General features: G+C 72.7%; 52 protein-coding genes (2 of these 52 cut by a window edge). 21 read left to right on the top strand and 31 right to left on the bottom strand.

From position 1 onward, the window contains the following. Window positions 1–416, top strand: the final stretch of a protein-coding gene (locus AC1Q7O_RS11510; RefSeq protein WP_492660019.1) for a hypothetical protein. The gene continues 478 nt to the left of window position 1, outside the view; the window shows 416 of its 894 coding nt (coding positions 479–894); its start codon lies beyond the left edge, outside the window; the stop codon is at window positions 414–416. A 6-nt stretch (window positions 417–422) separates the two neighbouring features. On the opposite strand, the gene AC1Q7O_RS11505 is transcribed toward AC1Q7O_RS11510, so the two are convergent. The 5 genes from AC1Q7O_RS11505 to AC1Q7O_RS11485 all read right to left on the bottom strand — a co-directional run bounded on the left by AC1Q7O_RS11505 (window position 423) and on the right by AC1Q7O_RS11485 (window position 4,210). Next, window positions 423–890, bottom strand: a complete 468-nt coding sequence (locus AC1Q7O_RS11505; RefSeq protein WP_492660020.1) for a DUF2867 domain-containing protein — start codon at window positions 888–890, stop codon at window positions 423–425. Next, a complete protein-coding gene (locus tag AC1Q7O_RS11500) occupies window positions 868–1,473 on the bottom strand; it encodes a hypothetical protein (RefSeq protein WP_492660021.1) in 606 nt (201 codons plus the stop codon). Before AC1Q7O_RS11500 ends, AC1Q7O_RS11505 begins: the two co-directional genes overlap by 23 nt. A gap of 4 nt (window positions 1,474–1,477) precedes the next feature. Then, window positions 1,478–2,227 carry a DUF899 domain-containing protein gene (locus AC1Q7O_RS11495; RefSeq protein ID WP_492660022.1) on the bottom strand — a complete coding sequence of 250 codons (750 nt, stop codon included), beginning with the start codon at window positions 2,225–2,227 and terminating at the stop codon, window positions 1,478–1,480. 75 nt (window positions 2,228–2,302) lie between these two features. Next, window positions 2,303–2,947 carry a Vgb family protein gene (locus AC1Q7O_RS11490; protein WP_492660023.1) on the bottom strand — a complete coding sequence of 215 codons (645 nt, stop codon included), beginning with the start codon at window positions 2,945–2,947 and terminating at the stop codon, window positions 2,303–2,305. A gap of 39 nt (window positions 2,948–2,986) precedes the next feature. Continuing rightward, window positions 2,987–4,210 carry a helix-turn-helix domain-containing protein gene (locus tag AC1Q7O_RS11485; protein WP_492660024.1) on the bottom strand — a complete coding sequence of 408 codons (1,224 nt, stop codon included), beginning with the start codon at window positions 4,208–4,210 and terminating at the stop codon, window positions 2,987–2,989. Window positions 4,211–4,291: 81 nt separating this feature from the next. Here AC1Q7O_RS11485 and AC1Q7O_RS11480 point away from each other — a divergent pair, with 81 nt between their 5' ends. Beyond that, a complete protein-coding gene (locus AC1Q7O_RS11480) occupies window positions 4,292–4,612 on the top strand; it encodes a hypothetical protein (protein WP_492660025.1) in 321 nt (106 codons plus the stop codon). Here AC1Q7O_RS11480 and AC1Q7O_RS11475 read toward each other — a convergent pair. Then, window positions 4,596–5,003 carry a hypothetical protein gene (locus AC1Q7O_RS11475; RefSeq protein WP_492660026.1) on the bottom strand — a complete coding sequence of 136 codons (408 nt, stop codon included), beginning with the start codon at window positions 5,001–5,003 and terminating at the stop codon, window positions 4,596–4,598. The genes AC1Q7O_RS11480 and AC1Q7O_RS11475 overlap by 17 nt on opposite strands. A gap of 35 nt (window positions 5,004–5,038) precedes the next feature. Between AC1Q7O_RS11475 and AC1Q7O_RS11470 the strand changes: the two genes are divergently transcribed. Continuing rightward, window positions 5,039–5,212 carry an oxidoreductase-like domain-containing protein gene (locus AC1Q7O_RS11470; RefSeq protein ID WP_492660027.1) on the top strand — a complete coding sequence of 58 codons (174 nt, stop codon included), beginning with the start codon at window positions 5,039–5,041 and terminating at the stop codon, window positions 5,210–5,212. Here the strand turns inward: AC1Q7O_RS11470 and AC1Q7O_RS11465 are convergent. Next, window positions 5,209–6,108: a hypothetical protein gene (locus tag AC1Q7O_RS11465; protein ID WP_492660028.1), complete on the bottom strand. Its 900-nt coding sequence runs from the start codon at window positions 6,106–6,108 to the stop codon at window positions 5,209–5,211. The genes AC1Q7O_RS11470 and AC1Q7O_RS11465 overlap by 4 nt on opposite strands. Window positions 6,109–6,176: 68 nt before the next feature. Here AC1Q7O_RS11465 and AC1Q7O_RS11460 point away from each other — a divergent pair, with 68 nt between their 5' ends. From AC1Q7O_RS11460 to AC1Q7O_RS11445, 4 genes are read left to right on the top strand one after another with little or no spacing between them, the layout of a single operon-like run. Continuing rightward, window positions 6,177–6,446 carry a DUF2277 domain-containing protein gene (locus tag AC1Q7O_RS11460; RefSeq protein WP_492660029.1) on the top strand — a complete coding sequence of 90 codons (270 nt, stop codon included), beginning with the start codon at window positions 6,177–6,179 and terminating at the stop codon, window positions 6,444–6,446. A gap of 37 nt (window positions 6,447–6,483) precedes the next feature. Then, window positions 6,484–6,918 (top strand): DUF8785 domain-containing protein, encoded by a 435-nt coding sequence (locus AC1Q7O_RS11455; protein ID WP_492660030.1) that lies wholly within the window; start codon window positions 6,484–6,486, stop codon window positions 6,916–6,918. Further along, window positions 6,915–7,394, top strand: a complete 480-nt coding sequence (locus AC1Q7O_RS11450; RefSeq protein WP_492660031.1) for a hypothetical protein — start codon at window positions 6,915–6,917, stop codon at window positions 7,392–7,394. The genes AC1Q7O_RS11455 and AC1Q7O_RS11450 overlap by 4 nt, the downstream gene beginning before the upstream one ends. 31 nt (window positions 7,395–7,425) lie before the next feature. Further along, window positions 7,426–9,282 carry an ABC transporter ATP-binding protein gene (locus AC1Q7O_RS11445; protein ID WP_492660032.1) on the top strand — a complete coding sequence of 619 codons (1,857 nt, stop codon included), beginning with the start codon at window positions 7,426–7,428 and terminating at the stop codon, window positions 9,280–9,282. 4 nt (window positions 9,283–9,286) lie between these two features. Here AC1Q7O_RS11445 and AC1Q7O_RS11440 read toward each other — a convergent pair whose 3' ends face one another. From AC1Q7O_RS11440 to AC1Q7O_RS11410, 7 genes are all read right to left on the bottom strand, one after another. Further along, a complete protein-coding gene (locus AC1Q7O_RS11440; RefSeq protein ID WP_492662702.1) occupies window positions 9,287–10,267 on the bottom strand; it encodes an alpha/beta hydrolase in 981 nt (326 codons plus the stop codon). A 25-nt stretch (window positions 10,268–10,292) separates the two neighbouring features. After that, window positions 10,293–13,787: a beta strand repeat-containing protein gene (locus AC1Q7O_RS11435; protein WP_492659536.1), complete on the bottom strand. Its 3,495-nt coding sequence runs from the start codon at window positions 13,785–13,787 to the stop codon at window positions 10,293–10,295. 2 nt (window positions 13,788–13,789) lie between these two features. Next, on the bottom strand, window positions 13,790–14,506 hold the full coding sequence (locus AC1Q7O_RS11430) for a PEP-CTERM sorting domain-containing protein (protein ID WP_492659535.1): 717 nt from the start codon (window positions 14,504–14,506) through the stop codon (window positions 13,790–13,792). A gap of 45 nt (window positions 14,507–14,551) precedes the next feature. Beyond that, entirely contained in the window at window positions 14,552–17,329 is a 2,778-nt protein-coding gene (locus AC1Q7O_RS11425) for a DUF7453 family protein (RefSeq protein ID WP_492659534.1), read from the bottom strand. Between the two features lie 12 nt (window positions 17,330–17,341). Beyond that, window positions 17,342–18,070 (bottom strand): PEP-CTERM sorting domain-containing protein, encoded by a 729-nt coding sequence (locus tag AC1Q7O_RS11420; RefSeq protein WP_492659533.1) that lies wholly within the window; start codon window positions 18,068–18,070, stop codon window positions 17,342–17,344. Between the two features lie 39 nt (window positions 18,071–18,109). Then, a complete protein-coding gene (locus AC1Q7O_RS11415) occupies window positions 18,110–21,829 on the bottom strand; it encodes a beta strand repeat-containing protein (RefSeq protein WP_492659532.1) in 3,720 nt (1,239 codons plus the stop codon). A gap of 121 nt (window positions 21,830–21,950) precedes the next feature. Then, the gene (locus AC1Q7O_RS11410; RefSeq protein WP_492659531.1) at window positions 21,951–24,953 is read right to left on the bottom strand and encodes an ATP-binding protein; all 3,003 of its coding nucleotides are present in this window, start codon (window positions 24,951–24,953) and stop codon (window positions 21,951–21,953) included. 40 nt (window positions 24,954–24,993) lie between these two features. Between AC1Q7O_RS11410 and proC the strand changes: the two genes are divergently transcribed. The 5 genes from proC (at window position 24,994) to AC1Q7O_RS11385 (ending at window position 29,344) form a co-directional block, all read left to right on the top strand. Then, window positions 24,994–25,812 carry a pyrroline-5-carboxylate reductase gene (gene proC, locus AC1Q7O_RS11405; RefSeq protein ID WP_492659530.1) on the top strand — a complete coding sequence of 273 codons (819 nt, stop codon included), beginning with the start codon at window positions 24,994–24,996 and terminating at the stop codon, window positions 25,810–25,812. A 7-nt stretch (window positions 25,813–25,819) separates the two neighbouring features. Next, entirely contained in the window at window positions 25,820–26,356 is a 537-nt protein-coding gene (locus AC1Q7O_RS11400; RefSeq protein ID WP_492659529.1) for a chorismate--pyruvate lyase family protein, read from the top strand. 186 nt (window positions 26,357–26,542) lie between these two features. Then, window positions 26,543–27,091: a hypothetical protein gene (locus AC1Q7O_RS11395; protein WP_492659528.1), complete on the top strand. Its 549-nt coding sequence runs from the start codon at window positions 26,543–26,545 to the stop codon at window positions 27,089–27,091. A gap of 80 nt (window positions 27,092–27,171) precedes the next feature. Continuing rightward, window positions 27,172–28,326 (top strand): HPP family protein, encoded by a 1,155-nt coding sequence (locus AC1Q7O_RS11390; RefSeq protein WP_492659527.1) that lies wholly within the window; start codon window positions 27,172–27,174, stop codon window positions 28,324–28,326. After that, window positions 28,316–29,344, top strand: coding sequence for a Gfo/Idh/MocA family protein (locus tag AC1Q7O_RS11385; RefSeq protein WP_492659526.1), 1,029 nt, complete (start codon window positions 28,316–28,318; stop codon window positions 29,342–29,344). The genes AC1Q7O_RS11390 and AC1Q7O_RS11385 overlap by 11 nt, the downstream gene beginning before the upstream one ends. A 27-nt stretch (window positions 29,345–29,371) precedes the next feature. Here AC1Q7O_RS11385 and AC1Q7O_RS11380 read toward each other — a convergent pair whose 3' ends face one another. After that, window positions 29,372–29,788, bottom strand: a complete 417-nt coding sequence (locus tag AC1Q7O_RS11380) for a 4-oxalocrotonate tautomerase (protein WP_492659525.1) — start codon at window positions 29,786–29,788, stop codon at window positions 29,372–29,374. A 121-nt stretch (window positions 29,789–29,909) separates the two neighbouring features. Here AC1Q7O_RS11380 and AC1Q7O_RS11375 point away from each other — a divergent pair, with 121 nt between their 5' ends. After that, window positions 29,910–30,491: a TetR/AcrR family transcriptional regulator gene (locus tag AC1Q7O_RS11375; protein ID WP_492659524.1), complete on the top strand. Its 582-nt coding sequence runs from the start codon at window positions 29,910–29,912 to the stop codon at window positions 30,489–30,491. Between the two features lie 7 nt (window positions 30,492–30,498). Here the strand turns inward: AC1Q7O_RS11375 and AC1Q7O_RS11370 are convergent, their stop codons facing one another. The 4 genes from AC1Q7O_RS11370 to ubiA all read right to left on the bottom strand — a co-directional run bounded on the left by AC1Q7O_RS11370 (window position 30,499) and on the right by ubiA (window position 35,591). Further along, complete coding sequence (locus tag AC1Q7O_RS11370; protein ID WP_492659523.1) at window positions 30,499–32,154, bottom strand: S41 family peptidase; 1,656 nt, start codon at window positions 32,152–32,154, stop codon at window positions 30,499–30,501. 63 nt (window positions 32,155–32,217) lie between these two features. Beyond that, on the bottom strand, window positions 32,218–33,846 hold the full coding sequence (locus AC1Q7O_RS11365; RefSeq protein WP_492659522.1) for a S41 family peptidase: 1,629 nt from the start codon (window positions 33,844–33,846) through the stop codon (window positions 32,218–32,220). 70 nt (window positions 33,847–33,916) lie between these two features. Next, window positions 33,917–34,681 carry a substrate-binding periplasmic protein gene (locus AC1Q7O_RS11360; RefSeq protein WP_492659521.1) on the bottom strand — a complete coding sequence of 255 codons (765 nt, stop codon included), beginning with the start codon at window positions 34,679–34,681 and terminating at the stop codon, window positions 33,917–33,919. Window positions 34,682–34,685: 4 nt separating this feature from the next. Then, window positions 34,686–35,591, bottom strand: coding sequence for a 4-hydroxybenzoate octaprenyltransferase (ubiA, locus tag AC1Q7O_RS11355; protein WP_492659520.1), 906 nt, complete (start codon window positions 35,589–35,591; stop codon window positions 34,686–34,688). A gap of 39 nt (window positions 35,592–35,630) precedes the next feature. Here ubiA and AC1Q7O_RS11350 point away from each other — a divergent pair, with 39 nt between their 5' ends. The 3 genes from AC1Q7O_RS11350 to AC1Q7O_RS11340 all read left to right on the top strand — a co-directional run bounded on the left by AC1Q7O_RS11350 (window position 35,631) and on the right by AC1Q7O_RS11340 (window position 38,266). Further along, complete coding sequence (locus tag AC1Q7O_RS11350; protein WP_492659519.1) at window positions 35,631–36,104, top strand: hypothetical protein; 474 nt, start codon at window positions 35,631–35,633, stop codon at window positions 36,102–36,104. Between the two features lie 72 nt (window positions 36,105–36,176). Further along, window positions 36,177–36,881, top strand: a complete 705-nt coding sequence (locus AC1Q7O_RS11345) for a glutathione binding-like protein (protein WP_492659518.1) — start codon at window positions 36,177–36,179, stop codon at window positions 36,879–36,881. Window positions 36,882–36,976: 95 nt separating this feature from the next. Then, entirely contained in the window at window positions 36,977–38,266 is a 1,290-nt protein-coding gene (locus tag AC1Q7O_RS11340) for a GGDEF domain-containing protein (RefSeq protein ID WP_492659517.1), read from the top strand. 10 nt (window positions 38,267–38,276) lie between these two features. Here AC1Q7O_RS11340 and AC1Q7O_RS11335 read toward each other — a convergent pair whose 3' ends face one another. After that, window positions 38,277–39,614: an aminotransferase class I/II-fold pyridoxal phosphate-dependent enzyme gene (locus AC1Q7O_RS11335; protein WP_492659516.1), complete on the bottom strand. Its 1,338-nt coding sequence runs from the start codon at window positions 39,612–39,614 to the stop codon at window positions 38,277–38,279. A 199-nt stretch (window positions 39,615–39,813) separates the two neighbouring features. Here AC1Q7O_RS11335 and AC1Q7O_RS11330 point away from each other — a divergent pair, with 199 nt between their 5' ends. Then, window positions 39,814–41,085 (top strand): DUF1444 domain-containing protein, encoded by a 1,272-nt coding sequence (locus AC1Q7O_RS11330; protein ID WP_492659515.1) that lies wholly within the window; start codon window positions 39,814–39,816, stop codon window positions 41,083–41,085. Window positions 41,086–41,088: 3 nt separating this feature from the next. On the opposite strand, the gene AC1Q7O_RS11325 is transcribed toward AC1Q7O_RS11330, so the two are convergent. The 5 genes from AC1Q7O_RS11325 to AC1Q7O_RS11305 are packed head-to-tail and all read right to left on the bottom strand — an operon-like array spanning window position 41,089 to window position 45,989. Continuing rightward, complete coding sequence (locus tag AC1Q7O_RS11325) at window positions 41,089–41,973, bottom strand: DUF2145 domain-containing protein (protein ID WP_492659514.1); 885 nt, start codon at window positions 41,971–41,973, stop codon at window positions 41,089–41,091. After that, window positions 41,970–42,398 (bottom strand): hypothetical protein, encoded by a 429-nt coding sequence (locus AC1Q7O_RS11320; protein WP_492659513.1) that lies wholly within the window; start codon window positions 42,396–42,398, stop codon window positions 41,970–41,972. Before AC1Q7O_RS11320 ends, AC1Q7O_RS11325 begins: the two co-directional genes overlap by 4 nt. Window positions 42,399–42,457: 59 nt before the next feature. Further along, window positions 42,458–42,853 carry a Cu(I)-responsive transcriptional regulator gene (gene cueR / locus AC1Q7O_RS11315; protein WP_394512468.1) on the bottom strand — a complete coding sequence of 132 codons (396 nt, stop codon included), beginning with the start codon at window positions 42,851–42,853 and terminating at the stop codon, window positions 42,458–42,460. Then, window positions 42,850–45,057 (bottom strand): heavy metal translocating P-type ATPase, encoded by a 2,208-nt coding sequence (locus tag AC1Q7O_RS11310; RefSeq protein WP_492659512.1) that lies wholly within the window; start codon window positions 45,055–45,057, stop codon window positions 42,850–42,852. Before AC1Q7O_RS11310 ends, cueR begins: the two co-directional genes overlap by 4 nt. Window positions 45,058–45,116: 59 nt before the next feature. After that, entirely contained in the window at window positions 45,117–45,989 is an 873-nt protein-coding gene (locus AC1Q7O_RS11305; RefSeq protein WP_492659511.1) for a LysR family transcriptional regulator, read from the bottom strand. Between the two features lie 90 nt (window positions 45,990–46,079). On the opposite strand from AC1Q7O_RS11305, the gene AC1Q7O_RS11300 reads away from it, so the two are divergent. The 3 genes from AC1Q7O_RS11300 to AC1Q7O_RS11290 are packed head-to-tail and all read left to right on the top strand — an operon-like array spanning window position 46,080 to window position 48,372. After that, on the top strand, window positions 46,080–46,547 hold the full coding sequence (locus tag AC1Q7O_RS11300; RefSeq protein WP_492659510.1) for a DoxX family protein: 468 nt from the start codon (window positions 46,080–46,082) through the stop codon (window positions 46,545–46,547). Then, window positions 46,544–47,203: a glutathione S-transferase family protein gene (locus AC1Q7O_RS11295; protein ID WP_492659509.1), complete on the top strand. Its 660-nt coding sequence runs from the start codon at window positions 46,544–46,546 to the stop codon at window positions 47,201–47,203. The genes AC1Q7O_RS11300 and AC1Q7O_RS11295 overlap by 4 nt, the downstream gene beginning before the upstream one ends. Continuing rightward, entirely contained in the window at window positions 47,200–48,372 is a 1,173-nt protein-coding gene (locus tag AC1Q7O_RS11290; protein ID WP_492659508.1) for a serine hydrolase domain-containing protein, read from the top strand. The genes AC1Q7O_RS11295 and AC1Q7O_RS11290 overlap by 4 nt, the downstream gene beginning before the upstream one ends. 27 nt (window positions 48,373–48,399) lie before the next feature. Here the strand turns inward: AC1Q7O_RS11290 and AC1Q7O_RS11285 are convergent, their stop codons facing one another. From AC1Q7O_RS11285 to AC1Q7O_RS11275, 3 genes are all read right to left on the bottom strand, one after another. Beyond that, window positions 48,400–48,903 carry a hypothetical protein gene (locus AC1Q7O_RS11285; protein WP_492659507.1) on the bottom strand — a complete coding sequence of 168 codons (504 nt, stop codon included), beginning with the start codon at window positions 48,901–48,903 and terminating at the stop codon, window positions 48,400–48,402. An 82-nt stretch (window positions 48,904–48,985) separates the two neighbouring features. Further along, entirely contained in the window at window positions 48,986–49,573 is a 588-nt protein-coding gene (locus AC1Q7O_RS11280; protein ID WP_492659506.1) for a TetR/AcrR family transcriptional regulator, read from the bottom strand. A 45-nt stretch (window positions 49,574–49,618) separates the two neighbouring features. Further along, window positions 49,619–50,182, bottom strand: coding sequence for a carboxymuconolactone decarboxylase family protein (locus AC1Q7O_RS11275; protein ID WP_492659505.1), 564 nt, complete (start codon window positions 50,180–50,182; stop codon window positions 49,619–49,621). Between the two features lie 64 nt (window positions 50,183–50,246). Between AC1Q7O_RS11275 and AC1Q7O_RS11270 the strand changes: the two genes are divergently transcribed. Beyond that, window positions 50,247–50,606 (top strand): winged helix-turn-helix transcriptional regulator, encoded by a 360-nt coding sequence (locus tag AC1Q7O_RS11270; protein ID WP_492659504.1) that lies wholly within the window; start codon window positions 50,247–50,249, stop codon window positions 50,604–50,606. A gap of 7 nt (window positions 50,607–50,613) precedes the next feature. On the opposite strand, the gene AC1Q7O_RS11265 is transcribed toward AC1Q7O_RS11270, so the two are convergent. The 3 genes from AC1Q7O_RS11265 to pbpC form a co-directional block, all read right to left on the bottom strand. Beyond that, complete coding sequence (locus tag AC1Q7O_RS11265; RefSeq protein WP_492659503.1) at window positions 50,614–51,156, bottom strand: tetratricopeptide repeat protein; 543 nt, start codon at window positions 51,154–51,156, stop codon at window positions 50,614–50,616. 17 nt (window positions 51,157–51,173) lie between these two features. Beyond that, complete coding sequence (locus AC1Q7O_RS11260) at window positions 51,174–52,457, bottom strand: response regulator (protein WP_492659502.1); 1,284 nt, start codon at window positions 52,455–52,457, stop codon at window positions 51,174–51,176. Between the two features lie 135 nt (window positions 52,458–52,592). After that, a protein-coding gene (gene pbpC, locus AC1Q7O_RS11255) for a penicillin-binding protein 1C (RefSeq protein WP_492659501.1) crosses the window boundary here: on the bottom strand, window positions 52,593–53,686 show its 3' end. Its footprint extends 1,282 nt past the window's final position; the window shows 1,094 of its 2,376 coding nt (coding positions 1,283–2,376); the start codon falls outside the window, past its right edge; it ends in the stop codon at window positions 52,593–52,595.

The raw sequence follows: 53,686 nt of genomic DNA, 5'->3' as shown, positions 1-53,686 counted from the left end.
CCCGCGGGCTGGCCGACGTGCGGCAGCTGCGCGTGCTCAGCAACGACAGCTGGCGCGTGGACTGGCAGACGCTGCAGCGGCTGGGCATCTCGCAGCTGCAGCACGTGACGCGCTGGAACCTGATGCCGCACATGCTGCAGCAGGGCCGCGCCGACGTGCTGCTGGCGCCGTTCCAGCCCACGCCCGACCTGTCCATGGCGGTGGGCGGCGTGCGCCTGGTGCCCGTGCCGGGGCTGAAGGTCGCCATGCGCGGCACCCGCCACTTCCTCGTGTCCGCCACCCACGAGCTGGGCCCGCGTCTGCTTGACCAGCTCAACGCCGGCCTCGCGGCGCTGCGCCAGCAGGGGCTGGTGAGGCGGGCCTACGAGCAGAGCGGCTTCTTCAATGCCCGGGTGGCGGGCTGGATGCGGCTGTAGGCCGCTTCAGGGCCGCGCCACCGCCCGCAACACGGTCGGCGCAATGAGGCGGTGCATCGGCGCCACCGGCAGCATGTAGGCCCGCCCCAGCAGGTTGTGCACGCGCACCACCGTCGTCAGCGTGACCAGTGATGTGCCCGAGGCCGGCTGCGGCGTCAGGTGCACCGACAGCGTCACGTCCAGGTGCTTGTCGCGGTCACCCAGCAGCACCTCGCCGGGCGTGTTCTCGAACAGCGTGAAGATGCCGACGCGGTCGCCGGCGCGGTAGTCGGCCTCGGCCTTGTGGCGCGGCAGGTTCTCCAGCCCGCCCAGGTTCTTCAGCCCGAACAGCGACACGGCGCGGTTGCGCAGCGCCATGCAGGCCGACACCCAGCGCGGCGTCTGGCCCGCGGCCTTCAGGAACTGGCCCAGCGCCGACAGGCCGGGGTCGCCCGCGGGCAGGGCCCACGCGTCATGGAAATAGCTGCCGGGCACAAGCGTCGCGATGAGGCTGTTCGGCGGGGCCGTGGTCTCTTGAGGCGCTGGCGTCATGACGGGCTGTTGCGTGGCGTGTCCGCATCCTAGAGGCTGCGCCGCAGGCGGCCAGCGCCATGCCGGCCGTCACGGCCAGCATGGCTGCCATATGCACGCCGACGGCCGCCAGCGCCAGCGCGAGCGAGCCCGACGCCGTGAGCTCGCGCGCCGGCGAGGCGCTCAGGCACAGCGGGATGAACGCGGGCACCAGCATCAGCCCGCTGCCCTGCAGCGTGGCCGTGACGAAGGCGCTGACCGCGAGCCCGCCGCGGCGCCTCAGCGCCAGCAGCACCAAGCCGCCCAGTCCTGCGGCCGCGGCCAGCGGTGGCAGGCCGTCCAGGGAGCCGCAGAAGGCCACAAGGGCCGCCACCGCGGCGACCGAGGCCGCGTGGCCGATGGCGAGGGGCCGCAGCGCTGTCAGCACGCGGCGCGCGTCATGCGAGCGAATGCCGCAGGCCGCCGCCAAGACCCAGCCGCTGCAGGGGTTGAGCCCGTGCAGCGCGCCGGCGCCGGCCACGGCCAGCCAGGGCCACAGGCTGGTCATGGCTTCAGGCCTTGGTGCCGCCGCAGCAGGAGGCGCCAGCGGGCGCGTCCTCGTAGCGGTCGTGGTGCCGCACCCAGGCCATCGTGTACTCCAGCCCCGCCTCGTCGCGGCCCTGGGGCGTCAGGTCGACGAGGGGGTAGGTGCCCATCATCACTTCCACGCCCCGCCCGAACGTCGAGTACGTGTGGAACACGGTGCCCGCGTCGTCCTTGTAGAAGACGCTGATGCCCGGCGCCTCGGTCTGCGGGAAGGGCGTCATGTGGAAGTTGTAGAACACCTCGCCGTCGACGCGGTCCTCGGGCGCGAAGCTGACGTGGAAGTCGCGGTTGAAGTCGTTGCCGTTGGACGAGGCCCACGCGAACTGCCAGCCCATGCGCGCCTTGAAGGCCAGCAGGTCGGCCAGCGGCGCGCGCGACACGACGAGCAGCGCGATGTCGCGGTGCGCGAGGTGCATGGCGGCGCCGTCGAGATGGTCCGCCATGAAGGAGCAGCTCTTGCAGCCTTGGGCCCAGCCAGGGCCGAACATGAAGTGCTGAACGAGCAGCTGGCGCTTGCCCTGGAACAGCTCGCTCAAGGCACGCGGGCCGTCCGCGGTGTCGAAAACATAGTCGGTGTCCAGCTTCACCCAGGGCAGCGCGCGTCGCTCGGCGGCGATGCGGTCCTGCAGCTGGGTCAGTTCCTTCTCGCGGGCGAGCAGGCTCTTGCGGTCGGCGATCCAGCGGTCGCGGGTCACGGTGGGGTGGGGTGTCGTCATCGTTCGCTCCTTGGGGTGAAGACAGGCATGCGGCGGCGCCACCCGGGCTCGGGTGGGCGTCGCGTTCAGGGGAAATCAGGCGGCGCGCTTGGGGCGGCGCACGGCGCGCACCTTGCCGCTGCTGCCGCCGCCGGCGTAGAACAGGTCGCGCCCGTCGGACTCGAGCCCGCTGACGCCGGTGCCCGCAGGCATCTGCAGCGACTGCAGCACGTCGCCGCTGGCGGCGTCGATGTGGCGGATCTCGCTCTCGTCGCCCTCCCAGGTGCCGTGCCACAGCTCGCCGTCCACCCAGGTCACGCCGGTGACGAAGCGGTTGGTCTCGATGCTGCGTTTCACGGTGCCGGTCTCGGGGTCGACCTGATGGATCTTGCGGGCGCGGTACTCGCCCACCCACAGGCTGCCCTCGGCCCAGGCCAGGCCCGAGCAGCCCTGGCCCGGCGCCGGGATGGTGGCGAGCACGGCGCCCGTGGCGGGGTCGATCCTGGCGATGCGCGACGCGGCGATCTGCCACAGGTGCCGGCCGTCGAAGGCCGTGCCGGCGTCGCACGCGTGCGGCAGCCGTTGCTGCACGTCACCGCCGGCCGGCGCGATGGCCAGCAGCGCCTCGTTCGTCGCGGCCCAGACGCGCTCGCCGTCGTGCGTGACGCCGTGGATGGCGGGCGAGCCGTCGAAGGGGCCGTACTCGCGGACGATCTCGGCGGGGTGGGTGGCGGCGGTCATCGCGGTCTCCGTAGGGGTGTGGGGTGCATGACCGCCAATCTACGCAGACGGCGCCGCGGGGGGGAGTAACAAGATGGTCGTGAAACCGGTCAGGGGCAGCGCCAGCCAGCGTCGCGTGCGGGTCTGGCCCACGGCACGCACGCGGCCGGCGGCCTCCAGCCCGGCCAGTTCGCGCTGCACCTGGCGCTGGCTGCTGCCCAGCGCCAGGGCGAGTGCCGACGTGGACCACGCCGCGCCGTCTGCCAGCAGCGCCATCAGCTCGCCCGCGTCGCCTTCCATGGGCGGTGCCAGTACGGCCACGTCACGGCCATCCAGCGGCGTCAGCGCGAAGCCGCGCGGCGTGGCGTCGATGTCGGCCAGCCCGCGCAGCAGCGCGCGCAGCCGGCCGATCTCCACGCGCAGCCGCGCGCGGTGCGTGTCGTCGGGCTCGCGCAGCCGGAACGCGCGGGCGATCAGCGTGTCGCGCGTCGCGTCGCCCGGCCAGGCCTCGGCCAGCGTGCGCGCCAGCGAGAAGAGGATGGGTCGGCGCGCCAGCGGCAGCCAGCGATCGCCCGCACGCACGCCGTGGCGGCAGGCGTCCAGCACCAGCGCGCCGGAGTTCATCAGCACCGCCACGTCCGTCAAGCGCAACGACCGTGCGCTGCCGTCGGCCGCGATGCGGCGCGCAGCGGGCTGTTGCAGCACCGCGCGCGCCTGCGCCACCTCGGCCTGCAGCGCGGGGATGCCGGCGCGCCGAGCCGCCGTGTCGGCCTGGGCCAGCGCGGCCTCGGCTGCGTCGATCTGCAGCGAGCGCAGCGCCAGCTCGGCCCGTGCCAGCGCGGCGACGGCGCCGGGCAGTGGCGGCAGGCTGGCCGGGTCCGTGCCCGCCAGCAGCGCGGCAGCCGGCTCCAGCCGACCCAGCAGCAGCCAGCGCCGCGCGGCGATCAGCCGTGCCTGCAGCGCGTTGCCGTGGTCGCCTCGCGCCGCTAGCACGTCGGCGGCGGCGGCCAGCGCGTCGGGCGGCTCGCCGAAGTCGCGCAGCGCCAGCGCCACCTCGGTCTCGGCGACGACGCAGCGCGCCCGCGCCAGCACCTCGTGCTCGCCAAAGCCGCGCGCGGCGCGGCGCAGCAGCTCGCGCGAGCGCGCCAGCTCGCCCAGCTGCGCCATCGCAATGCCGCGCAGCGCCAGCGCGGGCGGGTCGTCGCGCAGCGCCACGTGCTGGAGCGCGCGCAGCGCATCCCCGGCGGCGAGCGCGCGGGCGGCGGCGGCAATCAGCGAGTCCATCCTCAAAGGCTACCTTGCCGCCGTCACAAGGCTGCGCCACGATGGCCACGCGCCCGCAGTCAGGGCGTTCGGGAGTACCGCATGTTTCCTTGGATCTGGCTCTGGGCGCCGCAGCTGCGCCTGCCCTTCGGCGGCGACGTGACGCAGGACATCGAGCCGACGCTGCAGACGTTCTTCCGCGGCATCAAGCCTGGGTCGGGCGATGCGCGCATCGAGGCCCAGGCCTTCGATGTGGCCAGCTACGGCGACCAGCTGGGCGTCATCACCCGGTTGCTGCTCGAATGGGCCGAACGGCTGCCGGCCGACGAACAGGAAAAATCCAAGCCGCTGGAAGAGCTGCGCGCCATCCATGCAGCCATCGAGGCCATCAAGGGCGTGGAGCGCGTCAGAAGAAGCCGCTGAGGAACGTCGCGGTCCCGGCCGTCAGGCCCACGATCTTGTCGGTGGCCTGGCGGTAGAACTTGAAGTGAAGTTCGGATTGCGGCAACGGCGGGTTGGCGCCGGCGAACGGCTTGAGCTCGACGCGCCCCAGCGGTCGGCGGGCCGCGGCGGTGCGCTCGACGGCGATGCTGACGCGCGGCGTCTGCCGCTCGATGCCGGGCCGGCGCGGCACAGCGGTGGCCGCCGTGACCACAGCGCGCGCCACCAGCCCCGCGCCGCCCGCGTTCTCGCTGGCGAAGACGTACACGGTGTCGCCGACGGCAATGCGCTTGCCGCCATACATCGTCTTCTGCGCGGTGAAGTCCCAGCGCGGGGCGAGCGGGTCGGCGATGGCCGTCTTGATCGCGTACATGCCGGCCATCATCGCCGCGCAGGACAATTCGACGCGTGAACGACGACCCCGATCCCCTGCCGCTGCCCCCGCCGCCACCGGACTTCGATGCTTGCTGCGGCAACGGTTGCGACCCCTGCATCTTCGACCTGCACGACCTGGCCATGGACGAGTACCGCCGTGCGCTGCGCGCGTGGCGGGAGCGGCATCCGGAGGCGCCGCCGGCCTAGGGGCTGTCCAGCGGATTGCGGCCGCTGAACGTCTTGTAGCCGCTGCCGTCGTGGCGCAGCACGAGCTGCTCGTTGACGGTGGCCACGCTGACCTGCTCGGTCTTGGGGTCCTGCACCGCCTGCTTGCCTTGGAAGGTCAGCACGACGTCCGGCCAGCCTGCCTCGCCGGTCTTCTCGAAACGCCAGGTGCCGCGGACGTCGTGGCAGTTGGCCGGCGTCATCGGGTCGGGCGTTTCCGCCTCGGGCAGCGGCTTGCCGGCCAGCCATTCGGCGCAGCCGATGGTGGCGTCCGTCGCGTTGGCCGCGGTCGTCTGCTGGAAAAGCACGTGGGCGCCGTTGGCGGCCAGTGAGAAGAGCTGCAGCTGGCCGCTGCAATGGCCTTGTCCGCAGTATTCGTTTTCGATGGACAGCGCCGTGCGGCCGGCGCCCAGCGGGTGGATTTTCAGGTCGCCCGCCTGGCCGTAGGCGCCGGTCCACACGAGAGAGGGGCGCTCGAAGGTCTTGACCCAGCGGCCGCCCTGGCGCTCGAAACCGTAGACGCCGAGGTTGACCATCGTGGCGTGGGACTGTTCCGGCTGGCCGTGGCCGTCGTCGGGCACGCCGCTGACGACGAGTAGGCGGTGGTCCGCGTCGAGGGTGGCGACCAGCGCCGGCGAGACCAGCACGCGGTCCGCGCGCGAGCCCTCGCCCGACGGCACCTGCACCGACAGTGGCGCTGTCGCGGTCCAGCCCTTGAAGGCCTCGGCCATCAGGGCCGCGGGCGCGTCGTCGGCTGCGGCCGTGACGGCCGAGGCCGCCGGCAGCGCGGCGGCCACTTCAGCCGGCTTTTGTTGGCAGGCCTGCAGCAGGCCGATGGTCAGGGGCAGTGCGAGGAGGCGGACGGCGGTGCGAGTCATGGGCCGGCAGCGTAGCCGGCCCGGCGCCTCGCTAGCATGGGCCGATTCACCTTCGGGAGGCCCTCGCCATGTGCCGCAACATCCGCACCCTCTTCAACTTCGAGCCGCCGGCCACCGAGGTCGAGATCCGCGACGCCGCACTGCAGTTCGTGCGCAAGCTCAGCGGCTTCAGCGTGCCGTCGCAGGCCAACGCGGCGGCGTTCGACCATGCCGTGGCGGCCATTGCCGACGAGGCCCGGCTGCTGATCGCGTCGCTGGTGACGACGGCCGGGCCCAGGAACCGTGAGGTGGAGGCCGAGAAGGCCCGGTTGCGTTCGGCCGAGCGCTTTGCCCGCTGACGCACAATCGCCGCGCCCCGGCTCCTCCGACTCCGCCATGCGCCTGAAGATCGCCCTTGTCATCGTCACCCTGATGTTGCTTGTCACGGCCTGGCTGTTCTTCGCCTGGCACTGGAGCTACTCCGAGGGCGAGCGCGCCGGCTGGGTGCAGAAGTTCTCGCGCAAGGGCTGGGTCTGCAAGACCTGGGAGGGCGAGCTGGCGCTGGTGTCGCTGCCCGGCACCAGCACGGTCGAGAAGTTCCAGTTCACCGTGCACGACGAGGCCACGGCGCAGGCCATCTCCAAGGTCATGGGCAAGCGCGTGAACCTGCACTACGGCGAGAAGGTGGGCCTGCCCTCGTCGTGCTTCGGCGAGACGCGCTACTTCGTCACCGGTGTCACGCTGGTGGACGAGATCTCGCTGTCGCCCGGCGTCGTGGTGCCGCAGCCGCCGGGCGCGCCGGCGTCGGCTACCACCCAGTCGGCGCCATGACCATCGAGCTGGACCATCCCGAGTGCGAGCAGGCCGTCGCGTCACCGTTCGCACCAATTCGGACAGAGTGGGACGATCAGACTGTGGAGCGCGCTGTCGACGAAGCCATCGCATCGAAGCGGACTTCAGTCAGAAAGTCCTCGATGAAGCTGGGGGCGTACAACGGATTCGACGGTGATGTGCGCGTACTCGCGGATTGGAAGATCAAGGTCGCGATCGAGTTGCAGTTGATCCCTCGGCCAAGCCAGTGCAGCGTTTGCGCCAAAACGGCTGGCCGAATCGACTATCACGCAGAAAATTACGGCCGCCCTCTCCAGGTGGCACCGATCTGCCAGGGATGCCACCTAGCGCTGCACAACCGCCTGCGAGGCGGGGGATACGCAGAAAGTTGGAGCCGGCGTGTTCAGCAGTACGGCGACGGCACAAAATGGTTCGAGCATTTGGTGGCCGCGGCCGGGCCTGTGCCGCTGCCATGATCTGACAACGGTGTCCGGCGACACTCGCCGGATGTCGATCTTCCAGCCCCTGACCGCGCGCTTCGAGCGCCTCGTCGATCCCTACCCCGAGCCCGCCGGCCACGCACCGCCGCCGACGCGCTTCTTCCCCTTCCTGTGGCGCTGCGCCGATGGCGTGCGGCCGCACCTGTTCGTCGTCATGCTGTTCACGGCCGGCATCGCGGCAGCGGAGGCGTGGCTGTTCAGCCTGATGGCGTCGCTGGTGGACTGGCTGTCCACGCAGAAGCCGGCGGAGCTGTGGAGCCGGCCCCAGCCCGTCGTGCAGATGCTGGTGGGCGTGCTGGCGCTGGGCGTGGCGCTGGCCGCCGTGCAGGCGCTGACGAAGTACCAGGGCGTGTTCGGCAACTTCCCGATGCGGCTGCGCTGGCTGTTCCACCGCCGCATGCTCGATCAGAGCCTGGCGTTCTTCGGCGACGAGTTCGCCGGCCGCATCGCCACCAAGGTCATGCAGACGGCGCTGGCGGTGCGCGACACCTGGCTCATCGTCGTCGACATCCTCGTCTACGTGGCCGTGTACTTCGGCACGCTGGTGGCCATCGTTGCCAGCTTCGACGCGTGGCTGATGCTGCCGTTCGCCGTGTGGCTGGGGCTGTACCTCATTGCGCTGCGCTTCTTCGTGCCGCGGCTGGGCAAGATCGGCCAGGCGCAGGCCGATGCGCGCAGCCTGATGACGGGCCGCATCACCGACGCGTACACCAACATCGCCACCGTCAAGCTGTTCGCGCACGGCCGCCGCGAGGCCGCCTATGCCAAGTCGGCGATGCAGGACTTCATGGTCACGGCCTACGGGCAGATGCGGCTGGTGACCGGCTTCGAGATCGTCAACGCGACGCTGTCGGCGCTGCTGGTGGGCAGCACGGCGCTGCTGTCGCTGTGGCTGTGGGGCCAGTCGCTGGTGGGCGTGGGCGCGGTCGCGGCGGCCACGGCGATGGCGATGCGGCTGAACGGCATCTCGCACTGGATCATGTGGGAGATGGCGTCGTTGTTCGAGCACATCGGCACGGTGCAGGACGGCCTCACGACGCTGTCCAAGCCGCAGGCCATCAACGATGCCGGCGGTGCCACCGAGCTGGCCGTGCCCAAGGGCGAGGTGCGCTTCGAGAACCTGCGCTTCCACTACCCCAACGGCAAGGTCGTCGTCGACGGGCTGGACCTGACGATCAAGCCCGGCGAGAAGATCGGCCTGGTGGGTCGCAGCGGCGCGGGCAAGAGCACGTTGGTGAACCTGCTGCTGCGCCTCTATGACCTGCCGGAGAACGGCGGCCGCATCAGCATCGACGGCCAGGACATCGCGCAGGTGACGCAGGACTCGCTGCGCCGCCACATCGGCATGGTCACGCAGGACACCTCGCTGCTGCACCGCTCGGTGGCCGACAACATCCTCTACGGCCGCCCCGGCGCCTCGGCCGACGACCTGGCCCGCGCCACCGAGCGTGCGCATGCCGACGAGTTCATCGCGCAGCTGTCCGACGCCAAGGGCCGCACGGGCCTGGAGGCCTTCGTCGGCGAGCGTGGCGTGAAGCTGTCGGGCGGCCAGCGCCAGCGCATCGCCATCGCCCGCGTGATGCTGAAGGACGCGCCCATCCTGCTGCTGGACGAAGCGACGAGCGCGCTGGACAGCGAGGTCGAGGCCGCCATCCAGCAGAGCCTGTACACGCTGATGGAAGGCAAGACCGTGGTGGCCATCGCGCACCGGCTCTCAACCATCGCGGCGCTGGACCGCCTCATCGTCATGGACGCCGGCCGCATCGTCGAGCAGGGCACGCATGCCGAGCTGCTGGCGATGAACGGCATCTATGCGCGCCTGTGGGCGCACCAGAGCGGCGGGTTCCTGGGGCTGGAAGACTGACGGCTCAGCGCGCCGACAGCGCCGGGCTGGCCGGCATCGCCGCGCCGCGCAGCTGCGCATCCAGGAAGGCGCGGCTCAGCGCCAGGCCCTGGCCGAGGTCGGATTGGGCCGCCTCCGTCGCGCTGCCGCTGCGCGGGCCGCGGGCGGGGCCGCCGGCCGGGCCCTGCGGGCCGCCGCCGCGCGCACCCATGCCGCCGCCGCCCATGCGGCCCTGGCGCTGGTCCTGCGCGTGCCAGCCCTCGGGCGCCAGCGTGCCGGCCAGCGTCGCGTGCGACACGCCGCCCAGGTTCGCGAGCCACGCGCTGCCGGCGGGCAGGGCGTCGAAGGCCTGGCGGCGCTCGGTCGGGCGGTGCAGCAGGCCCAGCGGGTCCTGGTCCACGTCGCTGGTGACGATGAGGGTGGCCGCGCCGCCGGCGGGCGGCTGCATGGCCGGCGGGCTGATGGCGATGACGGCCCGCCACGGCGCGTCGCCGCGGGCGTCCAGCGCCGTCTGGGCGCCGGTCTCGTAGCCGGCCAGCGCGGCGCGGCGCCAGTCCAGCGCGGGTTGGGCGGCCTGCAGCGCCGGCAGCAGGCGCCGCAGCGCGGCCAGGCGGTCGGCGCGCAGCGCGTCGCCGTAGTGCAGCAGGCCCAGCTCGCGGAACTCGCCGGTGCGCGACAGCGCCGAGCGCCACGCCGCCTCGTCGGCCTCCAGCGGTTGCAGCGCCAGCACCGTGTAGCCGGCCTGCGCCCACACGGTGGCCCAGCGCTGGCCGGCCTCGCTGCCCTGGCCCAGGCCGGGCAGGTAGACGACCACCGGCGAGCCCGCCGCCGGCACGCCGGCGCTGCGCGTGAGGCCCACGCGCCGGCCCTGCACCTCGAAGCCGGCCAGCGCCAGGTTCAGCTCGCGCGTGGCCGTCTCGGCCCAGGGCCGGGGCTCCGGCGGGCCGCCGGCACAGCCGGCCAGGGCAAGGGCGGTGAACAGCAGCGTGCGGCGGTCGAGGCTCATGGCCCGCGACGATACCCGCCGCGTGTCACTGCTTTTTTTCGCGCCGGCGCCGCCATGCCAGCAGGCCCGCGCCGGCCAGTGCCAGCGCCCAGGTGGACGGCTCGGGCACGGCCGCGGTGTTGAAGTCGCTGAGCACCAGGCCCTGGCCGTTGCCGTAGTGCACGAGGAAGCTGCCCGTGCCGTCGGCCATCAGCAGCCGCCCGCCATCGGCCACGTTGGCGAACTGGCCGAACAGCCCGCCGCCGGCCTGGATGAGCTCGAACTGCTGCCCCGCCGCGGCCGTGAAGCCGTTGATGAAGCTCAGGTTCAGCACCGTGTCGCCGCCCAGGTCCACGCTGCCGCCCACGTTCAGCGCGTCGTGGCCGCTGCCGCGCAGCAGCCCGCCCAGCTCCAGGTTCAGCAGCGCGCCGCCGCTGAAGCTCAGGTCGCCGCGCACGCTGAACAGGCCGGCGCTCTCGCCCGGCGCCAGCGTGGCGGCCCGCACGGCCAGGCGCTCCACCTCGCCGTGGCCGCCCAGCGCGCCGGCCTCCACCGTCGTCAGGCCCGTGTAGCCCTGCACGCCGTTGACCACCAGCGTGCCCGCGCCGGTCTTGAGCAGGCCCAGGCCTGACTGCAGCTCGCCGATGCTGCCGGCCAGCACCAGCGTGTGGCCGTTGGTGTCGATGAAGCCGGCGGCGTCGCCGGACTCGCCGTCCAGCAGCACGGTGCGCGTGGCCGCCAGCGTCAGCGAGTCCCAGGCGCGCAGGCCGCCCTGGGCCACGCGCGTGCTCTCGCCGTCGAAGAAGCGCTTGCCCAGCACGAGCTTGTTGCCCGCCGCACCCAGCGAGCCGTCGGCCGTGATGCCCAGCACTGCGCTGCCGAAGCCCTGCGGGTCGCCCAGCTGCAGGTCGCCGGTGAAGCTGTTGTCGCGCGCGGCCAGGCGCACGTCGTACTTCTCGCTGCTGCCGGGCAGGCTGCCGCCCTGGATGCTCAGCGCCAGCGGCCCGGTCAGCGTGCGCTCGATGACGACGGACTGGCCGCCGGCCACGAAGCCAGCGCCGCCCGCGCCGATCTGCAGGTTGGTGGCATTGCCGATGACCAGCGGCCCGGCGAGGCGGTTGCTGGCTTCCAGCGAGCCGTTGTCCAGGCGGATCAGGTTGCCGGCCGCGCCCAACGCGTCGACATGGCCGACGGTGAGCCGGCTGCCGTTCGTGACGGCGATGCTGCCGCTGAAGCTGTTGGCGCCGTTCAGCGTGACGGCGGCTGGCGAGAACCCGGCACGGCCGACGACGAGGCTGCCCTGGCCGGTGAGCGCGCCGTCCAGCGCGCCGAACAGCGGGCGCAGCGTGCCGCCGGCGCCGAGGTCCACCGTGCTGCCGGCGGCGCTGTTCAGCGACGTCACCGTCAGCGCGTGGCCGCCCAGCGCCAGCTGCGCGCCGGCGGCCACGTCCACCAGGCTGCGCGCGCCCGGCGCCTCGTCCACGCCCAGCGCCAGCCGGCCCTGCAGCACGCTGACGAGGTTGTCGCCGCCGGTGCCGGTGTTGGCGGTGTTCAGCGTCCACGTGCCAGCGCCGGCCTTGGTCATGCCGCGCCCGGCGATGGGCTGGTTGAACACGACGTCGAAGCCGGCCGTGTCCACCGTCATGTCGCGGAAGCTCGTGCTGCGCGTGGCGGCGATGTCCAGGTTGCCGGCCGCCACCAGCGTGCCGGGCAGCGAGAAGAAGCCGCTGGCGCGGCCGATGTTGAGCACGCCGCCGGCGGCGCCCAGCCGGGCGTCGCTGTCGATGACCAGGACCGCCGCCTGGCCGTTGGACTGCCCAGCCAGCGCCACGCCGCCGGTGTGGCTGGCGCTGCCGGCCAGCACGTAGCGCGCGGCGCCGCCGAGGTTGAGCCGGCCGTCGCCCGTGATGGCGCTGGTGACCGTGTGCTCGCCGCTGGCGCTGAGGTTGGCGGCGTTGCCCGCCAGCGTCAGCGGGCGGCTCAGGTCGTAGCCGTCCGGCAGCGCCAGGCCGCCGCTGAGCGTGATGCCCTGGCCCGCGGCGCCCAGGTTGCCGTCGTGGTTGAAGCGCAGCGTCGTCGTGTTGGGCAGGCCGGCGGCGTTGACCGTGCCGTCGTTGAAGACGCCCAGGCCGCCCGCGAACGTGTTGTTGCCGGTCACGGTGATGACGCCACCGATGAAGCTGATGCCGCCGTCGCCGCTGATGGTGCCGCTGACGGTGTTGGTGGTTCCGACGCCGAAGGTCACGCTGCCCGACCCGCCCTGGGTGACGATGCCACGCGTGAGGCCGAAGCCGTCGCGCAGCACCAGCCGGCCGCCGCCGTCGAACTGCAGCACGGGGCTGGCGCTGCCGAGATAGCTCTCGCGGCCCAGGCTCAGCGTGCCCTCGCCGCGCAGCGTGATCTGGCCCGTGAAGCTCAGCGGCGTGACGGTGCCCAGGTTCAGCGTGCCGCGGCGCACGTCGAGGTCGCGCTGGCCGGCCAGCGCGCCCGTGATCGTGAGCTGGCCGAAGCCGTCGCCGAAGTCCACCAGCACGCGGCCGTCGCCGGCCACGCTGCCCACGGTGGCCGTGCCGCCGGCGCCCAGCGCCGCCAGTTCGCCCGCGCCGCTGACGGCGCCGACATTGACCGTGCCGCCGTCGGGCCGCAGCACCAGCCGGCCGGCACCGATGATGTTGCTGACGTTGACGCTGTTGTTCACGCCGCCGGTGCGGACCGTCAGCGCCTGGCCGGCGCGGTCGACCGTGCCGTTGACGATGAAGCGCACGGGCGCGGCGCCGCTGCCGCCCAGCGCCATGATCTCGGCGCTGTCGGTCAGCGTGACGGCACCGCCGACGCTGGCGCCGGGCACCATGCCGAAGATGGTGGCGACGTCCGCGGCGCTGCTGCTGAGGCGGCCGCCCAGCGCGACGGGCCGGGTCAGCGAGGTCGCGACGTTGGCGCTGACGAATTGCAGCTCGCCGCCCTGCGCCACCTGGATGCCGCTGCTGCCCGCCAGCGCGCCGCCGGCGACGCCCAGCGTGGCGCCCGCCGCGATGGTGGTGGCGCCGCTGAAGCTGTTGTTGCCGCTCAGCACCGCGCGGCCGCCCGCCACGGTCAGGCCGCCGCCGCCGCTGATGTCGCCGTTCAGGAACAGCTGGCTGCCCAGAGCGGGGCCGCCGGTGAGGTGCAGCGTGCTGTCCAGCACCAGGTCGTTGTCGACATGCCCGTGGCCGGCGTTGGACAGCATGCGCAGGTAGGCGCCCGCACCCTGGAAGCGCAGCGCGTTGCCTTCCAGCAGCGGCGCCGGCGCGCTGGCGCCCAGCGTCAGGCCCAGCAGCGTGAAGCCGCCCGCGATGTCGTTGAACGTGGCCGGGCGTGCGGCGCTGTCCAGCAGCAGCTCGCCACCGGCCACCGGCAGGCCGCCGGCCCAGTTGGCGGTGTCGCTCCAGTTGACGCTGGCGGTGCCGGTCCAGGTGTGCACGGCGGCGCCGCCCGGGGCGGGCAGCAGGCCGATCAGCGCGAGGGCGGCCGGGAGGGCGCGCAGGGCGAGGCGGTGCTTCATGGTCAGGTCCTTGCGAAGAGGCGGCGCCGGGCCAGCAGGCCCAGGCCGGCGGCCATCAGAGCCCAGCTGCCGGGCTCGGGCACCGGCGCCATGGCGCCGTACTGGATGTGGTCGACCTCGATGCCGCCGGCGCTGTTGCTGATGGTGATGGACCGGATGCCGCCGGCGAACTGCACGCCGAAGAAGCGGTCCTCGCCCGTGGTGGCGCTGACGCTGCCGTCGGCGAAGCCGCTGCGGGTCACGCTGCCCAGGCTCTGGCCGTCGGTACCCACGGCACTGAACGTGACGCTGCCGGCGCCGTCCGTCCACACCAGGCCGAAGGCGGTGGGCGCGGGCCCGCTGCCGACGAAGGTGAAGGTCACGCCGGCGGCGCCGTTGTCGTGGAACCAGCTCACGCAGCGGCCGTTGGTCTGCGGCCCGCAGGTGCCGTCGATGACGCCGTCTTCGGCATCCACGGCATCCCGCGTGCCGGCAAAAGTGTCGAAGATCACCCGGCCGTTGGTGCCGGTCAGGGTCGGGTCCAGCACGCCGTCTTCCAGCGTCTCCAGCAGCAACGGGGCGCCGCTGCCGTAGAAGCCCGCGGGGATGTCGGCGCTGGAGAGGTAGGCCGTGGTCGGCGTGACGAACACGGCGGAGGTGGCCGTGGCCGCGAGGGCGGGCAGGGCGCTGGCCGCTGCGGTGGCGGCGATCAGGCGTGCGATGCGTGCTTGACGTTTCATATGAGAACTCCCTGATGGATGGATGTGGATGACGGGAACGAGGTGTCAGGCGGCCTGCGGGCCGGTGCGGCGGTGGGCGCTGCGGGCGCGCAGGCCCACGCCGAACAGGCCGGCCATCAGCAGCGCCCAGTTGGCCGGTTCGGGCACGGCGGTGACGCTCACGACACCGTCCACGTACAGCCGCGACACGTCCAGCCGCGTGCCGGCGGCCAGCTGCAGGCCGCTGCTGTCGATGCTGCCGAACTGGCCTTGCAGCGTGCCCCAGTCGAACAGGTCGAAGCTCTGGCCGGCCTGGCCGGTGAAGCCCGCCCAGGACACGATTTGCAGCGTGCCGCCCAGCGTCAGCGTGCCGGCCACGCGGTAGTGGTCATGGCCGGTGCCCAGCGTGGTGCCGCCGATCTCGGCCAGATAGACGTTGCCCGGGCCGAAGGCCACATTGCCGGCGTCCTCCCCCAGGCCGGGCGAGTTGCCCACGCTCAGCCCGCCCTCGAAGTACTTGTGGCCCGTGCCCGTCAGCAGCGCGCCGTTGCGCTGCGCGACGGCACCGAAGAACACGGCGGTGGCGCCGGCCGAGGTGCGCAGCTCGCTGCCGGCCTGCAGCTCCACGGCGTCGTAGAAGGTGGTGCTGCCGTTGCCGGACAGGATCACCTGCCCGCCCTTCTGGTTCACCACGGCGCCGAACAGGTCGCTGTCGCCCGAGGTCACCAGCACCTGGCCCGCGTTGGTCAGGCCCTTGCTCACCGTCAGGCGGGCGTCGCCCAGCAGCAGCCGCGCGCCGGCGGCGTTGGTCCAGGCGCCTTCGGCCAGGGTGCTCGAGCGGTTGAGGTCGATGACACCGCCGCTGCCGTTGAGCAGCGTGCCGGCCAGCTCCAGCCGGCCCTGGTTGATCTCGAACACGCCGAGGTTGCGGTGGCTGGCGCCGCGCAGCTGCAGCGTCTCGCCCGGCTGCACCAGCACGCGGCCGCCGGCCTGGTTGAGCAGGTCGGCGTCCAGCCCGGCGCCGCTGCGCGGGCCGCCGGCCACGCCGCGCAGCAGGCCGGCGTTGCTGAGGCTGGCGCTCATCACCAGCGGGTCGGCCTGCACCGTGCCCTGGTTGATGACCAGCCGCGAGAAGCTGCCCGTGCCGCTGAGCAGGCCGCGCGGGCCGATCACGATAGGGTCGGCTGCGTCGATGCTGCCGCCGACCATCTGCAGCGTCACCAGGCCGGTGCCGGTGCCCACCTGCAGGGACTTCAGCGTCACGGCGCCGGTGGGGCCGGTGACGTCGAGGCGGCTGGTGGTGTCCAGCACCACGTCGTGCACGTCGGCTGGGGTCAGGCCCAGCGTCCAGCGAGCGCTGTCGTCCCAGCTGCCGCTGGTGCTGCTGCGCCAGCGCAGCGTGGGCGTGAACAGGGACACGTTGTCCTTGCCCTTGGTCAGCTCCGCCTGGTAGGCCACCTGGCCCTTGTCGTTGATGGTCGCGTCTCCCAGGCTCAGCACCACGTTGCTCAGGCCCACGGCGTCACCGTTGCGGGCCACCAGCACTTGCTCGATGCCATCGGTCAGCACCAGGGCATGGTCATTGCTGGCCGTGATGCCGCTGCCCAGCAGTTGGGCCTGCATCAGCACCTGCCCGCCGCCAGCCAGCGCCTTGAAGCTCAGGCTGCCCAGCGTCAGGCCCTGCAGGCCCGCGGCCGTGCTGGCCTGGCCGCCGCGGGCCAGCACGGTCTGGTCGCGCCACAGGGCATCTCGGGGCTCGGCCTGGCTGAGGAGCTGGCCGCTGTAGATGACCGCGCCGTCGCGGGTCGTGCCATGCAGCAGGGGGTTGCCCAGCTTCAGGGCTTGCCCGTCCACCGTGACGGTGCTGCCGGACAGCGCCACCAGGCTGGTGTCGCGCCAGATCGATAGCCGGGACTCCGTTGCTCTGCCCGACGTCACCCGGGCGCTGTACGCCACCTGGCCGTTGTCGGCCAGGCTCAGCCCGTTGAAGGTCATGAAGCGCTGCCCTTCGCCGGCCGCCGTAGCGCTGCCGCCGGCGCGGGCCAACAGCGTCTGGCCGCGCCACACGCCCTCCTGCGACACGAAGCCGGAGGTGCCGTCGGTGAAGCGATGGTTGGTGTCGTCATGGCGGCCGATGAAGGCCAGCTCGCCGGCGGCATTGCTGTCTGCCTGCAGAAACGCCGTGAAGCTGCCGGCCAGCCCCGGCGCCGCCTCGCCGCCCAGCCGCAGCAGGCTGCCGTCCCGCCACAGGCTGGCCGGGGGCGGGTCGGCAGGCTGGCTGGTGCTTTGCAGCGCCGCGGCGTACAGCAGCGCGCCACTGCGGCTGCGCCAGGTGTTGTCGATGCGGGTTAGCTGCCCGTTCACCGCGCGGCCGGAGGCGTCCTTGCCGATGGGCGTGCCGGTGCGGGCCAGCAGCCGGGTGCCGGTCCAGAGCCCCACCTCGTTGCCCAGCACCGTGCCCGGGCCGGTGATGAAGCCCATGAAGCTGCCGCCACCCAGCGGGTTGAAGCCCGTCAGCGTCTGGCCCTTGGCCAGCCCGGTGACCGCGGCACCTTCCCGGGCAACCAGCGTGCTGCGCTGCCAGTAGGCTGCATCGTTGTCGGTGGTGACCGCCTTGCCGGCCAACTGGCTCATGAAGCCGAGTGCACCGTCATTACTCAGCGTGATCGGCCCTTCCACCCGGCTGAGCGTGGTTCCGGCCTCCAGGCCGCTGAGGCTGTCGCCGGTGGTGAAGACGACGGTGGTGCGGCCGGCCGGTGCGGCCAGGGCGGTGGGGCCGGCCAGCAGCAGGCCGGCCAGCGCGAGGGTTGTCAGGCGCCGGCGCGCCGGCAGGGTGTGCGACATGGGCGTTCGACCTCAGGCGTTGCGGCTTGCCTTGCGGCGTGACTGCAGCGCCACGCCCACCAGGCCGGCAGCCAGCAGCGCCCAGCTTTCGGGCTCGGGCACCGCGGCGGCGGCGAGGTAGATGCCGTCCACCCCGTAGGCCTCGTCCAAGCCGCTGAACGTCAGCTGCACCTGCGTGAAGGGCAGGCTCTGCGACAGGCCGATGAACTGCGTGGCGCCGCTGGGCAGCACATCCGGCAGGCTCAGCACCGCGACGCCCGATGCATAGGTGCCGGTGTTGGTGGTCAGGCGCAGCGCGCCGGCGCGCACGGCGCTGTCACCCATGTCGGAGCTGGTGAAGCCGAATGCGGTCACCGGCCGGGAGAAGGTGAAGGTCAGCGTGCCGGGCGTGGTGCCCGGGGCATAGACCAGCACGTAGTGGCTGCCGTCCGAGGCCGTCGTGTCGAAGCCGGGTTGCGGCGTGTTCGGGCCCGTCTGCACCGCCAGGCCGGGCAGGCTGACCGACAGGCTCACCAGCGGCGTGACGACCGGCGCCGTGCCCAGCGGCGTGCCGTCCAGCGTCTCGAAGCTTTCCATCGTCAGCCCGGGCACGGCGGCCAGGAAGCTGGCTTCACTGCTGAAGGTCTGGTCGGCGGCCCGTGCGCTGGTGGCCAGGCACAGCGCGGCGAGCAGCGCCAGCGCACGACGTGCTGCAGGCGAGGGCGTGGTGGGGAAAGGCAGGCGGGGCTTGGCTGGGTTCATGGCGGCTCCTGAGACAGAAGAAGTTGGCAAACGGTGCGTTCAAGCGGTGGTCGGCGCGTGGCGACGGCGGCGCTGCAGCGCGCCCAGGCCCGCCAGGCCGGCGGCCATCAAGGCCCAGCTGCCGGGTTCGGGTACGGGGGCGGTCATCACGCGCAGCGTCAGGCTGTTGGCGCCGTAGTCGGCCTCGAAGCCATAGCCGCCGGCCTGGGTGAGGTCCAGGCTGGCGAACTGGCTGTTGCCCAGGCGCTGGTTCCAGGTCATCACCGTGAAGCTGTCGCCGACGTTGAAATGCGCGCCTGCCAGCAGGTTCACGGCCAGCGTGCCGCCCAGCGTGGTGGCGCCGCTGATGCTCAGCAGGTCGAAGCCGCCGGCCTCCGTGCTGCCCAGGTCCACCAGGAAGGTGCCGCTGGCTTGCTGCGTCAGGCCGCCCAGCAGCGTCAGCGTGCCGGCATCGTTCAGGCCGCCGGCGGCCAGGGTGCCGGTGTTGGTGAGGCGGTCGGCCGCGCGCACCGTGCCGTCGCCGGCCAGGGTGCCGGCGTTGGCGAAGGCGCTGACGGTGCCGTGCAGCTCCGCGCCTGCCGCTACAGTCAGCAAGCCCTGGTTGTTGAAGCCCGAGGCCACCTGCAGCTTGCCGGCCTGCACGTCCACCGTGCCGGTGTTGTTGAAGGCGGTGCCAAAGCTGCCGATGGCGGTCGTGAACGCGCCGGTCTTGATGAAGCGGCCGGTGTTGTCAAAGCGGGCCCCGCTGCCGCCGATGCTGGTGTTGCCGCCGGCCTGGTCCAGCCACGTGCCCTCGTTGACGAGGCGGGCGCTGCTGGTGTTGATGTTGATGCTGCCGCTGCCGGTCTGCGTGGTGGTGCCGGCCAGCACCAGCGTGCCGCCGCTGAGGGTGTTGGAGCTGGCGCCGGCCAGGGCCACCGGGCCTTCCAGCCGCGTGGTGCCGTTGCCGGAGAACACGCTGCCGCCCCAGGTGGTGGGGCCGGTCACCACCAGGGTGCCGTTGTTGTTCAGCGTGCCGCTGCCGACGAAGGCCAGGTTGTCGAACTGGCTGCTGCCGGCCAGGTTGAGGCGGCCGTTGGTGATGACGGTGTTGCCGCCCAGCGCCAGCCCCTCGGCGGCCGTGACGATGCCGCCCCGCATCTGGAACGTGCCGGCGTTGCCGACCTGGCGGTTGAGGCTGTAGGCCGCGCTGCTCGTGAAGTCCAGCGTGGCGCCGCTGGCAATGGCGATGCGGCCCGTGCTGGCGCCGCCGCCCGCCAGGCTGAGCGTGCCCGCGTTCACGTTGACGTTGCCGCTGTTGTTGAAGGCGGTGCCAAAGCTGCCGATGGTGGTGGTGAAGGCGCCCGTCTTGGTGAAGCTGCCGCTGTTGTCGAAGCGGGCCCCGCTGCCGCCGATGCTGGTGTTGCCGCTGGCCTGGTCCAGCCAGGTGCCCTCGTTGACGAGGCGGGCGCTGCTGGCGTTGATGTTGATGCCGCCGGTGCCGGTCTGCGTGGTGGTGCCGGCCATCACCAGCATGCCGCCGCTGAGGGCGCTGGAGCTGGCGCCGGCCAGGGCCACCGGGCCTTCCAGCCGCGTGGTGCCGGTGCCGGAGAACACGCTGCCGCCCCAGGTGGTGGGGCCGGTGACGACGAGGGTGCCGTTGTTGTTCAGCGTGCCGCTGCCGACGAAGGACAGGTTGTCGAACTGGCTGCTGCCGGCCAGGTTGAGGCGGCCGTTGGTGATGACGGTGTTGCCGCCCAGCTCGAGGCCTTGCGCCGCGTTGACGACGCCGGCGCCGACCTGGAAGGTGCCGGCGTTGGTCACGTTGTGGTTCAAGCCAAAGGTGGCAGCGCTGCCGGCAAAGTCCAGCGTGGCGCCACTGGCGATGCGGATCTGCCCGGTGCTCGCACCGCTGGCAACCAAGCGCAGGGTGCCAGCATCGACGTTGACGCTGCCGCTGCTGTTGAAGGTCAGGCCGAAGCCGCCGATGGTGGAGGTGGTGCTGCTGGTCTTGGTGAAACTGCCCTGGTTGTCAAAGACGCTCGTGCCGCTGTTGCCGCTCACGCTGCTGTTGGCGCTTGCGGCATCGACCCACGTGCCCTGGTTGACGATGCGCGCACCGGTGCTGACAGACAGGCCGGTGACGGTGTTGCCCTGCACCGTGGTCGTGCCCGCCGCTTCGAGGACCTGCCCGCTTTGCAGGACGCTGGTATTGCCCTGGATGGCGAGCGCGCCCTCATAGCGTGTGGTGCCAGCGCCGCTGAGGATGGCGCCTGAGAGGGTGCTGGCTCCCGTGACAACTACGCGGCCGGTGTTGTTCAGCGTGCCGCTGTGGTTCAGGCCGCCCAGGCTGGCGCTGTCGCTCAGCGTGAGCGTGGCGCCGCTGTTGATGGCCAGGGTACCGGTGCCGTTGACGGTCGCGGCGCCCATCGATCGGGTGTTGCGGATCACGGTGTTGGCGCCGCCCAGCAGCACGGTGTCGCCGGCCTGCGGCAGGCCGTCGCTGCCGCTGTTCCAGTTGTTGGCCACGTCCCAGACGCCGCCGGCTGCCGCGCCCGTCCAGTTGAACGGCACGCCCGTGACGGTCACGCTCAGGCCGGTCGCGCCGTAAGTGGTGGCGAAGCGGTAGCCCGAGGCCTGCGAGAAGTCCAGCGCCGCGAACTCGCTGCCTGCCGTTCGTGCGCTCCAGCTCATGACGGTGAACTGGCTGCCGCGCGCGAGCCGCTGGCCGTCCAGCACAGCCAGGCCTAGCGTGCCGCCCAGCGTCGCAACGCCACCGACGACGAACTCGTCGGCCACGTTGCGCGTGAGGTCCACGTTCAGCGTGCCGGTGTTCACCAGGTTGCCCAGCAGCTGCAGCGTGCCGACCTGGCTCACGCCGCCGGGCGCCAGGGTGCCGGCATTGCGCAGCGAGGTCAGCGCCCGCACGGTGCCGGTGCCGGCCAGCGTGCCGGCGTTGGCGAAGTTGGCGATGGCACCGTGCAGTTCTGCACCACTGGCCACGTTGATCAGTCCGTCGTTGCTGAAACTGCCGGCCAGCCGCAGCGTGCCTGCGTTGACGTTCACCGCGCCGCTGTTGGCAAACAGCACACCCTGGGCAAAGGTGGTGACCGTCGCCGTTGCCTTGGTGAAGCTGCCTGTGTTGTCAAATTTGCCCAGGCCACCGGCGAAGGGATTGGTGTAGGTCGTGTTGGCGCTGGTCTGGTCCAGCCAGTTGCCGGCATTCACCAGGCGTGCGTTGCTGCCGATGCCCAAAGCATTGAAGCCGGTACCGTCTGCCCGGGCGTGGTTGCTGCCGTTCAGCAGCAGTGTGTGGCCTGTCTCGAGTACGCCGCCGCTGGACAGATCCAGCGTTGCCGAGCCTTCGACACGTGTCGTACCCAGACCGTTGAAGTTGCCAGAGCGCCAGTTCAGTTGGCCCGTGATCACGGTGTTCGCGCTGCTGGTAAATCGCCCGCTCGTCATTCCCATCGTCAGGCCGCCCAGTGTGCTGTCGCCGCTGAGGGCCAAGGCGTTGCCAGAGCTGAGAAGTTGCAGCGTTCCGGTGCCTGTCACGCGGTGGGCCAGAGTCGCCGGGATGGTGATGACCGTGTCGAACGTGCCCAGCTGGACGTCGTCCCCTGACGTGGGCAGCACGCCGCCGCTCCAGTTCGCGGCATCCGCCCAGTTGCCGCCCTGCGGGCCGGTCCAGGTGACGGTGCCGGCCGAGGCCAGGGCGGTGGAGGTCAGGGCCAGCAGCGCGAGCGCGATGCGGGACAGGGGGTGACGGTAGCGGCTCATGGCGCTGGATGCTCCCCGGCCGGCGTCTCAGCGGCGTCTCAGCCGTGTGGCCAACAGGCACTGCTTTGGCTTGTGCACCCCCCGCGCCCAGGGGAACCTGCGCAGGGGACGCCCCGAGGTCTCAGCCCCAGCGCGGCTCGCGGCGGGCGGCGGCGTCGGCGTCGAACAGCGGTGGCCGCTCGGGGCCGCGCAGCACCGCCAGCGCGGCGCGGGCGCGGCGGGCGTCGGCGGCATTGCCGCCGTGGGCGGCCAGCCAGGCGGCCGCGCGCCATTGCAGCTCGGCGTAGCCCTTGGCCGCTGCCTGGGCCTCGATGTCCTGCGCCAGCGGCCGCAGCACCGCGACGGGCTCGCCCAGCAGCTGGCGGGCGCGCAGTTGCAGCAGCGCCGCCTCGGCGGCCCATTCCTGCAGGCCGTGGCTGCGGGCCACGGCGGCCTGGCGTTCGGCGGCGGCCAGGGCGGCCGGGCCGTTGCCGGCGGCCAGCGCCAGCGCCACGTCGACGCGGGCCTCGCGGGCCTGGACCATCGGGTGCTGCAGGCGGGCGCTGGCGTCGCGCAGGCGCGCGATGTCGTCGGCGTCCGGCGTCAGGCCCCGGGCGGTGGCGGTCAGCGTGGTCATCAGCACCCAGTTCGACACGCGCAGCGGCTCCCGGCTGTCGCGCAGCAGCGGCGCGGCGGCGGCCAGCATCCGGGCGGCGTCGTCGTGCTGGCCGCACTGCAGCAGCAGCCGCGCCTGGCGCACGCGGGCCTCGGCCTCGAAGCCGGCGCTGGCCTGGGCCTGCGCCAGCGTGAGCGCCTGCGCCAGGGCGGCCTCGGCCTCGGTATGGCGGCCGGCCGTGGTCAGCACGCTGCCCAGCACCAGCAGCGACAGCGTCTCGGTGTGGGCCACGCCGGCCCAGCTCTGCAGGCTGCGGCGCGCCATCACCTCGGCCTGCCCCACCTCGCCCAGCGCGTGCAGCATGACGGCCAGGTCGTTCTCGATGGTGAGGCCGCGGCAGTGGTCGGGGTGGCGTTCCAGCAGCCGCGCCAGCGCGTCGTGCGCAGCGCGCACCTGGCCGCCGAACCAGTGGATCTGGCCCTCGAAGCTCAGCAGCGCGGGCAGCCGCGGCGCGGCCTCGCGCAGCCGCGCCAGCAGCGCCCAGGCGGCCGGGATGTCGGGCTCGCGCATGGCCAGCTCGATGAGCACCTCGTAGGCGTGAATGCGCTCGCCCTCGGGCAGCGCCGGCAGCAGCTCGCGCAGCCGCGCGGCGTGATGGACGGCCTGGGCCAGGTCGCCGGCGAACACGCGGTTGTCCACCAGCGCGGCACGCAGCCGGCCCTCGATGAGGCGGTGCTGCTCGGGGTCGGCCACGCCGTCGAGCTGGGCCTGGATGGCGGTCAGCGCAGCCTCGCCGCGGGCCAGGTCTTCCAGCAGGTCGCAGGCGGCCAGCTCCAGCCGCGCGCGCAGCGACTGGGCCAGGTCCAGCGATTCGTCTGCCACCTCGCGCCAGACGGCGCAGGCCTCGTCGAAGCGGCCGCGCGCCTTCAGCTGTTCGGCGCCCTGGTGGCGCCAGGCCAGCGCGGTCTGCGGCTCGCCGGCAGCGCGCCAGTGCTCGGCGATGGCCATGGCGTCGGCCCAGGGCTGGTGGGCCAGCCACAGCGCGGCATGGCGGTGCAGGGCCGCGCGGCGCGGCGCGGCCAGGTCGGCGACGGTGGCGGTGCGGATGAGGTCGTGGCTGCAGGCCAGCCCCGGGGACTGGGCGCGCAGCATGCCGGCGGCCAGCGCCTGGTCGCGCGCCGTGGCCCAGTCTGCATCGCCGGCCGCACCGGCGGGCAGGCCCAGCAGGCGGCGCAGGCCGTCTTCGGGCACGGGCTGCACGAACACCGCGGCGGCCTCCACGGTCTTGCGCGCCAGCGCGGGCAGCGCCTGCAGGCGGCGCTGCACCATCTGCCGCACGCGCTGGGGCAGCGCGTCGCCGCCCGCCACGGCCGGCGCGCCGGCGGCCACCAGCTCGCCCAGTGCGAAGGGGTTGCCGGCGCTGAGGTCGTGCAGGCGGTCCAGCTGCTCGGCGCCGAAGTCGCTGTCGGGCCAGCGGGCGCGGCAGACGGCGGGGAGGTCGGCGCGTGTGAGGGCGGGCAGGTCCAGCGTTTCCAGCCGGCCGGTGCCGTGCAGCGGCTGCAGCGCCTGCTGCAGCGCGGCGCCCATTTCGTGGCGACGCGCCGCGGCGCGCCAGCGCAGGCGGTCGCCATGGGCCAGCAGCAGCAGCCATTCGACGGTGGCGGTGTCGCACCACTGCAGGTCGTCCACCAGCAGCACGGGGGCCAGCGCCTCGAAGGCGCGCGTCAGCGCCTCCGCCAGCCGGGCCTGGGCGGTGAGAGCGTCCAGTGCCGGCAGCGGCTCGTCGGGCGCCAGCTCGGGCAGCAGCCGGGCCAGGTCCAGCCGGTAGGGGCGCAGCGCGCCGAGCGGGTCGTCCAGCGCGGCCTGCAGCGCGGGCAGGCGGGTGCGCAGCGCGTCCAGCAGTGGCCGGAAGGGCATGCCGTGCAAGCCTTCCAGCCCGCGCAGGCAGGGCGCGTGCGGGAAGGCGGCGGTCAGCAGCGTGCTCTTGCCGGCGCCCGGCTCGCCCAGCAGCAGCAGCGCGGGGGCCGTGCTGTGGCGCAGCTGGCGGTGCAGGGCCTCGCGGGCCGGCGGCGCGGGGGCGGCGCCGGCCGCCGCGTGGGCCTGGCGGCTGTCGCGCAGCTGGCGCCGGCGCAGCGCCTGGGCGGTGTCGCGGCACCACTGCGAGAAACCGTCGTAGCCGGCCAGGCGCCAGGCGGGCGGCCAGTCGGCGGGGTCCGGCGGCGGCGTGTCGGCCGGGGCGTCGAGGTCGGTGGGCAGGTCCAGGCGCAGCTGCTGGCCCTGCGCCTGCAGGCTGTCGGCCGCGCCCCAGCCGCGCAGCAGCGCGCGGGCGCGGTGCAGGTTGACGCGCAGGTGGTGCAGCGCGTCGGTGGCGCTGGCATCGGGCCAGAACAGCGCGGCCAGGCGCTCGCGCGGCAGGCCGGCCTCGCTGGCGGCCAGCACGACGATGAGCGCAGCAGGCACGGTGGCCGGCAGGGGCAGGGCAGGGGCGCCCTCGGGGGCCCAGGCGGGTGGCGTCAGCAGGCGCAGCATGGTGGGCCGCAGTGTCGCCCAGGCCCTAGACTCGCGGCCCATGACTCCAGCGTACACCCTGGCCTTCATCGGCGGCGGCAACATGGCCGGCGCCATCCTCGGCGGCCTGCTGCGCGCGCGCCAGGTCCGGCCGGCCGACGTCATCGTCGTCGAGCCCCACGAGGCCCAGCGCGACAAGCTGCGCGCCGACCTTGGCATCCAAGCGCTGGCCGCCGGCGATGCGTCACTGGCGCGCGCCGGCACGGTCGTCTGGGCCGTCAAGCCGCAGCTGTTCACCGCCGCGGCCGAGCCGCTGCAGGCCTGGCTGGGCGGGGCGCTGCACCTGTCGGTGATGGCGGGCATCCCGTCGGCGTCGCTGGTGAAGCTGACCGGCAGCGAGCGCATCGTGCGCAGCATGCCCAACACGCCGGCGCTGATCGGCCAGGGCATCGCCGGGCTGTACGCGCGGCCGGCGGTGTCGGCGCAGGAGCGTGCGTCGGTGGAGCAGCTGCTCAAGCCCACGGGCCAGACGCTGTGGGTGGACCGCGAGGACGACCTGGACGCCGTGACGGCGCTGTCGGGCTCCGGCCCGGCGTATTTCTTCTTCTTTGTCGAGGCCATGATGGCCGCGGCGCAGGACATGGGCCTGACCGCCGAGCAGGGTCGCCGGCTGGCGCTGGCCACCTGCGCCGGCGCCGCGGCACTGGGCCTGGCGTCCGACGAGTCGCCCACGACGCTGCGCGAGCGCGTCACCAGCAAGGGTGGCACCACGCATGCGGCCATCACGTCGCTGCAGGCCGATGCCGTGGACGCCGCGATCCGCCGCGCGGTCATCGCCGCGCAGCAGCGCGCCGCCGAGCTGGGCCGGGAGTTCGGCTGAAGCGCCCATGGGCATTTCGACGAGAGACAGCCTGCGCGACTGGCTGCGCGCCCCCGGTTCGCTGAGTCGCCGCCTGGCGCGCCTGGGCGAGCGCTTCAGCGTGCAGCTGCTGCGCCAGCGCGTCGCGCCGTTCCGCGCGCTGGAGCGGGCTGCGCTGGGCCTGCCGCCGCGTGGCCTCACGGTGGTGCGCGAGGTCATCCTGCGGGTGGACGGTGAGCCGTTGGTCTGGGCCCGCTCGGCCGTGCACCAGCGCGCCACCACCGGGCCGTGGCGCGCGCTCAAGGGCCTGGGCACCAAGCCGCTGGCCCACCTGCTGTACGACGACTACCGCATCCACCGCAGCGAGCTGCAGCCGCGCCGGCTGTCCCGCCACGGCCACACGCGCCGCCACGCCGCGCGCCAGTGGCAGGCCGCCACCGGCACGGCCATGCCGGCGCAGATGCTGTGGTCGCGCCACTCGGTGTTCAGCCGCGGCGGCGCGCAGCTTCGCGTCATGGAGCTGTTCGCCCCGGGCCTGAGCTGCCACCGTCCGGGCAGACCCTAGGACGGCTGGCCCCCTCAGTTGGGGGTTTAGCTGTCCGGCAGCTGACTTTTCGAGGATGAAAATGTTTCCACGGGCTCATTTATTCGCGGCCCGTGGCGGAGCACCCATAAACTCTGCCGCAGCAGAGGGGCGTTAGACGACCTGCCGCAGCACAGCAAAGGCAGGCATAAAAAGAGTGGGGCAATCATGAAGACCCGTGACGTGGCGATCTTCACCGGCGAGCGCTTTGTCGTGCCGCAGTGCATTCAGCGCATCGATCATCTTTCCACCCATGGCTGGCAGCTGCGCTACGGCGGCACCAAGCTGTTCTCCGACCACAGCCAGGACGGCACCGGTGCCCGCAAGGCGCTGGCCCTGGCCACCAAGGAATTGCTCAAGCGCATCGCGACGTTGCCGGCGCCGTCGCGCCTGCGCCGCACGCCCAGCCGCAAGAAGCAGAGCGACCTGCCGTCGGGCATCTCCGGCCCTATCGTTCGCCAGCGTGCGGGAAGTCGTGTCCGTGATTGCAGCTTCGCGGTAACCCTACCCCGCTTCGGCGACACGCCGCTGGCGCGCAGCGTCTACATCGGCACCGAGAACACCTACACCATCGAGCGCTACCAGGAGGCGCTGGAGCGCGCCATCGCGCTGCGCGAGAAGGCCGAGGCCGCCTACCAGCGCGCCGCGACCAAGGAGCGCCGCGCCCAGGCCCAGTTGCTGAAGGCGGAGATGGCCAGCCTGCTGGGCAAGGGCTGAATGGCCTGAAACCCGGTTGAACCGGCGCAGGCGCCGGTGGCGGACACAATCGTCGGCTTGGCTTTGCGCCCGGTCCGCCCATGTCCCTCGCCGCCTCCCTGCCTGAACGACTTCTCGCCTTGCTGAACGCGCTGCGGCCCGCGCCGCAGGCCGTCAATGCGCGCGAGAGGCTGCGCGTCGTGCTCGGCGCGGGGCTGGGCCTGCTGCTGGCAGGGCTGCTGAGCCGCGCCGAGATGCCGGCGGGCCTGCCCTGGCTGGTGGCGCCCATCGGTGCCAGCGCCGTGCTGGTGTTCGGCGTGCCGGCCAGCCCGCTGGCGCAGCCCTGGGCCGTCGTCGGCGGCAACATGCTGTCGGCGCTGGTGGGCATCGCCTGCATGAACTGGCTGCCGCTGCCGGCGCTGCCCACGGCCGCCGTGGCGGTGGCACTGGCCATCGGCACGATGTTCTTGCTGCGCTGCCTGCACCCGCCCGGCGGCGCCGCGGCGCTGCTGATGGTGCTGACGGCCACGCACGACTGGCGGGTCGCCTTCGAGCCGGTGGCGCTGAACTCGCTGCTGCTGGTGCTGGCCGGCATGGCCTACAACACGCTGACCGGTCGCCGCTACCCGCACGCGCAGAACGTGCAGGCCGCGCCGCCGGCGCCCGCCGGCGCGCAGGTGGCGCCGCCGCGCTTCGGCGATGCCGAGCTCAACGAGGTGCTGGCCCGCTACAACCAGGTGCTGGACGTGCCGCGCGACGACCTCGCCGGCCTGCTGCACGAGGCCGAGCTGCTCAGCTACCGCAACCGGCTGGGCGGGCTGCGCTGCGCGGACATCATGTCCACGCCCGTCATCACCGTCGAGTTCGGCACGCCGCTGGCCGAGGCCTGGGCGCTGCTGCAGCAGCACCGCATCAAGGCGCTGCCGGTGGTGGACCGCGTGCAGCGCATCGTCGGCATCGTCACGCGGGCCGACTTCATGCGCGCCGCCGAGGCGGAGCAGCGCGAAGGCTTCGCGGGCCGGCTGCAGACGCTGCTGAAACCGTCGCCCTCGACGCACTCCACCAAGCCCGAGGTGGTGGGCCAGATCATGACGCGCCAGGTGCGCGTGGCCAGCGCCGAGCGCGCCATCGCCGAACTGGTGCCGCTGTTCTCGGCCACCGGCCACCACCACCTTCCCATCGTCGGCGAGCAGGCCCGGCTCGTCGGCATCCTCACGCAGTCAGACCTCGTAAAGGCACTCAGCCATGGCCCATGAGCACACCTTCAACTGGGGCGTCATCGGCCCCGGTGGCATCGCCAACCGTTTTGCCGGCGCGCTGGCCGCCGTGCCGGGCGCACGCCTGGCGGCCGTGTTCGCGCGCGACGCTGCCAAGGGCCAGGCCTATGCCGACCAGTGGCAGCAGCCCGGTGCGCCGGCGCGCGTGACGACAGCGCTGGCAGACCTGCTGGCCGACCCCGGTGTGGACGCCGTCTACATCGCCACGCCGCACTCCCACCACGGCGAGTACGTCCGCGCCGCGCTGCTGGCCGGCAAACCGGTGCTGTGCGAGAAGCCGCTGGTGACGTCGCTGGAAGAGGGCCAGGCCCTCATCGCCCTGGCCCGCGAAAAGGGCGTGTTCCTGATGGAGGCGGTGTGGACGCGCTTCCTGCCGGCCTACGAGCTGGCCGGCCGGCTGCTGCGCGAGGGCGCCATCGGCGAGCTGCGGGCGATGCAGTCCAGCTTCTGCTTCTCGTCGGCCTTCGACCCGTCGCACCGCAACTGGAACCCGGCGCTGGCCGGTGGTTCGCTGTGGGACATCGGCATCTATAACCTGGTCGTCACGCGCTGGGTGCTGCAGCAGTTCAACGGCGGCGAGTGCCCCGAGCCGGAGCGTATCGACGTGGCCGCCACACTGGCGACCACCGGCGTGGACGCGTCGGTGACGGCCACCTTCCACTTCCCCGGCGGCATCACGTCGCAGTTCCGCTGCGGCTTCGATGCGTCGTCGGTGAACGCGTTCGAGGCGCTGGGCGCCAAGGCCGGGCTGCGCTTCCCGGTGGACTTCTGGGGCTCCGAGGCGGTGGAGCTGGTCACGCGCAAGGCGCCGGCCCAGCGCTTCGACGCGCCGCACGTGCGCAACGGCTTCGAAGGCGAGATCGCCGAGGCGCAGGCCTGCATCCGCGCCGGCCTGCTGGAGAGCCCGCGCATGCCGCACAGCGAGACGCTGGGGTTGCTGCGCTGGAGCGACGCGATCCGGGAGAAGCTCCCGGGTGGCGTGAACAAGAAGGGCTGACGCGGCCGTACGCCCAGCCCTGCGGGATCAGCCTTCGCTGATGGCCTGACCCAGTTCGGCGTTGGAGAGGGCCCGGCCGCCCAGGCTCCAGGTACCGTCGACGGCATGTACGCCGTTCGTCCAGATGTTCGCGACCTGCAGGCGCCCGTTGGACAAGCGCTGCAGGATCTCGATCGCACTCGCGAAGAAGGCCTGCTGCACGCCGCGGTCTGCGAGCGCGAAGGCGGGTGTCTTCGTTTCCAGCCATGCGCCGTCGACCTCCTCGCCGGCCGCGAACGTGCGGCCCCTGGGCAGCACGTGCAGGTGGGCGGTGACGTTGGGTGTCATGACCTTGTTGCCGCTCAGGCCGTGGCTTGCCAGCAGCGCGTGCGTCAGCTCCCCAATGGCCTGCTTTTCGCTGCCAGCGGGAAGAACGCCTTCGGTCAGGGTGAGGGTGATGGGCATGGATGCTCCTGTGAGTTGCGAATCAACGGTCGTTGGAATAACGACCGTTATCCGAGATTAGATAACGATCGTTATCTCGTCAACTAGACTGTGTTCCAAGTCATCAACAGCGGGGACATCGATGTCGAGACAGGAGCAGAAGGCGCAGACACGGGGGCGTATCCTGGAAGCGGCCGGGCGCAGCTTCCGGCGCAGCGGGTATGGCGGCGTCGGGGTCGATGGTTTGGCCAAGGCCGCTGGCGTGACGTCAGGCGCCTTCTATGTGCATTTCGGGTCCAAGCAGGAGGCTTTCCGGGCTGCCGTCGAGGGCGGGCTGGCCGACTTGGACGCGGGCGTGCGCTACTTCCAGCAGTCGTTTGCAGATACGTGGTGGGAGCGCTTCGTCCGCTTCTACCTGACCGACAAGCGCAGCTGTGATCTTGGCGAGAGCTGCAGCCTGCAGAGCCTGGCGCCGGAGGTGGCGCGGGCCGGCGAGGAGGATCGTGCAGTGTTCGAGGCGGGCCTTGGCGCGGTGGCGCGGACGGTGGTGGACGGTCCCGCATCCCCGGACAAGCCGCAGCGCCTTGAGTCCGCGTTGGCGGCGCTTGCCATGCTGGTGGGCGCGGTGTCACTGGGCCGCGCCATGGCAACAGAGCCGGCAGCGGAGCAGGTGGCAGATGCCATCGCTCGCGTACTGCTCAACGGCCGCGGGCTTCGCGGCTGAGGCGCGGTCAGCGCGGTATCCAGATCCGGTTGCTGCGAGCCGGATTGCGCTTGAGCGTCATCGCCAGGCCGCCTTCGCCGTTGCCGGCGCTCTGCGCGCGCACCGTCGCGCCGCTGGCGCCGGGCAGCACCGGGCAGCTGCCGCGGTCGGCATGGCCCAGTGCGGTGGCGAGCATGGCCTCGGTGGTGTCGCCCAATGCGCGGCCGAAGTCGTCGGACACGCTGCAGCCCTTCACGAAGCGCGTGCCGGCGGTGCCGCCGGTGGTGGGCTCGAAGCCGTCCGCGTAGTCGCCAAAGCCCTGCGCGTTGACGCCGGCGAACTCGATCGGGAAGTAGCTGATGCCGCAGTTGTCCTTGGCCGTGAAGCCATAGGGCTTGCCGCAAGTCTTGCCGCCGATGAGCACCACGTCCACGCCCACGCCGCGCAGGCCGTTGATGATGGACTCGCTGGCCGAGCAGGTGCCCGACTGCGCCAGCACGTAGACGCGGTTCAGGTTCAGCGTGGGCAGCGGCTCCTCGCGCGTGCAGCGGCCGCCGATCATGATGCAGGACTGCGTGTAGAACGGCGTGACCTCGTTCTCGGCGGCACGCTTGGCGCTGAAGCGCAGCGTCTCGAAGGCCTGGCCGCTGGTGCGTGCGCTGCCGGCCACCATCTGCGCCAGCCCGGCGGCGATGTAGAGGTAGCCGCCGCCGTTGTAGCGCAGGTCCAGCACCAGCTCCTGCACGCCCTGCGTCTGGAAGCCGCGCATCGCGTCGATGAGCTGGGCCTCGGCCGGCGCGACGTGGTCGTTGAACAGCAGGTAGCCGGCCTTGGTGCCCAGCGGCGTCGTGACGACGCGGGCCAGGGGCACGGGCGTCTTGGTGATGCTGGCGCTGGTCAGGCTGCGCGTGATGGACGTGCCGTTGGCGCGCGTGAAGACGAAGCTGTGCGGCGCGTTGAGCGCGCTCGGGTACATGGCGGCGTTCAGCTTGTCGACGCCGGCCTCGTCGCCGGCGTCGGCGCTGGTGCCGTCCACCGTGGTGAGTTCGTCACCGCGCACCAGGCCCGCCAGGTCGGCCGGGCTGCCGGGTTCCACGAAGGCGACGCGGATGCGCCGCGGCGGCGTCGGGCTCGTCAGTTTCCACTCGATGCCGTAGCCGGCCTCGACGGCGTTGTCGCTGAGCGCCTTCCACTTGTCGGTGGCGTAGGTGAAGCTGAAGCGGTCGCGGCGCTGGCCGGTGTCGGTCAGGTTGGGCGACTTCAGCGCCTCGAAGTAGTTGTCCATCGCGACGGCGACGTCGCTGCCGCTGTAGCCGGCGCCGCTCGGGTCCACGCGCGGCACCTCGTCGCGCCACAGGTAGGCCTCGTCGAAGTAGGCGCGCAGCCATTTCTTCTCGGTGTCCAGCGTGGACGTGCGCAGGTTGGCCGCGGCCAGCGTGTTGTTGGCGGCGCATTGCTGCGCGAAGCTGGCCGACGGGCCCTGCGGGTCGGGCGAGGTGTTGCCGGTGCTGCCCGTGGAGCCGCTGGACCCGGACGAGCCCGACGACCCGGAAGAACCCGACGACCCCGCCGTCGAGCCGCCCAGGATGGGCGTGCCGGCACCCCCGCCGCCACCGCCGCAGCCGGCCAGGGCCAGGCCGACGGCCATGGCCAGTGCCCAGGTCCCGCGGATTGCATTCGTCATCACTTCACTCCCAGCTGACTCGCGGCAATGTAAGCCGATTCACAGGCCCCCTCTCGGCAGGCCCTAGCGTGGCAGGCGCACGCGGTTGTCGCGGCCCGGGTGGCGGCGCGCCAGCAGCGGCGTCGCACCCTCGCCGGTGGGCGAGGACTGCGCCTGCATCGTCGCGCCCGAGGCACCCGGCAGCACCGGGCAGCGGCCCGTGTCCAGGTGGCCCAGCGCGGTGGCGAGCATGGCCTCGGTGGTGTCGCCCAGCGCGTGGGCCGGGTCGTCGGCCACGGTGCAGCCCTTGACGAAGCGGGTGCCGGTGTCGGCGCCGGTGGTCGGCTCGAAGCCGTCCGAGTAGTCGCCGAAGCCCTTGGCGTTGACGCCGACGAACTCGATGGGCAGGTAGGTCACGCCGCAGTTGTCCTTGCCGTTGAAGCCATAGGGCTTGCCGCAAGTCTTGCCGCCGATGAGCACCACGTCCACGCCCACGCCGCGCAGGCCGTTGATGATAGCCTCGCTGGCCGAGCAGGTGCCCGACTGCGCCAGCACGTAGACGCGCGTCAGGCTCAGCTGCGGCAGCGCCTGCTCGCGCGTGCAGCGGCCGTTCACGAGGTAGCAGGACGTCGTGTAGAACGGCGTCGTCTCGTTCTCGCTGCTGCGCCGGCTGTTGTAGGTCAGCCGCTCGAAGGCCTTGCCGCTGGTCGCGGTGCTGCCGGCGATCATCGCGGCCAGCTCGCTGGCGATGTAGAGGTAGCCGCCGCCGTTGTAGCGCAGGTCCAGCACCAGCTCGCGCACACCGGCGGTCTGCAGACCCTGCATGGCGGTGACGAGCTGCGCCTCTGACGGCGCCACGTGGTCGTTGAACAGCAGGTAGCCGGCCTTGGTGCCCAGCGGCGTCGTGACCACCTTGGACAGCGGCACCGGCGTCTTGGTGATGTTGGCGCTGGTCAGGCTGCGCGTGATCGTGGAGCCGTCGGTGCGCGTGAAGACGAAGGTGCGCGTCGTGCCCAGCGTGTCGGGGTACATGGCGGCCGTCAGCCGGTCCACGCCGCTGGCATCGGCCACGTCGGCGCTGGTGCCGTCGGCGGTCAGCAGCTGGTCGCCGCGGCGCAGGCCGGCCACGTCGGCGGGGCTGCCTGGCTCCACCTGGGCGATGTAGATGCGGCGCGGCGGCGTGTCCTGCGTCATCTTCCATTCCAGGCCATAGCCGGCCTCGGTGGCGCTGTCGAACAGCGCGTTCCACTTGGCGGTGGGGTAGGTGAAGCTGAAGCGGTCGCGGTAGGCGCCGGAGTCGGTGCGCTGCGGCGTCAGCAGCGCATCGAAGTACGCATCCATCGCGGCCTGCACGTTGTTGCCGCCGTAGGCCGGCAGCGACGGGTCGACGCGGGGCACCTCGTCGCGCCACAGGTAGACCTCGTCGACATAGGCGCGCAGCCACTTCTTCTCGGTGTCCAGCGTGCCCGTGCGCAGGTTGGCCGCGGCCAGCGTGTTGCCGGCCGCGCACTGCTGCGCGAAGCTGGCCGAGGGGCCGGCGGGGTCGGGCGTGGCGGCGCCACTGCTGCCGGTACTGCCCGTGTTGCCGGTCGAGCCCGTCGACCCGGTGGACCCCGTCGTGCCGCCCCCGCCACCCCCACCGCCGCCGCAGCCGCTCAAGGCGAGGCCCAACACGGTGGCCAGCACGGCGGCCGCTCGAATCGCTGTCGACATCTTTGTCCTAGTCCCTGAAATGAGCGGAGCAATGTACGCGGAATCTGGCGCAGGTTTGCCGCCACGGCGCTCAGCGCAGATAGCGTTTCTCGATGTGGCCGATGCTGCCGTCGCGCAGCATGCCGGTCAGGCCGGCGTTCATCGCCGCCAGCCCGGCGGCCGCGCGCGGGCTGGCGGCCGAGAACGCCATGAAGGTCGGCTCGGGGTTGAAGTGCTCCAGCGGCTGCCGCTCCACGCGCTCGGTCAGGCCCAGCTGGTGGATCTCCCAGGCGCCGGCCAGCGCGGTGGCGATGACGACGTCCGCCCGGCCGCGCTCCACCAGCTGCACGGCGCCGGCCACGTTGCGGCCCAGTTCGGGCTTGCCGGTCGCGGCGTCCAGCACGGCCTGGGGGTAGATGAAGCCGTCGCTCAGCGCCAGCCGCAGGCCGCGCAGGTCGCCGAGCCGGCGCAGCTGCAGCCCCGAGCCCTTGCGCGTGTAGAAGTAGTACTGCTTGCCGGCGCGGTAGGCCTTGCTCCAGCGCAGGAAGCGGTCGCGCTCGGTGCTGAAGTTGATCGTCGTCGTGAAGTCCGCCAGGCCGCGCTCCAGCATGAAGAGGGCGCGCTTCCACGGCACCCACTGCAGCTCGATGCCGCCGGTGTAGCCGCCGCGGCGCAGCGCCTCGCGGGCGATGTCGATGTCCACACCCTCGCCGCCGGCATCGCCCGGCGGGTTCACCAGCGGCGGGTAGATGGCGTTGACCAGCACCAGCGTGGGCGCCGTGTCCGTGGCGCGTGCGTCGGCTGCCGCCAGCAGCGCGCCGCCGCTGGCCAGGAAGTGCCGCCTCGTGTTCGTCATCGCGTCAGCGCAGCGCCAGGTCCAGCGCCGTGCCGGCAAACACGGCCAGCCCCAGCCAGTGGTTGGCGCGGAAGGCCGTGAAGCACTCGGCGCGGCTGCGGCGGCGGATCAAGGTGTAGTGCCACAGCGCCTGCGCCGCCGCCACCGCCATGCCGGCCAGGAACCAGCGGCCCAGCCCCAGCCGCAGGCCCAGGCCCGTCCACATCGCCAGGTACGCGGCGTAGAAGGCCATGATGCCGGCCACGTCCCAGCGGCCCAGCGCGATGGCCGACGAGCGCACGCCGATGCGCAGGTCGTCGTCGCGGTCCACCATCGCGTACTCGGTGTCGTAGGCCAGCACCCAGAACAGGTTGGCCACCAGCAGCCCCCAGGCCGACAGCGGCACCGAGCGCAGGTGCCACTCCGCGCCACCCAGCGCCGCGGCGAACGCCATCGGGATGCCGAACGAGAACGCCACGCCCAGCACCGCCTGCGGCATGGCCAGCACGCGCTTGGCGAACGGGTAGGCGATGGCCACGGCCAGCGCGGCGAAGCTCAGCAGGATGGTCGGCGGGTTGGTCGTCAGCACCAGGCCGAACGACACCAGCGCCAGCGCCGCGCCCAGCACCAGCGCCTCCTTCACCGACACGGCGCCCGTCGTCACCGGCCGGGCGGCGGTGCGCTTCACATGCTTGTCGAAGTCGCGGTCGGCCACGTCGTTGATGCAGCAGCCGGCCGAGCGCATCAGCACCGTGCCCAGCGTGAACACGGCCAGCAGGTGCCAGCCGGGGAAGCCATCCGCGGCGATCCACAGCGCCGCCAGCGTGGGCCACAGCAGCAGCAGCCAGCCGGCGGGGCGGTCCCAGCGGATCAGCTGCAGGTAGAGGGCGAGCCGGCTGGGGGGCGTGGCGGCGGGAGCGGTGGAGGTCATGGGGGGATTTTCTCGCGTGGCGAGGTATGGTTTGCCGTCATGCCCATCACCCCCTTCCACTTCGGTCCCGGGGCAGCACTGCATGCCATCGCGCCGCGCCAGGTCAGCTTTCTGGCGTTTTGTGCGGCCAACGTCGTCATCGACGTGGAGTCGCTCTACAACCTCGTGCAGGGCCGCCAGCCGGTGCATGCGTTCCTGCACACCTACATCGGCGCCTCGCTGGTGGCGCTGGCACTCGTGCTGGCGTTCTCGGGGGCGCGCCGCGCCGGGCTGGCCTGGCTGCCCGGCCTGACGCTGCGCCGCGTGGCCATCGGCGCGCTGCTGGGTGCCTGGACGCATTTGCTGCTGGACAGCGTCATGCATGCCGACATCCGGCCGCTGCTGCCGTGGAGCCCCGGCAACGAGCTGTGGCGTGTGGTGTCGCTGGCCGTGCTGCACGGTGGCTGCGTGGCGGCGGGCCTGCTGGCGCTGGTGGTCCACGGCGCGCGCCGGCTGACGGCTGCCCGAAGCTGAAATCCCCCATCGCCGTTGCGGCCACTCGGCCGGCACCTACATTGCGGCGACTCTCCTTACCCCCCAGCCGCCATGACCACGCTCAACGACTTCCCCATCACCCGCAAATGGCCCGCCACGCGGCCCGATGTGCTGCAGCTGTACTCGCTGCCCACGCCCAACGGCGTCAAGGTGTCCATCGCGCTGGAGGAGCTGGGCCTGGCCTACGAGCCGCACCTGGTGAAGTTCGACACCAACGACCAGCTCACGCCCGAGTTCCTGTCGCTGAACCCGAACAACAAGATCCCCGCCATCATCGACCCGCACGGCCCCGGCGGCGTGCCGCTGCCGTTGTTCGAGAGTGGTGCCATCCTGGTGTACCTGGCCGAGAAGACCGGCCGCCTGCTGCCCGCCGACCCCGCGCGCCGCTACGAGGCGCTGCAGTGGCTGATGTTCCAGATGGGCGGTGTCGGGCCGATGTTTGGCCAGCTGGGTTTCTTCCACAAGTTCGCCGGCAAGGACTTCGAGGACAAGCGCCCGCGCGACCGCTACGTGGCCGAGTCCCGCCGGCTGCTGACCGTGCTGGACAGGCACCTGCAGGGCAAGACCTGGCTGGTGGGTGACGAATACACGGTGGCGGACATCGCCGTCTTCCCGTGGGTCAACAACCTGATCGGCTTCTACGGTGCGGGCGAGCTGGTGGGCTACGCGGACTTCGCCAATGTCGAGCGCGTGCGCGCGGCCTTCATGGCGCGGCCGGCCGTGCAACGCGGCATGAAGATTCCGGCGCGGGACTGAGCACCGAGGCGGCGTTCCCGTGAAATAGGACGGCCCGCGGCCCGTGAGTCGATGGCGGCGGTCTCTACCATCGCGCCTCGTCATCACGCGCCGCCATGACAAAGACCCAGTTCCAGCCGATCACCGCCCGATTGACGCGTGCCATCCTGATGTGGGGCGTGGCGAGCGCCCTGCTGGTGGGGGCTTGTCAGGGAGTCATCACCTGGCGGGAGGCGGACGCCCGGCTGCGCGCCTCGCTTCAAGCTCAGACACAGGCGCTGGCATCGAGCCTCGCGGATGCGCTCTGGGATGTGCAGTACGCCGCGGCGAAGACACAGCTGGACGCGGCGCTGACCATCCCCGGGACAGGCTACCTGGCGGTGCTGGGCGCCCAGGGCACCGTGGAGGTCGAAAGCGGCAAGCTGGCGTTGAGCAGCCGACCGCCGGCGGTGCTTGTTCCGGTCGTGTGGACGTCGAACGACAAGACCCGCGTCTCTTGCCAGCCGCCCAAAGGGTGCCCGCTGGGTCATCTGAAAGTCGTCATCGACCAGGCGTTCATCGAGCGCGAGGTGGCCACCCGGGTGGCCGAAGCCGTCGTGCCCTGCCTGCTCCTCACGGCGGTGGTGCTGACTGCCACGCTGCTCGTCGTGCGCCGCCAGCTCCAGCAGCCGATGCGCGAGATGGCGGACTTCGTGAACCGCCTCGGCGCGGATCGGCTGGACGAGCGGTTGCAGCTGAGCCAGCGTTCGACCAACACACGAGACGAGATGGACTTGATGGCCGCGGGCTTCAGCGCGCTGCAGGACCGCGTGGCCGAGCATGTCCGCGAGCTCGACGCCCGCGTCGCCGAGCGCACCGAGCAACTGCAGATCGCGCTCGACAAGCTCAAGGTGCTCGCCATCACCGACCCGCTGACCGCCTGTCACAACCGCCTGGCGTTCAGCCAGAAGTACCCGGAGGCGCTGGCGCACGCCGAGCGCTATGGCCGGCCGTTGTCGCTGGTGTTCTGCGACGTGGACCGCTTCAAGTCCATCAACGACAACCACGGTCACCCGGTCGGCGATCAGGTGCTGGCCGCCATGGGGCACTGCCTGCGCGACGCGCTGCGCGCCAGCTCCGACTGGGTGGCGCGCTACGGCGGCGAGGAGTTCGTGCTGGTGCTGCCGGAGACGCCGCTGTCCCAGGCCCAGGACGTGGCCGAGCGGCTGCGCCAGCAGATCGAGCAGACGCTCGCGGTGGCGCTGCCCGGCGGCCAGGCGCTGCGCGTGACGGCCAGTCTCGGCGTGGCCGAGTACCGGCCCGGTGAGCGCGGCGAGGACCTGCTGACCCGCGCCGACGAGCAGCTCTACGCCGCCAAGCAGGCCGGCCGCAACCAGGTGCAACCGCCGCTGGCCGTTACGGCCTGACCGCGGCGCGCTAGCCGGCCGTGCCCGTCAGCAGGCGGGCGCGCTGCAGCGCATCGGCCACGATCCGCGCCGCCGTCTCGCCCAGCGCGGGCGTGTGGTCGGCCATCACCTGCATGCGCAGCCGCGCGCTGTTCAGCGACACGGCCGGGTACTCCACCAGATTGGCCAGCAGCCCGGCGCGGCTCATCTCGCGGCAGGCCACGCGGGCCAGCGCGTCGGGCCCCAGCAGCACCGGCACGATGGGCGACGGGTGGCCCAGCACCGTGATGCCCTGCGCCGTCAGCGCGTTGCGCAGGCCCAGGATGGCGTGCATCAGCCGGTCGCGGCGCTGCTGGCCTTCGGCCGAGCGGACGATGCCCACGCAGGCGCGCACGACGGCCACCTGCACCGGCGACAGTGCGTTGGAGAACGTGTTGGGCGCCGCGTAGAAGCGTAGGTACTCCTTGATCGCACGGTCGTGGCAGGCGACGAAGCCGCCGTTGGACGCGAAGGTCTTGGAGAACGAGCCCATCACCAGGTCCACCTGGCCCAGCAGCCCCTGCAGCGCCAGCTGGCCGCCGCCGCCCGGGCCCAGGCAGCCCAGGTCGTGCGCCACGTCCACCATCAGCAGCGCGCCGTGCTCGCGCGCCAGCACCTGCAGGCGCTTCAGGTCGGGCGAGTCGGCGTCCATCGAGAAGCAGCCCTCGGTGACGACGAGGATGCCGTTGTGCGGGTCGCGCCGGCGCACGCGCCTGAGCAGGCGCTCCACGTGGCCCATGTCCAGGTGGCGGTGCAGGTGGATGTTGGGCGTGGCCGCGCGGGCGCCTTCGTGCAGGCAGTTGTGCGCCAGCTGGTCCATGACGACGTGGTCGGTCTCGCGCACCAGGCCCTTGATGGCGCCGAAGCCCGCGGCCCAGCCGGTCGGGAACAGCAGCACCTCGGGCATGCGCAGCAGCTCGCCTAGCTCGGCCTCCAGGGCGGCGGCCTCCTCCACGTTGCCGGCCAGCGCCGTGGAGCCGGCGCTGTGCACGCCGTAGCGGTCCATCGCGCCCTGCGCCGCGGCGCAGACCTTGGGGTGGCGGGCCAGCGACAGGTACTCCTGCGACGAGAAGTTCAGCCCTGCGTGGCGCTGGCCGTCCAGCAGCGTCAGCTCGGCTGTGGCGCCGGGCCGCCCGCCCAGCCGCTTGGCGTACGGAAACACGCCGTGGTGCACGCGCTTCTGCGCCCAGGCGTGGAAGGCCTGCGCCTTTGCCGCCAGGTCGGCGCCCGGCCGCGCCAGGTAATCGAAGGACGAGCCCTGCAGCGCAGCGCCGTCCACGAACTCCTCCTCCTGCGCCGCCTCGACGGCGCGCTCCAGCAATTCGTCCATGAAGCCCCCGGAACCTCGTTGATGTTTGTGGGAGTGGACTGTGCGCGGCAAGACCTGGCATGCCATCCGCAGTTCTGTTGAGCCGTGCGCGTTGGCCGCGCGTGCGCTGTCGGGATGGCGCGCGCCGCCACGTTCCCGGTCGGCTTTGGCATAGTGCGCAGCTCTTCCGAGCTACCGCGTCGTCCTCATGCGCTTTGCAATGCTCCTGGCCGGCCTGGCCCTCACGGCCGGCGTTGCCCGGGCCACCGAGATCCGCCTCGGTTCGCTGTCGCTGGACTGGCCGGCCGGCTACACGCTGAAGTCCGCGCAGGCGCCCTTCGAGCTGAGCGGCCCGCAGGGCCTGAAGGTGCTGGTGACGGTGCTGCGCCCCGGGCCATCGGCCAACGCCAGCGCCGAGGGCCGCGCCAGGATGCAGGCCACCGTGGACCGCATGTTGACCGAGCAGGCCGCCAAGGCCGGCAAGGTGGTCCTGCCGCTGGCCCACGAGACACTGCCCGACGGCACGGCGTTGCACTTTGTCGGCAGCGAGGCATCGGGGCTGTTCAAGAGCGGCTACCTGCTGCAGTACGCGCTGCTGTCGCCCGGTGGGCCGCTGGCGCTGCTGACCTTCGAAGGCAAGGGCGACGCGGCGGCCGTGCATGCCGATGTGAAGGGATTCTTCAACAGCGTGCAGTGGGAGGCCGGCGAGGGCAGCCTGGCCGAGCGCACTGCGTTCACCGAACGGGCGGCGGCGCTGCTGCGCGCGCAGCTGGGGGCGGATGCCGTGGCCATCGCCGAGCCGCTGACGCTGAAGGTCGGCGACCTGCAGGCCAACCTGGACCGCGTCTGGGGTTATTGCCGCGCGAACGCCGCCGGTTGCGACGGCGAGTTGCAGCGTTATGTGCAGGGCGTCGTGGACGTCCGCAAGAACGCCATCGCCCCGGTCACCCGCGACGCGGTGCGCGTGGCCATCCGCCCCGCCGACTACATCGACAACCTGCTGCGTGCCGACCCCGACAAGAAGCGGCCGCCGCCGCTGCACTGGCCCGTTGCCGACGGGCTGGTGGCCGTGCCCTTCGTCGACTCGCCGCGCAGCGCCCGCCTGCTCAGCGACGGCGACGTCAAGGCGCTGGGGCTGACGCCCGACCAGATCTTCGACCTCGCGCTGGCCAACCTGCGCCAGTCGCTCAAGCCCACGGCCGACGCCGCCAGGCCCGTCAAGCCCGGCGCGCTGGGCACGCTGCAGGGCGACTACTACGAGACCAGCCGCGTGCTGTTGCGCGACGACTGGGCGGCACTGGCGCGCGCGCAGCAAGGCGTGCTGGTGGTGGCCCTGCCGGCCAAGGACGTGCTGCTGTACGGCGCCGACGCATCACCCGCGGGGCTGGAGGCGCTGCGCACGCTGGCGCGCGAGGTGTCGCGGCGCTCACCGGGGCAGCTGAGCGACGTGCTGCTGCGCTGGACCGACGGCGGCTGGCAGGCGGTGCGCTGACGCTCAGTCCAGCGCGACGACCCGGTCCCCCGGCTGCGGCCGGCAGCCATCAGCCAGCGGTGCGCCGCCGTCGCGCTGCACGACGCCGGCCGGCCCGTGGCAGAACTCCAGCCGCCGCGCCGCGGGCCAGCGCCGCTGAGCGAACGCCTCCAGGCTGGTGGGCAGGCTGGTCTGCACGGCGCCGGTGTTCAGTTGGTCAACCGGGTGGTCATGGAAGTGCAGCCAGGGCACGAAGCGGCCCGCCAGCAGCAGCCACGGCGACGCGCGCACCGGCTCGGGTGCGTAGCCCTCACGCCGCAGCCAGGCCTGCGCGGCCTCGCGCGTGCGGCTGCCACCCGCGGCGGCGGCCAGCAGCTCGGCCACCCACTGGTTGCAGTTCTGGTACGCCGTGCTGAACGGGTAGGCGTTGGCGCTGTAGCGCGCGTCCAGCAGGCCCAGCGCGACGTCCTTGTCCAGCGCTGCGGCGGCCAGCGGCGCGGCGGCCTCGGGCGGCAGCAGCAGCACGCTGATGTAGCCCACGTCGGCGTCATCGCTGCCCGAGATGAAGCCGGCCAGCCCCTGGTCGAACAGCCGCGACCGGCCTTCGGCGCAGGCGTAGTAGAGCTGGCGCACGGCCCAGGGCGTGTCCAGCCCGTCGGGCAGCGCAATGGCGGCGTGCGAGTAACGCAGGCCCACGCGCGACAGATCGGTGCCCGAGCGGGCGATCAGCGCGGCCTGCGCGCCCGACGCGGCCAGCGCCTCGCGGATGACGGCGGCAAAGCGCAGCAGGCGGTCCTGCTGCGGGGCGGTGATGGCCGTGGCGCGGTCGCAGCCGCGCGGTGGCAGCCCGGCCTGGGCCGCGCTGGCGGCGGCCAGCAGCGCCGCGGCCAGCGCGGCGCGAGGGGTCAAGACTTGACGACGCGCGCGGCCAGCTCGCGGTGCCACGCGTCTTCCAGCACCAGGAAGAAGGCCTTGCCCGTGTCGGCATGCGCGAACGCGACGCCGTAAGGCTGCGGCGTGGCCTGCACTTCGTCGCCCACGGTCACGGCGCGCGCGGCCAGTGCCTGCTGCGGCAGCGTCAGCTCCACCGTCTGGGCGCCGTCGCGTGCCAGCGTCAGGCGCAGCTTGCCGGCGTCGGCCTGGGCGACTTCGGTGACGCGGTAGCGGCCCTCGGCGCGCTTTTCGCCGCCGCTGCTGCTGCCGGAGGAGGCCTTGAACGAGTCCGACACGCTGCCGGACGATGCCGAGCCGGCGCCAGCGGCGGAGGAGGCGAAGGATTCGGCCTGGGCGGCGGTGGCGGCCAGGGCGAGGAGGGTGACGAGGGCGAGGCGCATGGCGGTCAGGGGTGAGCCGAGGATGGGCAACGATAACGCGTCGGCATGTCCCGCCGTTGTCACGCCGTGCCGGCTTCCAGCGTGCTGAGGATGGGGCAGTCCGGCCGGTCGTCGCCGTGGCAGCTCGTCACCAGCGCCTGCAGCGTCGCCTTCATCGCGTTCAGCTCGGCAAGCTTGGCTTCCAGCTCGGCCAGGTGGGCCTGCGCCAGCGCGCGCACCTCGCGGCTGGGGCGGTCGCGGTCCTGCCACAGGCTCAGCAGCGTGCGGATCTGTTCCAGCGAGAAGCCCAGGTCGCGCGAATGGCGGATGAAGCGCAGCAGGTGCACCTCGCGTGGCCCGTAGACGCGGTAGCCGGCGTCGGTGCGCGGTGGCGCGGCGAACAGGCCCAGGCTTTCGTAGTGCCGCACCATCTTGGCCGACATGCCGGCCGCGCGGGCGGCGTCGCCGATGTTCATGCCGCGTCTCCCCGCGCCGTGCCGCGCCAGCGCCGCAGCGTCAGCGCATTGGCCACGACGCTGACGCTGCTGAAGGCCATGGCCGCACCGGCGATCACCGGGTTCAGCAGCCCGAACGCCGCCAGCGGAATGCCCACCACGTTGTACGCGAACGCCCAGAACAGGCCCTGCCGGATCTTGGCGTAGGTGCGGCGCGAGATGTCCAGCGCGTCGGCCACCAGGCGCGGGTCGCCGCGCATCAGCGTGACGCCGGCGGCCTCGGTCGCCACGTCGGCGCCGCCGGCCATCGCGAAGCCCACCGACGCGGCTGCCAGCGCCGGGCCGTCGTTGAGGCCGTCGCCGACGAAGGCGACCACGGCACCGGCCTCGTCGCGCAGCTGCTGCACGGCGGCGGCCTTGTCGGCGGGCAGCACCTCAGCACGCACGTCAGCGATGCCCAGCTGCCGCGCCACCCCCAGCGCCGCGCCGCGGCTGTCGCCGGTCAGCATGACCGTGCGGATGCCGCGCGCCTGCAGCTCCGCGATGGCCGTGGCTGCCGTGTCCTTCACGCGGTCGCCGAAGGCCAGCAGGCCCAGCGGCTCGGCGCCGTCCATCAGCCAGGACACGGTGTGGCCGTCGGCCTCCAGCTGCTGCGCCCGCGCCGCCAGTTCAGGGGACTGGACTCCCAGCTCCTGCGCCAGCCGCGCGCTGCCCAGCGACAGCGTGCGGCCCTGCACCACGGCCTGCACGCCGCGGCCCGGCAGCGCGCCGGCCTGCTCGGCCGGCAGCGCGGGCAGGTCTTTCGCCGCGTTCAGCACCGCCACGGCCAGCGGGTGGCTGCTGCTGCGCTGCAGCGCGGCGGCCAGCTGCAGCAGCCCGTCGCGCGTGCCGCCCTTCACCGGCACGGCCGCCACCAGCGCGGGCTGGCCCACGGTCAGCGTGCCGGTCTTGTCGAACGCGACGACGCTGACGGCGTGCGCCAGCTCCAGCGCCTCGGCGTCCTTGATGAGGATGCCCTGGCGCGCCGCCACGCCGGTGCCCGCCATCAGCGTGGTGGGCGTGGCCAGGCCCAGCGCGCAGGGGCAGGCGATGACGAGCACCGCCACCGCGTTGACCAGCGCCTGCTCCACGTCGCCCGCGTGCAGCCACCAGCCGGCAAACGTCAGCGCCGCCAGCGCCAGCACCACCGGCACGAACACGGCGCTGACGCGGTCCACGATGCGCTGGATGGGCGCCTTGGCGGCCTGGGCCGATTCGACGAGCCGGATGATGCGGGCCAGCGACGTCTCGGCCCCCACGGCCGTCGTGCGCACCGTCAGCGCACCCTCGGCGTTGATGGCGCCGCCCGTCACGCGCTCGCCCGGCGCCTTGGCCACGGGCAGGCTCTCGCCGGTCAGCAGCGACTCGTCCACATGGCTGCGGCCCGACACGATCTCGCCGTCCACCGGGATGCGGTCACCCGGGCGCACGGCCACCAGGTCGCCCACGCGCACGTCGGCCACGGGCAGCGCCACCTCGGCGCCGTCGCGCAGCACGCGGGCGGTCGTGGGCCGCAGCGCGTTCAGCGCGCGGATGGCATCGGTCGTCTGGCGCTTGGCGCGCTGCTCCAGCCACTTGCCCAGCAGCACCAGCGTGATGACGGCGGCCGAGGCCTCGAAGTACAGGTGGGCGTGGCCCGGATGCGCCAGCAGCAGCCAGACCGACAGCCCGTAGGCCGCCGACGTGCCCAGCGCCACCAGCAGGTCCATGTTGCCGCTGCCCGCGCGCACCGCCTGCCAGCCGGCGCGGTAGAAGCGCGCGCCGAGGCCGAACTGGACCGGCGTGGCCAGCAGCAATTGCCAGACGCCTGGCAGCATCCAGGTGATCCCCACCAGGCCCAGCAGCATGGGCAGCACCAGTGGCAGCGTCAGCAATGCCCCGACGGCGGCGGGCCACCAGCCGGGCAGGCCGGGGGGCGTGGCCGGTGGTGGCGGCGCATTGCTTTCGAGCACGGTGGCGGGGTAGCCCGCCTTGGCCAGTGCCGCCGCCAGCGCCGCCGTGGGCACGTTGGGCAGCGCCTTCACCGACGCTTTCTCGGTGGCCAGGTTCACGCTGGCGGCCTGCACGCCGGGCACGGCCTGCAAGGCCTTCTCGACGCGGCGCACGCAGGACGCGCAGCTCATGCCGCTGACCTGCAGCGTGACGTCGGCGAGCGCGGTGGAAGAAGGGGCGGTGGTGGTGTTCATGACGGCATGCTCAACCTTGCCATCATGGCAAGGTCAAGCGGCTTTCGCGTTGAGGCCGGTCAATCCAGCGTCAGCGTGCGGGCCAGGTGGTCGTACACCGTGTGCACGCGAGGCAGGTGGCGGGTCTCGGGATGGGTCAGCAGCCACAGGTCGGTTTGGGCGTCGTCCAGCGGCTCGGTCAGCCGACGCAGCTCGCGCCGCGGCTCGGCCAGGAACAGCGGCAGCACGCCCACGCCCAGGCCCTGGCTCACCAGCTCGGCCACGCTCTGCACGCTGCCCGTGCGCCAGGCCGGTTGCAGCGTCGGGAAGTGCTGCTGACGCCAGCGCACCGACGGGTGCTCGGGCAGGCCGTCGTCGGGCGCGACCCAGGCCGCCTCGCCCGCCTCCACCTGATCCCAGTGCCGGATCGAACTGCTGCGGGCCGCGTACAGCGCCACGCGGATGGGCCCCACGCGGCGGCCGACGAGGTGGGCGGGCGGCCGGGTGGTGGCGCGCAGCGCGATGTCGGCGTCGCGCCGCGTCAGGCTGGCCAGTTCGTTGCCGGTGTGCAGCTCGAACTGCAGCCGCGGCTGCTGGCGGTGCAGCGCGGCCAGCGCGGGCGCCAGCAGGCCGTGCAGCAGCGTGTCGGTCGTTGTCAGGCGCACGGTGCCGGCGGCCTCGCCGGGCTGGGCCTGCGCGGCGGCGCGGGCCGTCTCCAGCGCCGCCTCCACCTGTTCGGCCTGCGCGGCCAGCGTGCGCGCCAGCGCCATCGCCTGGTAGCCGCGCCGGCCGCGTTCGAACAGCGCCTGGCCCAGGCCACGCTCCAGCCGCTGCAGCATGCGGAAGACGGTGGACGCATTCACGCCCAGCCGTTCGCCGGCGGCGGCCAGCGTGCCGGCGCGGTGCAGCGCCAGCACCAGGGCGAGGTCGGCGGGGGCGAGTTCGTATTGCATGCCTGCAATCTGGGTTGATCGGTTTGCGTATTTTCGTGCGTCGGTTGCCTACCTAGAGTGAGCCCATCCTCAACTCCCCGGAGAGTCGCCATGACGGCTTCCACGCTTCACACCGCCCCGCTTCCCCGCGCCGTCCACACCGACGGGCCGGCGGCCGGCCCCGCGCTGGGCCTGCTGCTGCTGCGCTCGGCGTTGGGCTTCATGTACCTCGCGCATGCGGGGCTCAAGCTGTTTGTCTTCACGCTGCCCGGCACGGCGCAGTTCTTTGCCGGCGTGGGCCTGCCCGGTGCGCTGGCCTATGCCGTCTTCGCCGCCGAGGCGCTGGGCGGCGTCTTGCTGCTGGCGGGTGTGTACCCGCGTCAGGTCGCGCTCGCGCTGCTGCCGGTGTTGCTGGGGGCGGCCTGGGTGCATGGGCCCCATGGCTGGGTGTTCACCGCGCCCGGCGGCGGTTGGGAGTACCCGGTCTTCCTGGCCGTGGCCTCGCTGGTGCAGTGGCTCTCCGGCGACGGCGCCCTCGCGTTGCGCCGCAGCGCGCGGCTCACGTGGAGCCCGCGATGAGCCTGACCCTCGTCAGCCATGCGCTGTGCCCGTACGTGCAGCGCGCGATCATCGTGCTGCTGGAGAAGGGCGTGCCCTTCGAGCGCGTGGACGTCGACCTCGCGGACAAGCCCGACTGGTTCCTGCGCCTGTCGCCGCTGGGCAAGACCCCGGTGCTGCAGGTGGGCGGCGAGGCGTTGTTCGAGTCCGCCGTCATCTGCGAGTACCTGGACGAGACCCACGTCCCGCGGCTGCACGACGCCGACGCGCTGACCCGGGCCCGCGAGCGGGCCTGGATGGAGGTCGGCTCGGCGGTGCTGGGCGGCATCGCCGCGCTGTACGGCGCGGCGGACGAGCCCGCCTTCACCCGGGCGCAGGCCACGCTGCGCCAGCGCATGGCGCAGCTGGAGGCGGTGCTGGGCGACGGGCCCTGGTTCGCCGGCGCGCGCTTCGGCCTGGTGGATGCCGTCTTCGGCCCGGTGTTCCGCTATTTCGAGGTCATCCCGCCCGCCGGCCTGTTCGACGGGCTGCCCCGCGTGCAGTCCTGGCAGCGGGCGCTGGCGGCGCGGCCGTCCGTGCGGGCCGCGGTGGCGGGCGACTACGCCCAGCGCCTGCGGGCCTTCCTGCGGGCGCGCGGCACGGTGCTGTCGCAGCGTCTCGCCACAATGGCCGGATGAGCCCGACCCGCCGCCTTCTTCTCGCCGTCACGCTGGCGGCCCTTGCCGCGCCGGCCGCCGCCGAGCCCGCCTACTTCCCGCCCCGTGGCGACTGGCAGCGCGCCGTGCCGGCTGCCGTGGGCCTGGATGCCGCGAAGCTGGCCGACGCCGTCGCCTACGCGCAGGCGCACGACAACCCGGCGCCACGCGACCAGGCGCTCGCGCTGGCGCAGAGCTTCGGCAAGGCCGAGCCGTATTTCGGCGGGCAGCTCGGCCCGACGCGCGAGCGGGCGGCCATCAACGGCCTCGTCATCCGCCGCGGCCAGGTGGTGGCGGAGTGGGGTGACACGCGGCGCGTGGACATGAGCCACAGCATCACCAAGACCTTCCTGTCCACGGTGGTGGGGCTGGCCTGGCAGCAGGGTCTGATCAGGAGCACCGATGACCGCGCGGCGGACACCATGCCGCCGGGCGTGGACCTGTTCACGGCACCGCACAACGCGCCCATCACCTGGGAACACCTGCTGCGCCAGACCAGCGACTGGCAGGGCACGCTGTGGGGCAAGCCCGACTGGGCCGACCGCCCCGTCGGCAAGACGCCCGAGGACTGGCCCAATCGGCCGCTGCATGCGCCCGGCACGCACTACAAGTACAACGACGTGCGCGTGAACGTGCTGGCGCTGGCCGCGCTGCAGGTCTGGCGCCGCCCGCTGCCCGAGGTGCTGCGTGAGCAGGTCATGGACCCCATCGGCGCGTCCACCCGCTGGCGCTGGCATGGCTACGACAACTCGTGGGTGGAGCTGGACGGCCAGCGCCTCCAGTCGGTCTCCGGCGGCGGGCACTGGGGCGGCGGCATGTTCATCGACGCGTGGGACCTGGCGCGCTTCGGCTACCTGCACCTGCGCGACGGCCGGTGGGGCGACCGCCAGATCGTGTCGCGCGCGTGGATCGCCAAGGCCCGCACGCCCGGGCCGGCGAACGCGGAATACGGCTACTGCAACTGGTTCCTCAACACCGGCCGCCAGGCGCTGCCGTCGGCGCCCGAGAGCAGCGTCACGTTCCGCGGCAACGGGCAGAACATCGTCTACGTCGACTGGGACAACGACCTCGTCGTCGTCGTGCGCTGGATCGACAACGGGCCGGCGTTGAACGAGTTCATCGGCAAGGTGCTGGCGGCGGTGAAGTCTTAGGGCCTGCTCCCGCAGTGCGAACAGGCCCTATTCGGGCTGGCGCCGCTGGGCGGCGCGCAGCCCCCGGCTTTGCAGCGCGAAGCCGACGATGAACAGCAGCAGCCAGGCCAGCAGCGCGGTGCGCACGACCGGGTCGTCCGGGCCGCTGGCCAGCGGTGCCGACGCGGGCAGGCGCGTCAGCGTCTCGTTAATGCCGGGCACCAGCAGCAGGAAGAAGCTGAACGACAGCCCGAACGCCTGCAGATGCGGCCGCAACCCCTTCAGGAAGGCCAGCCTGGGCAGCAGCCAGGTGGCCGAGAACGCGGCCAGCAACGCCAGCACGCCCAGCACATGCCCGGGGTTGACGCCCTGGACGCTGGACAGGCCGAACGACGTCAGCACCGACAGCGTCAGCCCGCCGAGGTAGACCCGGCCCCAGCGCGTGGCGGGGTCGATGCGCCGGTCGCGGATCAGGCTGTACAGGCCGGCAACGACCGGCGGCAGGCTCAGCAGCGTGTGGGCAATGCCGAGGGCAGACAAGGGGTGGGGCATGGCGGGCTCCGTCAGTAGCAGCCTACTAGTAGGTAGTTTTTGGGGTTGAAAAGAACGCGGCCGAGGCCGCTGGCGGGTGGGTTCAGTGGGGCTGGGTCAGCCGCAGGATGGCGGGTTGCACGATGGTGGCGAAGGCCTTGGCGTCGTCCTGCGCGCGGGCCATCAGCATGGCGCCATGCACGACGGCCATGAAGGCCTGCGCCGAGATGGCGGGGCTGTTCAGCAGGTGGAACTGCCCGCGCGCCGCGCCGCGCTGCAGCACGGTGGCCAGCCATGCCGTGACGTCTCGGAAGTGGGCCTTGACCTCCACCGCCACGTCGGCCGGGATGGTGGGCAGTTCGGTGGCCAGCATGGCGCAGATGCAGAACGGGTGCTCGCCGCTGCGGATGCAGCCGGCCCAGTAGTCGGCGTAGGCGTTCAGCTCGGACAGCGGGTCGTCGAACTGCGCCTGCAGCGCGCCCAGGCCCGCCGCCGCCTCTTGCCGGTACAGCGCGACGACGCAGGTCACGAGCTCCGCCTTGCTAGGGAAGTGGTGGTGGATGCTGGCCTTGGTGATGCCCACCCGCTCGGCCAGGTCGGCATAGCTGAAACTGTTGTAGCCGCCGGCCACGAGCAGCGAGCGCGTGTGCGCGACGATCTCGGCGGCCTTGGGGGAGAGTTCGGGTGACATGATGGGTCGCACTCTACTAGTTGGTAGGGTGCAAGTCAACTGCCGCTAGCGATAGCGGTCCAGCGCCGGCCGCGCCAGCGTCGCCAGCATCGCCACGCCGGTGTAGTGGCCGACGAGCTGCGTGATCTCGATGAGCGCGGCGTCGTCGAAATGCGCGCGGGCGGCCGCCCAGCTGGCGTCGTCCACGTCCAAGCGCTGCACGAGGCCGTCGACGAGCTGCAGCACGGCCAGCAGGTCAGGTGTCCACAGCGCGGCATCAGGCACGGGCTCGCGCAGGTCGGCGATCTGCGCATCGCTCAGGCCCATGCGGCGCGAGATCGTCTGCTCGTGCAGGTTGAACTCGTAGCCACAGCGGTTCATCGCGCAGGTGCGCAGGATGACGGCCTCGCGCAGCAGCGGCGCCAGGCGCTGGCGGTCCGCCAGGCCCGTGGGGCCGAGGAAGCCGCTGTCCACCATCTCCTTGAACAGCTCGCCGTGGCGGGCCACGGTCAGGAAGATCTGCGGGGGCGGGAAACCGGGCGGCAGCAGGCGGTCCATGCGCCGGGCGAGGTCTGCCGGCAGCGGCAGCGGGTGGGGAGCGATGCGGGGCGAGGCGGGTTGGGTTTTCATGCTTCGGAATCAGAAGCGTTGCGGTGAGGCGGACTCTAGCTGCTGTTGCTTCTAAAATCAAAGCATGACGACGACACGCCTGGCCGCGCTGCTGGCCGACGACACGCCGGCCTCCGGCAAGGACGCGCTGAACGCCGCGCTGGAGCTGTTCCAGCGCCGCTGGACGCTGCGCATCCTGTGGGAGCTGCGCGGCGACGACGCGAGCCTGAACTTCCGCGCGCTGCAGGCGGCCTGCGGCGATGTGTCGGCCTCGGTGCTGAACCAGCGGCTGGCCGAGCTGCGCGAGGCCTTGCTCGTGGAGCACGATGCTGGCAGCGGCTACCGGCTGGGCGCGCAGGGCCGCAAGCTGCTGGTGGCACTGGAGCCGCTGATGCAATGGGCGCCGCGCTGGGCGCGCGAGGTGCAGCGCGGCAGCTCTCGCTGATCCGCGCTCACGCCTTGCCGGGCCGGCGTTCGTCGAGCGCCGCCAGCGCCCGCTGCGATGACGCCCGACCCCGCTCGTCGCCCAACTGCGTGCGCTGGGCCAGGGCTTCGGTGAAGCGTGCCCGCGCCTCGTCGAGGCGGCCTTGTTCCATCAGGTTGCGGCCCCAATGGTGCAGGGCCATCGCCTGCAGGCGCTGCCAGCCACCGGCGCGGGCCAGTGCCAGCGTCTTGTCAAAGGCGCGGCTGGCCTCGTCGCGCCGGCCGGCGTACTGCAGCGCCGTGGCGTAGGCATTCCAGAACCAGCCCGCCGGCTCTTCGCCGGGCATGGCTTCGGCGAGCGGCAGATGCTCGTGCAGCAGCTGCAGCGCGTGCTGCTCGCGGCGCGCGGTGGTCAGCAGCGCCGCAAGGTCGGCCGCGTGGTCCACGATGGCCAGCCGGTCACCCGCTTGCTGAGCGCGGGCCAGCAGGTCGTGCTGCTCATCCAGGCTGCGGGCCAGCGCGGCGGCGTCCGGCGCCGTGAAGCGCATGAACTCGGCCACGGTGTCCAGCATCGCGACCGGGCGCGAGGTCAGGCGGGCACGCGCACCGCCAGCCGCGCCTTCTCGATGGCGGCCAGCAGCGCCTCCTCGGAGAACGGCTTGCCCAGCAGCTGGGTCACGCCGGCGGCGCGGGCCTGCTCCTGCTTGTCGTCGGACGACGTGATCATCAGCACCGGCAGCTCGGCCGTGGCCGGTGCGGCGCGCACCTGGCGGGTCAGCTCGAAGCCGTCGATGCCGGGCATCTCGACGTCGGTGATCAGCACATGCGGGCGCTCGGCGGCCAGCAGCTCCAGCGCCTGCTCGCCGCTTTCGGCCAGCGCGACGCGGTAGGTCTGCGCGGCCAGCAGCCGGCTGAGTTTGACGCGCACGATCTTGGAGTCGTCGGCCACCAGCACCAGCGTCTCGTCGGCGCGCAGCTCGCGGGTGGGCTGGGCCGCGGCAGCAGCGGCGGCGTTCGCGGCGGCTTCCTCGGCCTGGCGCGCGGCTTCGGCGGCCGCTTCGCGTTCGGCACGTTCGCGGGCTTCGGCAGCCAGGCGCGCGGCCTCGGCTTCCGCGGCGGCGCGGGCGGCCTCGGCGGCAGCCGCTTCGCGCTGGGCCTGTTCCCGCGCGGCGGCCTCGGCGGCTTCACGCTCGGCCTGCTCGCGAGCCTGTTGTTCTGCAGCTTCGGCGGCGGCCCGGGCTCGGGCTGCTTCCTCTTCGGCGGCGCGGCGGGCCTCGGCCTCCGCGGCCAGGCGTGCAGCCTCTGCGGCTTCACGCGCCGCTTGCTCGGCGGCCTCGCGTTCGGCCTGCTCACGGGCAGCAGCCTCAGCCGCTTCGCGTTCGCGGGCTTCGGCGGCCAGGCGTGCGGCTTCGGCCGCCTCGGCTTCACGGGCTGCGGCCTGTTCGGCGGCTTCGCGCTCGGCGCGCTCACGGGCCTCGCGCTCGGCGTCCTCGCGCGCCCGGGCGGCCTCGGCGGCCTGCTCGGCGTCATGGCGGGCCTGGTCGCCGGCCAGGCGGGCAGCTTCGCCCTCGGCGATGCGGCGGGTGATGTCGGCGACGTCGCGCTCGGCCTCGGTGTTCCCGCGCGACTCATCCGCCAGGCGGCGGGCTTCGGCGGCGGCGGCCAGCGGGGGCTCGGCCGGCGCGGCGTCGCGTTCGGCGGCCAGGCGCTGCGCGCGGGCGACGTGCTCCGCCTGCTCCAGCGCGGCGCGCTGGGTCTCGCGGTGCTCGGCAGCGTCGCGGGCACGCTGCTGGCGCCGACGGCCCAGCCACACCAGCCACACGACAACCACCGCGACCGCGGCGGCCAGAATCCAGATCAACAGCTCATTCATGGTTGGGGGGACCGCTCGACATCGCGGTCAGCAGGCGCCATCTTGGCGCCCAAGCATGGCAGCTTAACGAAGGCCAGGGTGTCTTGCGTTCGTCATGCGGGCTTGTCGGCAGTTTTGCTCGGTTTCTGGCCGGGTTCAGGGCATGGCCGGCCGCGGTGGCGCCTGCAGCTCGAAGGCCACCCGCGCCCAGCGGCCGCGGCCGTCCAGCGCGGTCAGCGCATGCGTGCCGGGCTGGCGCAGCGTCAGCGTCTGCACGCCGCCGGCGGCCTCGCTGCTGCCGGCGAGCTGGCCGTCCAGCAGCCAGGCCACGCCCTGCTGCGCGCCAATGGCCTGCAGCCGCAGCGTCACGTCGCGCTGGCCCGGCGTGGGCCGCAGCACGGTGCCGGGCTCCAGGCCGACGATGCGCAGCGCCTGCGCCGACGGCGTGCGCGGCATGCAGCCGGGCGCCCAGGGCAGGCGCTCGGCGGGGTCCAGCAGCGCGGCGTCGAGGAAGGGGCCCAGCAGCGTGGGCCAGCGCACGGCTTCGGTGCGCACGGCGTCGGGCGCGCAGTCGGGGCGCACGCGCTGGCCGTGCTGCGTCCACACGGCCTGCACGAGGCCGCCGGGCTGCAGCCGGTCGGGCAGCGTGGGCGGCACGGCGCCGTCCAGCGTCCAGGCGGTGCGGCGCTGCAGGCAGTGTTCGGGAGGCGTGGCGGCCTCGGCCGTGCCCAGCGGCCAGCAGATGGGCACGGCCCGCACGCTGTCGGGCTGGCGGCGCGGGGCCAGTTGCTGCCGGGCTTCGTCGGGGCCCAGCGCCGCGGCGATGTCGCGCAGCAGCGGGGCCGACGTGTTGGCGCCGAAGTGGCCGGGGTTGGGCGTGCCGTCGGGCCGGCCCACCCAGACGCCGAAGGTGTAGCGGTCGGTCACGCCCAGCGCCCACGCGTCGCGGAAGCCGAAGCTGGTGCCGGTCTTCCAAGCGACGCGCTGATTGCCCTCGCGGAACGGGCTGCCGGGCCGGCCGCCGTTCTCCAGGATCTCGCGCACGATGAAGGCGGCGCCCTCGCTCATCAGCCGCGTCTCCTGCACGGGCTCACCGGGCGTGAGCCGCGGCTTCGCCGCAAGGCCGCCGCGGGCCAGCGCCGTGTAGGCACCGACGAGTTCTTCCAGCGATGTGCTGCCGCCGCCCAGGATGAGGCTGAGGTTGGGCGCCGCGTTGGCCGGCATGCGCAACCGCAGCCCCGCGTGGCGCA

The sequence above is a fragment of the Roseateles sp. GW823-FHT07B05 genome (assembly GCF_058794515.1).
The sequence above is the reverse complement of the archived record's forward strand: the minus strand, read 5'-3'. Positions and strand labels throughout refer to the sequence as shown.

Bases quoted from the DNA above. Each gene is read 5' to 3' on its own strand.
- AC1Q7O_RS11500 (WP_492660021.1), bottom strand. From the start codon at position 1,473: ATGACCAGCCTGTGGCCCTGGCTGGCCGTGGCCGGCGCCGGCGCGCTG.
- AC1Q7O_RS11495 (WP_492660022.1), bottom strand. From the start codon at position 2,227: ATGACGACACCCCACCCCACCGTGACCCGCGACCGCTGGATCGCCGAC.
- AC1Q7O_RS11490 (WP_492660023.1), bottom strand. From the start codon at position 2,947: ATGACCGCCGCCACCCACCCCGCCGAGATCGTCCGCGAGTACGGCCCC.
- AC1Q7O_RS11485 (WP_492660024.1), bottom strand. From the start codon at position 4,210: ATGGACTCGCTGATTGCCGCCGCCGCCCGCGCGCTCGCCGCCGGGGAT.
- AC1Q7O_RS11480 (WP_492660025.1), top strand. From the start codon at position 4,292: ATGTTTCCTTGGATCTGGCTCTGGGCGCCGCAGCTGCGCCTGCCCTTC.
- AC1Q7O_RS11475 (WP_492660026.1), bottom strand. From the start codon at position 5,003: ATGTACGCGATCAAGACGGCCATCGCCGACCCGCTCGCCCCGCGCTGG.
- AC1Q7O_RS11465 (WP_492660028.1), bottom strand. From the start codon at position 6,108: ATGACTCGCACCGCCGTCCGCCTCCTCGCACTGCCCCTGACCATCGGC.
- AC1Q7O_RS11460 (WP_492660029.1), top strand. From the start codon at position 6,177: ATGTGCCGCAACATCCGCACCCTCTTCAACTTCGAGCCGCCGGCCACC.
- AC1Q7O_RS11455 (WP_492660030.1), top strand. From the start codon at position 6,484: ATGCGCCTGAAGATCGCCCTTGTCATCGTCACCCTGATGTTGCTTGTC.
- AC1Q7O_RS11450 (WP_492660031.1), top strand. From the start codon at position 6,915: ATGACCATCGAGCTGGACCATCCCGAGTGCGAGCAGGCCGTCGCGTCA.
- AC1Q7O_RS11445 (WP_492660032.1), top strand. From the start codon at position 7,426: ATGTCGATCTTCCAGCCCCTGACCGCGCGCTTCGAGCGCCTCGTCGAT.
- AC1Q7O_RS11440 (WP_492662702.1), bottom strand. From the start codon at position 10,267: ATGAGCCTCGACCGCCGCACGCTGCTGTTCACCGCCCTTGCCCTGGCC.
- AC1Q7O_RS11435 (WP_492659536.1), bottom strand. From the start codon at position 13,787: ATGAAGCACCGCCTCGCCCTGCGCGCCCTCCCGGCCGCCCTCGCGCTG.
- AC1Q7O_RS11430 (WP_492659535.1), bottom strand. From the start codon at position 14,506: ATGAAACGTCAAGCACGCATCGCACGCCTGATCGCCGCCACCGCAGCG.
- AC1Q7O_RS11425 (WP_492659534.1), bottom strand. From the start codon at position 17,329: ATGTCGCACACCCTGCCGGCGCGCCGGCGCCTGACAACCCTCGCGCTG.
- AC1Q7O_RS11420 (WP_492659533.1), bottom strand. From the start codon at position 18,070: ATGAACCCAGCCAAGCCCCGCCTGCCTTTCCCCACCACGCCCTCGCCT.
- AC1Q7O_RS11415 (WP_492659532.1), bottom strand. From the start codon at position 21,829: ATGAGCCGCTACCGTCACCCCCTGTCCCGCATCGCGCTCGCGCTGCTG.
- AC1Q7O_RS11410 (WP_492659531.1), bottom strand. From the start codon at position 24,953: ATGCTGCGCCTGCTGACGCCACCCGCCTGGGCCCCCGAGGGCGCCCCT.
- proC (WP_492659530.1), top strand. From the start codon at position 24,994: ATGACTCCAGCGTACACCCTGGCCTTCATCGGCGGCGGCAACATGGCC.
- AC1Q7O_RS11400 (WP_492659529.1), top strand. From the start codon at position 25,820: ATGGGCATTTCGACGAGAGACAGCCTGCGCGACTGGCTGCGCGCCCCC.
- AC1Q7O_RS11395 (WP_492659528.1), top strand. From the start codon at position 26,543: ATGAAGACCCGTGACGTGGCGATCTTCACCGGCGAGCGCTTTGTCGTG.
- AC1Q7O_RS11390 (WP_492659527.1), top strand. From the start codon at position 27,172: ATGTCCCTCGCCGCCTCCCTGCCTGAACGACTTCTCGCCTTGCTGAAC.
- AC1Q7O_RS11385 (WP_492659526.1), top strand. From the start codon at position 28,316: ATGGCCCATGAGCACACCTTCAACTGGGGCGTCATCGGCCCCGGTGGC.
- AC1Q7O_RS11380 (WP_492659525.1), bottom strand. From the start codon at position 29,788: ATGCCCATCACCCTCACCCTGACCGAAGGCGTTCTTCCCGCTGGCAGC.
- AC1Q7O_RS11375 (WP_492659524.1), top strand. From the start codon at position 29,910: ATGTCGAGACAGGAGCAGAAGGCGCAGACACGGGGGCGTATCCTGGAA.
- AC1Q7O_RS11370 (WP_492659523.1), bottom strand. From the start codon at position 32,154: ATGACGAATGCAATCCGCGGGACCTGGGCACTGGCCATGGCCGTCGGC.
- AC1Q7O_RS11365 (WP_492659522.1), bottom strand. From the start codon at position 33,846: ATGTCGACAGCGATTCGAGCGGCCGCCGTGCTGGCCACCGTGTTGGGC.
- AC1Q7O_RS11360 (WP_492659521.1), bottom strand. From the start codon at position 34,681: ATGACGAACACGAGGCGGCACTTCCTGGCCAGCGGCGGCGCGCTGCTG.
- ubiA (WP_492659520.1), bottom strand. From the start codon at position 35,591: ATGACCTCCACCGCTCCCGCCGCCACGCCCCCCAGCCGGCTCGCCCTC.
- AC1Q7O_RS11350 (WP_492659519.1), top strand. From the start codon at position 35,631: ATGCCCATCACCCCCTTCCACTTCGGTCCCGGGGCAGCACTGCATGCC.
- AC1Q7O_RS11345 (WP_492659518.1), top strand. From the start codon at position 36,177: ATGACCACGCTCAACGACTTCCCCATCACCCGCAAATGGCCCGCCACG.
- AC1Q7O_RS11340 (WP_492659517.1), top strand. From the start codon at position 36,977: ATGACAAAGACCCAGTTCCAGCCGATCACCGCCCGATTGACGCGTGCC.
- AC1Q7O_RS11335 (WP_492659516.1), bottom strand. From the start codon at position 39,614: ATGGACGAATTGCTGGAGCGCGCCGTCGAGGCGGCGCAGGAGGAGGAG.
- AC1Q7O_RS11330 (WP_492659515.1), top strand. From the start codon at position 39,814: ATGCTCCTGGCCGGCCTGGCCCTCACGGCCGGCGTTGCCCGGGCCACC.
- AC1Q7O_RS11320 (WP_492659513.1), bottom strand. From the start codon at position 42,398: ATGCGCCTCGCCCTCGTCACCCTCCTCGCCCTGGCCGCCACCGCCGCC.
- cueR (WP_394512468.1), bottom strand. From the start codon at position 42,853: ATGAACATCGGCGACGCCGCCCGCGCGGCCGGCATGTCGGCCAAGATG.
- AC1Q7O_RS11310 (WP_492659512.1), bottom strand. From the start codon at position 45,057: ATGAACACCACCACCGCCCCTTCTTCCACCGCGCTCGCCGACGTCACG.
- AC1Q7O_RS11305 (WP_492659511.1), bottom strand. From the start codon at position 45,989: ATGCAATACGAACTCGCCCCCGCCGACCTCGCCCTGGTGCTGGCGCTG.
- AC1Q7O_RS11300 (WP_492659510.1), top strand. From the start codon at position 46,080: ATGACGGCTTCCACGCTTCACACCGCCCCGCTTCCCCGCGCCGTCCAC.
- AC1Q7O_RS11295 (WP_492659509.1), top strand. From the start codon at position 46,544: ATGAGCCTGACCCTCGTCAGCCATGCGCTGTGCCCGTACGTGCAGCGC.
- AC1Q7O_RS11290 (WP_492659508.1), top strand. From the start codon at position 47,200: ATGAGCCCGACCCGCCGCCTTCTTCTCGCCGTCACGCTGGCGGCCCTT.
- AC1Q7O_RS11285 (WP_492659507.1), bottom strand. From the start codon at position 48,903: ATGCCCCACCCCTTGTCTGCCCTCGGCATTGCCCACACGCTGCTGAGC.
- AC1Q7O_RS11280 (WP_492659506.1), bottom strand. From the start codon at position 49,573: ATGTCACCCGAACTCTCCCCCAAGGCCGCCGAGATCGTCGCGCACACG.
- AC1Q7O_RS11275 (WP_492659505.1), bottom strand. From the start codon at position 50,182: ATGAAAACCCAACCCGCCTCGCCCCGCATCGCTCCCCACCCGCTGCCG.
- AC1Q7O_RS11270 (WP_492659504.1), top strand. From the start codon at position 50,247: ATGACGACGACACGCCTGGCCGCGCTGCTGGCCGACGACACGCCGGCC.
- AC1Q7O_RS11265 (WP_492659503.1), bottom strand. From the start codon at position 51,156: ATGCTGGACACCGTGGCCGAGTTCATGCGCTTCACGGCGCCGGACGCC.
- AC1Q7O_RS11260 (WP_492659502.1), bottom strand. From the start codon at position 52,457: ATGAATGAGCTGTTGATCTGGATTCTGGCCGCCGCGGTCGCGGTGGTT.